This is a genomic window from Streptomyces sp. Ag109_O5-10 (genome assembly GCF_900105755.1).
In the GTDB taxonomy this organism is placed as follows: Bacteria; Actinomycetota; Actinomycetes; order Streptomycetales; family Streptomycetaceae; genus Streptomyces.
The window spans coordinates 3133834-3189181 of record NZ_FNTQ01000001.1 but is presented as its reverse complement, the minus strand read 5'-3'; the positions used below and the strand labels follow the sequence as shown (position 1 = coordinate 3189181).

The following is a 55348-nucleotide window of genomic DNA, read 5'->3' as shown; positions in this document are numbered from 1 at the left end:
GGTGCAGCGCGAACTGCTCACCCGCTACCACGTGACGGACGCCCAGACGTTCCTGACCGGCAGCGAGGTGTGGCAGGTGCCCGACGACCCGACCAACAAGTCGGGCGACGCGGTGCCGCCGTACTACCTGAGCATGAAGATGCCGGACCAGAGCGCCCAGACGTTCTCGCTGTCGACGACGTTCACGCCCAACGGCCGGGACAACCTGAGCGCGTTCATGTCGGTCGACTCCGAGGCCGGTTCGAAGGACTACGGCAAGATCAGAATCCTGAAACTGCCGACCAGTACGACCGTCGACGGACCCAAACAGGTCCAGAGCAAGTTCAACTCCGAACAGGAGATCGCGGCCGCCATCAAACTCCTCAAGGGCGGCGACTCCGAGGTCGAGTACGGCAATCTGCTGACCGTGCCACTGGACGGCGGCCTGCTGTACGCGGAGCCGGTCTACGTCCGCGGTGCCGGCGTCAAGTACCCACTGCTGCGCAAGGTGTTGGTCACCTACGAGGGCAGGACCGTCTTCGAGAACACCCTCGACGAGGCGCTCGACAAGGTCTTCGGCACGGACGGTTCCGGTACGGGCTCCTCGGACACCGGGACGACCTCGCCGCCGACGTCGTCCGGCAACCCCACCGTCCAAGCGGCGCTGGACGACGCCCAGAAGGCCTTCGCGGCGGGCCAGGAGGCCCTGAAGAAGGGCGACTGGACGGCGTACGGCAAGGCGCAGGACGAACTGCGGGACGCGCTCGCGCGGGCCGAGGAGGCGCAGTCCAAGGCGGGCAAGACCGGTGGCGGTGGCGCGACGGCGAGCAGCAGCCCGAGTCCGGGCGCGACGGCGAGTCCGAGCACCGGCAGCAGTCCCAGCCCCAGCGGGAGTTCCAGCCCGAGCGGATGATCCCCCGGCGGACGACCGAGAGCTGGTGATCAGCCCGGCCCGCGCCGTGATAGGGTTTCAACACAACGGCGCGGGGTGGAGCAGCTCGGTAGCTCGCTGGGCTCATAACCCAGAGGTCGCAGGTTCAAATCCTGTCCCCGCTACTGAAGTCGAAGGCCCGGATCCTCTTGGGATCCGGGCCTTCGCGTGTGCGCGTGGACAGACCGCCGGACCACCGGACCGCCCGCGGCGTACGGCCGAGCGGCGCCCGGTGTCCGGACGGGCGGCGAACGCATGTACCGGTGGACCGGGTCGCCGCGCCGCTGCGGGGAGTTGAGGGAGATGTGTTTGACTTGTCGTTCTGTGGGCATGTCGACAAAACGCTGAAGTGACCTCACGGTCTGCGGTATACGTGGTGTACCCAGGTTGCAGGTGGTGCGACGATGGACGTTATGGGGGACAAGGCAACTCTGTTCGAGACAGGGCGATTTGTGCAGTCTTCGGGCGAGGAGCCGACCCACGACGAGGCCGCTGAGGCCGCTGAGGAGGCACGTCACCGGCTCCAGGCCGAGGCCGGTGACGTCGAGTCGATGAGTGTGCTCGGTGCCATGCTGCTGCGCCGCGGCGACCTCGACGGAGCCGAGCCGCGGCTGCGCGCGGCCACCGCCGCCGGTGACCGGGCCGCCGCCAACAACCTCGGTGTCCTGCTGCACCAGCGCGGCTACCCCGAGGAAGCGGCCGGCTGGTGGCGGATCGCCGCGGTCGCCGGATCCGCGGCCGCGGCCCACGCGCTGGGCCGCCACCACCGTGAGCGCGGCGACGAACCCGCCGCCGAGTACTGGCTGCGCCAGTCCGCCGAACAGGGCCATGCGCTCGGCGCCTACGCACTGGCCGACCTGCTGGAGCACCGGGGGGACCCGGACGCCGGGCAGTGGATGCGGGCCGCCGCCGAGCGGGGGCACCGTGAGGCGGCCTACCGGCTGGCCCGCGCGCTCGACCGCAGGGCGGCCGCGCGCGAGGAGGGAACCGAGCCCGACGGCGGTGTCGACACGGAGACCGGGGCCGCGGAGGCCGCCGAGGCCGAGCAGTGGTACCGGCAGGCCGCCGCCCGCGGCCACCGGCGGGCCGCGCTGCACCTCGGCGCGATCCTGGAGAAGCGCGGCGAGCTCAAGGAGGCCGGGCGCTGGTACCTGACCTCCGCCAAGGACGGCGAGGCCCGGGCCGCCTGCGCGCTCGGCTTCCTGCTGCGCGACGCCGGGGACACCGAGAGCGCCGCGGTGTGGTGGCTGCGGGCCGCCCAGGACGGCGACGGCAACGCGGCGAACGCGCTCGGCGCGCTGCACGCCGAGCGCGGTGAGACGCAGACCGCCGAACGCTGGTACCGGGCGGCGATGGACGCAGGCGACGACAACGGGGCGTACAACCTCGCGCTGCTCTGCGCCGAGCAGGGACGGACCGCGCAGGCCGAGCAGTGGTACCGGCGAGCCGCGTACGCCGGACACCGCGAGGCCGCGAACGCGCTCGCCGTCCTGCTGCTCCAGGTCGGCGACACGAGCGGCGCCGAACCGTGGTTCTCCAAGGCCGCGGAGGCGGGGAGCGTGGACGCGGCCTTCAACCTGGGGATCCTCTACGCCGGGCGCGGCGAGGACCGGGTCGCGTTGCACTGCTACGAGCGGGCGGCGGCCGCCGGGCACACGGAGGCCGCCCTCCAGGTCGGCATCGCCCGGCTCCGCGAGGGCGACGAGGCGGCCGCGGAGCGCCATCTGCGGTGCGCGGCGGGCGGCGGCAGCGCCGAGGCCGCCTACCGGCTCGCCGCCGTCCTCGACGCACGCCGGCCGGCGGTGTCCGAGCACGAGCTCGGGGAGTCGTCCCTGAACGTGAAGACCGAGTGCGAGGAGTGGTACGAGCGGGCCGCCACGCAGGGGCACCGCCGGGCCCAGGTGCGGGTCGGGATGCTGGCCGCCGCCCGCGGGGACGTGGTGGAGGCGGCGCGCTGGTACCGGACGGCGGCCGAGGCCGGGTCGCGCAACGGCGCGTTCAACCTCGGGCTGCTGCTGGCCCGGGAGGGCAGCGAGCCGGAGGCGGCCGTGTGGTGGGAGCGGGCCGCCGACGCGGGGCACGGGCGGGCGGCGTTGCGGCTGGCCCTGGTCTACGCGCGTCGTGGCGAACTCGCGGTCGGGCAGCGGTGGGCCGACCGGGCGGTGGCGCTGGGGCCGGCGGAGGTGACCGAGCGGGCGGGGCGGCTCCGGGACGCCCTGCGGGAGGAGCTGTCGGCGTAGGCCGGTGTTCCCGCAGGTCAGGTGGGGTCACTGGTACTGATTTGCTTCTGTCCGTGTCCCTCACGTAGTGTTCAGTTCATCGACGCGGGGTGGAGCAGCTCGGTAGCTCGCTGGGCTCATAACCCAGAGGTCGCAGGTTCAAATCCTGTCCCCGCTACTGAAGGCCGAGGGCCGGAGTCCGGAAACGGATTCCGGCCCTCGGTGTTGTGCGCCCCCGCACGGCACGGCATGAGGCACGACGAAGGCCCCGGCGCTCGTCATGAGTGCCGGGGCCTTCGGGAACGTTCGTTCGTCAGACGGCCGCCGCGCAGTCCGGGCACAGGCCGCGGTACGTCACCTCGACGTCGGAGACCGTGAAGCCGAACCGCTCCGAGACGGGGAGGTCGGCCATCGGGTTGCCGGTCGGGTGGACGTCGCGGATCGAGCCGCAGCGGGCGCAGACCAGGTGGTGGTGCGGCTGGTGCGCGTTCGGGTCGTACCGCTTGGCGCGCTTGTCCGTCGAGACCTCGACGACCTCGCCGAGCGAGACCAGCTCACCCAGCGTGTTGTAGACGGTCGCCCGGGAGATCTCGGGGAGCTTGGTCACGGCCCTGGCGTGGACCTCGTCGGCCGTCAGATGGACGTGCTCGCCGTCGAGTACCTCGGCCACGACGCGTCGCTGCGCGGTCATCCGCCATCCGCGTCCACGCAGCCGTTCCAGAAGGTCACTCATGGCATTCAGCCTAACAGCAGGGCCTCCCTTTTTCCGAACAGGTGTGACTTTGGAACCTTGCTTGACTTGGACTAAGTCCAATGTGGGATCGGTCTCGCGCTACGACATCGCCGAGCGTGCGATCGGCAACTTCCGCCGGGCCGACGAGGACCTCGGCAAACGGCTGGAGGCCGCGGTCCGGGCCCTGCGCCCCCATTCGCGCCCGAACCGGCGCCGCTCTCGCGGACCTGGTCGCTCGCCGTGGGGATCCCTCGATCGTGGGTCGCGGTTCGGGGCGGCACCTGTGCGGGCGTCGCCCGTGAGGCGCCGCCTTGATCACGCGGAGACGGGCTGCCGGGCCGGGGCCCAGCATCGGATGATGTCGCGGACCGAGACGATGCCGGCCGGTTCGCCGCCGTCCAGGACGATCAGATGGCGGAAGCCGCCGTGGGCCATCGCCCGGGCCGCCTCCTCCAGCGTCCAGGTCGGGGTGGCGAACACGACGTCGTTGGTGGTGTGGGCGTGAATGGGCTCGGTGTCGGGGTTCTGGCCGAGGCCCACGGAGTTGAGGATGTCGCGTTCGGTGAGGATCCCGATACCGCCGGCGTCCGGGTCGTGGACGATCGCCGCGCCCACGCGGCGCGCGGACATCAGGGCGGCTGCCTGGCGGAGGGTGTGGGCGGGGCCGACGGTGAGAACCACGGTGCTCATGGCGTCGCGGACGAGCATGGAAGGTGCCACCTCCTAGAGAAATCGCCGGATAGTTCAGCGATTCACAAACGCACAAGTGAGGGTTCTCTCAGGGTGGCAGGTAAAGCACGGGTCAACAAGGGGGTGCGTGCAGCCAATTGAGGGCGCACGCGCTCATATGTGATGTGAGCAGTGAGCCCGATTGGGCCCGTTGCGCCTCAGAAGACCGTTTCAGTAACGCTGGGTGAGGTAAGACAGCAGCTCGTCGTGGAGCAGGCCGTTGGACGCGGCCGCGTTGCCGCTGTGCGGGCCCGGCCGGCCGTCGAGGCCGGTGAAGGTGCCCCCGGCCTCCGTCACGACGATCGCGTTGGCCGCCATGTCCCACAGGGACAGCTCCGGCTCGGCACAGATGTCCAGGGATCCCTCGGCGACCATCATGTACGGCCAGAAGTCGCCGTACGCGCGCGTGCGCCACACCTCGCGGGTGAGGTCCAGGAAACCGTTCAGCTGCCCGCGCTCCTCCCAGCCGCCGAGCGAGGAGTACGCGAAGGAGGCGTCGGCCAGCTTCGAGACCCCGGAGACGTGCAGGCGGGTCGACGAGGACAGGCTGCGGCCGGCGAAGGCGCCGTGGCCCTTCGCGGCCCACCAGCGGCGGCCCAGCGCGGGGGCGGAGACCAGGCCGACGACCGGCTGGTAGCCGCCCTCGCCCGCCTCCGTCAGGGAGATCAGGGTCGCCCAGACCGGGACGCCGCGGACGTAGTTCTTCGTGCCGTCGATCGGGTCGACCACCCAGCGGCGCGGGCCGGTGCCCTCGATGCCGTACTCCTCGCCGAGGATCGCGTCCCGCGGCCGGGCGCGCTGCAACTGGCTGCGGATCAGTTCCTCGGCCGCCTTGTCCGCCTCGCTCACCGGGGTCATGTCCGGCTTGGTCTCGACCTTGAGGTCGAGCGCCTTGAAGCGGCCCATGGTCACGGCGTCGGCCGCGTCCGCGAGCACGTGGGCGAGGCGCAGGTCGTCAAGGTAGTCCGGCATGTGACGAACGGTATCTGCCGGGACGGGGGCGGGGCTACCAGGGGAGGCCCGGTGATCCGGGCAAGTGATCGGGCGGTGCCCTCCGTTGCCCTCCGGTACGCCTGCGGCGCGCCCGCGCGTGTTGGCCGAAGGCGCCCCCCGGTGCCTTCGCGAACCCTTGACAGTCGAATCGTGCGCGTCAAATCTGGGCGCAGAGTCGCTCGCCCCAGGGAGGCGATGATGCCTGCAGCCCGGGAATCCCTTCTGGACGCCGCGTACGCGGCGCTCGCGCGCCGGCCGTGGGCTGCCGTGCGGATGGTCGACGTGGCGGCGGCGGCCGGGGTGTCCCGGCAGACGCTGTACAACGAGTTCGGCAGCAAGGAAGGCTTGGCGCGGGCGCTGGTGCGCAGGGAGGCCGACGGGTATCTCGCCGGGGTGGAACGGGCGTTGGGGAGCCATGCCGAGGCGTGGGAGCGCCTGACGGCGACGGCCGAGTGGATGGCGGTGGCGGCCCGGGAGAACGTGCTGGTACGGGCGATGCTCACGGGGTGCTGGAGCGAGCGGTTGCCGTCGCCGACGCTGTCCGCGGTGCCGTCGTCGTCGGCGGTGCCGGCGCAGCGGAGGGCGGACGGGCCGTTGCCCTCTCCCGGGGACTTCGTGCAGATCGTGCGGGACCGGGCGGTGGCGGTGCTGTCGGGGGCGGCGGCCGGCAAGGCGAACGGCGAGCTGACCCGGTCGTGCGAGCTGGTGGTGCGGCTGGCGTTGTCGTGTGTCTCGGCGCCGCCGGGGGAGGGCGGGGTGGCGGAGCTGGTGCGCGGGGCGCTGCACCGGCAGCCGGTTTGAGGGGACAGGGGTGGTGCGGGTCGTGGGTATCCGCGGGTGGGTGGGGGCTGGTCGCGCAGTTCCCCGCGCCCCGAAGGGGCGCGTTTCAGTGCGCGGAACCGGACAGCTGGAGGCCGATCACTCCTGCGATCACCAGACTGATGGAGATGATCTTCAGGGTGGAGACGAGGTCGCCGAGGAAGACCATGCCGTAGATGGCGGTGCCCGCCGCGCCGATTCCGGTCCAGACCGCGTAGGCCGGGCCCACGTCCAGCTTCTTCAGGGACAGGGTGAGGAGGCCGAAGCTGCCCAGGGCGAAGGACGCGAAGGCTATCGTCGGCCAAAGTCGCGTGAAGCCGTGGGAGAGCTTGAGGCACACGGCGAAGCCGGTCTCCAGGATCCCGGCCACGATCACCAGCAGCCACGCCATGTGCTGTCCTCCCGTATGTCCAGCTCGGTGCGATTATGCACTTACCGAACTCCGGTCATGACAAACACCCCGGTGGTCAGTCGCCCTCCTTGCGGTCCCGGGTCGCCAGCAGCCGCCGCAGCGAGTACAGGCGGGCCGGGTCCGCGTGGCCTTCCGCGACCCACTCGTCCAGCGCGCAGTCCGGTTCGTCGTGGCTGCACGCGCGCGGGCAGTTCACGGTCCCGGGCACCAGGTCGGGGAAGGCGTGGATCACGCGGGACGGGTCGATGTGGGCCAGGCCGAAGGAGCGGACGCCCGGGGTGTCGATGACCCAGCCCTCGTCGCCGGAGAGCGGGAGGGCCAGGGCCGACGTCGTGGTGTGGCGGCCGCGGCCGGTCACCGCGTTGACGTGACCGGTCGTGCGGCGGCGGCCCTCCGGGACCAGCGCGTTCACCAGCGTGGTCTTGCCGACGCCCGAGTGGCCGACGAACGCCGTGATCTTGCCGTCGAGAAGGTCCTGGATCCGGCGGGCGGCCTCCCCCGCCGCCAGCTCGTCGCGGCTCGTGACCACGTACGGGATGTCCAGGTCGCCGTACAGCTCCAGGAGCTTGTCCGGCGGGGCCAGGTCCGACTTGGTCATGACCAGCAGGGGGGTGAGACCGCCGTCGTAGGCCGCCACCAGGCAGCGGTCGATCAGGCGCGGGCGGGGCTCGGGGTCGGCCAGGGCGGTGACGATCGCCAGCTGGTCGGCGTTGGCGACGACGACCCGCTCGAACGGGTCGTCGTCGTCGGCGGTGCGCCGCAGCACGGACGAGCGGCCCTCGATGCGCACGATGCGGGCGAGGGTGTCCTTCTTGCCGGACAGATCGCCGACCAGGGCCACCCGGTCGCCGACCACCGCGGCCTTGCGGCCCAGCTCGCGGGCCTTCATCGCCAGGACCGTCCGGTCCTCGACCAGACAGGTCAGCCGGCCCCGGTCGACGGTGAGGACCATCCCCTCGGCCGCGTCCTCGTGCTTGGGGCGGATGGTGGTCCGCGGCCGGTTGCCCTTGCGGTTGGGGCGGGCGCGGATGTCGTCCTCGTCGGTGTGCTTGCCGTAGCGGCGCATGTCGTAGGCCCCTACGCTCCGTCGCTCCCGAGCATCCCGGTCCACAGGTCGGGGAAGTCCGGCAGGGTCTTCGCCGTCGTCGCCACGTTCTCGATCTGTACGTCGGCCACGGCCAGGCCGATGATCGCACCGGCCGTCGCCATGCGGTGGTCCTCGTACGTGTGGAAGACGCCGCCGTGCAGCCGGCGCGGGCGGATGCGCAGGCCGTCGGCGGTCTCGGTGACGTCGCCGCCGAGCTCGTTGATCTCCTTGGTGAGCGCGGCCAGCCGGTCCGTCTCGTGCAGCCGCAGGTGGGCGACCCCGCGCAGGGTGGAGGGGGTGTCCGCGAGGGCGGCGACCGCCGCGATGCCGGGGGTCAGCTCGCCGACGTCGCCCAGGTCGACGTCGATGCCGTGGATCCGGCCCGAGCCGGTGAACTCCAGGCCGTACTCGGTCAGTTCGCAGGAACCGCCCATCTCGGTGAAGATCTCGCGCAGCCGGTCGCCCGGCTGCGTGGTGCGGGACGGCCAGTCCGGGATCATGACCCGGCCGCCCGTCACCAGGGCCGCGGCGAGGAAGGGCTGGGCGTTCGACAGGTCCGGCTCGACGGTCAGGTCACGGCCCAGCAGGGCGCCGGGCGTGACCCGCCAGACGTTCGGCTCGCCGCCCGACTCGGGGGTGTCCACCTGGGCGCCGACCGCGCGCAGCATGTCGACGGTCATCCGGATGTGCGGGAGGGAGGGGAGGCTCCGGCCGGTGTGGCGGACCTCCACGCCCTGGTTGAAGCGCGGGCCGGAGAGCAGTAGGGCGGACACGAACTGGGAGGAGGACGAGGCGTCGACGGAGACCGTGCCGCCGTCCAGGGCCCCGCTGCCGTGGACGGTGAGGGGGAGCGCGCCGCGGCCCTCGTCGTCGATCCGGGCGCCCAGGACGCGCAGGGCGTCGATCACGCCGTGCAGGGGGCGCTCGTACGAACGGGGGTCGCCGTCGAAGTGGATGTCGCCTGCGGCGAGGGTGGCGACGGGCGGAAGGAAGCGCATCACCGTGCCGGCGTTGCCGACGTCGACGGTGGCGGGGCCGCGGAGCCCCGCGGGGAGCACCCGCCAGGCCTCGCCGGAGCCGTCGGGGCCGACGCCCTCGTCGATGCCGACGCCCATCGCGCGCAGGGCGCCGGCCATCAGCAGGGTGTCGCGGGAGCGGAGGGGGCGGCGCAGCCAGCCGGGTTCGGAGGCGAGGGCGGCGAGGACGAGGGCGCGGTTGGTGACCGACTTGGACCCGGGCACGTGAACCGTCGCGTCGACGGCCCCGCGCGCGTGGGGGGCGGGCCAGAGGGCGGTTGGTGCGGTGGGGTTTGCGGCCATGGGGTCACTTTAGTGGCAGGGGGAGGTATCAGCCGGTGGGCGGGCGGGGCCGCTCCGCGGGGAGGCCGGTGGGCGGGTGCGGCGCCGCTTCGGCAGGGGCGGTGGTCGGGTGGGGTGCCGTGGGGGCTGGTCGTGCAGTTTCCCGCGCCCCTGTGATGCCGCCCCTTCGGGGCGGGCGTCACAGGCCGAGCAGCCAGCGCCCCCCGCCGATCACCGAGCACAGTGACACCGTGTGGAACAGGAACAGCCATACGCCCGCCGGGAGATGGGTCAGTCTCGACAGCTGGTCCGCGTCGGAGTCGCCCGCGCCGCCGCGTGAGCGCTTCGCCTGGAGTTCGAAGGCCGGGCGGACTCCGCCCAGCAGCAGGAACCACACCACGGCGTACGCGAACGCCGCCTGCACCTGCGGTCCGGCCAGCCAGGACACCAGCAGGAAGGTGCCGCCCGTCAGGAAGACCGTCAGGACGCCGTACGCGTTGCGGATCATTACCAGCATCACGAGCAGCAGGGCCGTGGCGAGCCAGAGCAGCAGGGTGATGCGCCCGGCGCCGAGCAGGGCCGCGCCGCCGAGGCCGAGCAGCGGGGGAGCGGTGTAGCCGGCCGCGGCCGTGAGGATCATGCCGATGCCGTGCGGCTTGCCCCGGCTGAGCGTGAGACCGCTGGTGTCGGAGTGCAGCCGGATGCCGGTGAGCTGGCGGCCCGTGAGCAGGGCGGTCAGGCCGTGGCCGCCCTCGTGGGCGATCGTGATGGCGTTGCGGGATATCCGCCACAGGTTGTGCGGGACGACCACCGCGACCGCGGCGGCCAGGGTCGCGAGCACCACCCACAGATCGGGATCGGACTGGGTACCCGTCAGACGGTCCCAGAGGTCGGGCAGCGCGAGAGCGGCAGTGCTGTCCATGGTGCGGTGATTACTCCCTCTGGTCAGTCCGAAAGGTGCCGGCGCGTAGCGCCGTCGTTGGGGGGTGGTGGTCGGGCGACGGGCGGGCCTGGCAGTGTTGCACGTATGTGCGGACGGTATGCATCCAGTCGTGGGCCCGAGGATCTCGCAGGAATCTTTGAAGTCGAGAAGTGGGAGCCCGAGGAGACCCTGGAGCCCGACTACAACGTGGCTCCGACCAAGGAGGTCTACGCCGTCCTCGACCGTCCGGTGAAAGACGCCGACGACCCCCGTCCGGTTCGCCAGCTGCGCAAGCTCAAGTGGGGGCTCGTGCCGTCCTGGGCCAAGACGCCCGAGGGCGGCGCCCGGATGATCAACGCGCGCGCGGAGACCGTGCACGAGAAGCCGTCGTACCGCCGCGCCTTCGCCACCCGGCGCTGCATCCTGCCCGCCGACGGCTACTACGAGTGGGTCACCGCCCCACAGGAGCGGGACCTGGAGGTCGAGGGGAAGAAGAAGCGGCCGCGCAAACAGCCGTACTTCGTGCTCCCCGCCGACGGCTCGGTGTTCGCGATGGCCGGGCTGTACGAGTTCTGGCGGGACCGGACGCTGCCCGACGAGCACCCGCTGGCCTGGTGGGTGACATGCTCGGTGATCACCACGGAGGCGGAGACCTCGCCGCTGGCCGTGGCGCCCGCCGAGGGGCCGCGGTCGCTGCACGACATCCACCCCCGGATGCCGCTGATGCTGACCCCGGACCGCTGGGACGCCTGGCTCGACCCGGCCCGCACGGACGTCGAGGACCTGCGCTCGCTGCTCGCCCCGCCGCCGGAGGGCCTGATGCGCGCCTACCCGGTCTCCACTGCGGTCAGCAACGTCCGGAACAACAGCCCGGAGCTGCTGAAGGAGCTGGAGGGGCCCGAGGAGGGCACACTCTTCTGAGCGCTCCGCAGGCCCGCGATCGGCCGCCCTTCGGCTGCAACGCCGTCGTGGCTGCTCGCGCAGTTCCCCGCGCCTTTTTCGGGGCGCCGCCTTCTAGCCTTCTCACGTGACTACGTCGAAGATCGTCGGTACCGAGGCGGGGGACGCCCGCATCACCTGGCACGAGGCGGCGCGGGCGCGCCTCGTGCTCGCCGTGAGCCATGGGGCGGGCGGGGGCATCGAGGCGCGGGATCTGCAGGCGATCGCCGCGGTCCTGCCGGAGCACGGCGTGACCGTGGCGCTCGTCGAGCAGCCCTGGCGGGTCGCCGGGAAGAAGCTCGCGCCCGCGCCGAAGACGCTCGACGTCGGCTGGCGGGGCCTGTGGCCCGCGCTCGCCGCGCCGGGCCCGCCCGTGGTGTCGGGCGGGCGCAGCGCCGGGGCCCGGGTCGCCTGCCGTACCGCGGCCGACCTGGGGGCGGCCGGCGTCCTGGCCCTGAGTTTTCCGCTGCACCCGCCGGGCAGGCCGGAGAAGTCGCGGGCCGCGGAGCTGCTCGGGGCCGGGGTGCCCACGCTCGTCGTACAGGGCGGGCACGACCCGTTCGGGAGGCCCGCCGAGTTCCCGGAGGGGCAGTACGGACTCGTCGAGGTGCCGGGCGCCGATCACGGGTTCGCGGTGCCCAAACGTGCGGAGATCGGGCAGGAAAGGGCAGTGACCATCATCACGGACGCGGTCGTCGCATGGACCGCGTCCCTCGGGTGACGCCCGGGAATGTTGCGCGGCGGACCACTGTTGAGGCGGACAGAAGTACTGGGACACCAGTGCCGACGCCGAACGAGAGGAAGTCCGCCGCATGGGTTCGACCATCTGCCCGAGCCGTAGCAGCAGCGCTGACCTGGACTGGACGGTACTGCATGCGGCCAAGACCGCTCCTATTCGAGCGGCGGCAGGCACGGGTCGTGTTCTATCCTCCGAGACGAGTGGGATCAGTTTTGGTCCTGCCCGGGATCTTGAGGAGGTGGGTCCGGTCACCGGTACCGACGCAGGGACCGACAACGGCCAGGCGGAGCTGCCCGAGGGCCAGGGCGTCAGCGCGGAGTCGACGTCGGAGCGCACGGCGCGCTTCGAGCGGGACGCGCTCGAATTCCTCGACCAGATGTACTCGGCCGCGCTGCGCATGACGCGCAACCCCGCCGACGCCGAGGACCTGGTGCAGGAGACCTACGCCAAGGCGTACGCGTCGTTCCACCAGTTCCGTGAGGGCACCAACCTCAAGGCCTGGCTGTACCGCATTCTCACGAACACCTTCATCAACTCGTACCGCAAGAAGCAGCGCGAACCCCAGCGCTCCGCGGCCGAGGAGATCGAGGACTGGCAGCTCGCCCGCGCCGAGTCGCACATGTCGACGGGCTTGCGCTCCGCGGAGTCGCAGGCGCTCGACCACCTGCCCGACTCGGACGTGAAGGAAGCGCTGCAGGCGATCCCCGAGGAATTCCGCATCGCCGTCTACCTCGCAGACGTAGAGGGCTTTGCGTACAAGGAGATCGCGGACATCATGGGGACACCCATCGGTACGGTGATGTCCCGGCTGCACCGAGGCCGCCGCCAACTGCGCGGCATGCTGGAGGACTACGCGCGTGAGCGCGGGCTCGTCCCGGCCGGCGCCGGAGAGTCGAACGAAGCGAAAGGCTCGGGCTCATGAGCTGCGGAGAGCCGCACGAGACGGACTGCAGTGAGGTACTCGATCATCTCTACGAGTTCCTCGACAGTGAGATGCCGGACGTCGATCGCGTCAAGTTCAAGCAGCACTTCGAGGAGTGCTCCCCCTGCCTGGAGAAGTACGGGCTGGAGGAGGCCGTGAAGAAGCTGGTCAAGCGGTGCTGCGGGCATGACGACGTGCCCACCGACCTGCGGGCCAAGGTGCTGGGGCGGCTGGATCTGATCCGTTCGGGGCAGCCCCTCCCGGAACACGACGTCACGGCCGCCCGGACCCCCCAGCCCGCGCCGGTCACGCCGGAGAGCTGACCCGGGCGCCGACCGCACGGCGCCGCCCGCAGGCGGCGCGGAGCGGTTCCCGCCCCGGTGTCCCATCACCCGAACGTGCTAATCCTCCGGTCATAAGCCCCCGGACCCGCCGGCTCCCGCCCTAGGCTCCGGAGCCTGGACAGGCATGGTCGGGGGAGGGGCGAGATGGAGGCGGTCCCGGTACGGGTGCGCGCGTACGTGACCTGCGTCGCCCTCGCCGCCCTGCTCTGTCTGCTGCCGCTGCCCGAGCTGCGTACGCCCTGGTGGGCGGTCGCCCTCCTCGCCGCGCTCTACGCCGCCTGCGAGCACGTCGTACGGCGCCGCCTCGGCGGCACCTTCTACCCGGTCCTGCTCGCCGGTGCCTTCCTGCTGCCGCCGCCGGCCGCGGCGCTCGTACCGCTGCCGGGTGCGCTCCTCTCCCGCGCCGAGCACCGACCGCAGGCGCTGCGCCGGACCTGGCGGGCCGCCGAGCTCGCGCTCGCCGTGTGGGGCGCGGGGCGCGTGCACTGGGCGCTGGGCGGCCGGGACTCGGTGGTGGGCTGCGACTTCCCTTACGCGCTGCTGCCCTGCGCCGCCGCCGTACTGGCCTTCTGCGCCGTGCTCGCCCTGCTGGACGGCGGGATCCTCGCGATCGCCGAGAGGGTCCCGGTCCGCCGGGCCTGGCGCGGTCTGCTCTCCCGCTCCCTCGCCCCGGTCGGGGTGCACGGGCTGGCCGGGCTGATGATGGCCGTGCTCTGGCGCAGTCCCTACGGTCCCGTCGCGGCCCTGCTCGTCCTGCTGCCGATGTGCGTCTCCTGGTGGGTGTTCGCCCAGTACCACCGGGAGCGCGCCGCCCACCAGGCCACCATCCGCGCGCTCGTCCAGGCCGTCGACATCAAGGACGGGTACACCCGCGGGCACAGCGAGCGCGTCGGACAGGCCTCCGTGATGATCGCGCGGGAACTGGGCATGGCCGACGACCGGGTGGAGGTGCTCCGCTTCGCCGGCATCCTCCACGACGTCGGGAAGCTGGGCGTCCCCACCCGGCTGCTCCGCAAGAACGGGCCGCTCACCCCGGAGGAACGGCGGATCATCGAACTGCACCCCGAGTACGGCCACGAGATGGTGCGCGGGATCTCCTTCCTCGGCGAGGCCCGCGCGGCGATCCTCCACCACCACGAACGCATCGACGGCAGCGGCTACCCCTACGGACTCGCGGGCGGCCAGATCCCGGAGTCCGCCCGCGTGGTGGCCGTCGCCGACGCCTTCGACGCGATGACGTCGACCCGCTCCTACAGCAGGGCCCGGCCGGTGGCCGCCGCCGTGACGGAGTTACGGCGGTGCGCGGGACGGCAATTCGACGCGGGGATCGTCGACGCCCTGGCGCGAGCGCTGGCCAGACACGGCTGGCACCCGGCGGTCACCGCCGACGTACCGCCACCGGATCCGGCGGACCTGCCCGGCGGCCGGGCCCTCCCCGGTCCGCCGGGCGGTGACCGTGCGGGCGCCGGGCGAGGTGCCCCGTGACGTCCGGGGCCCCGGCGTTCGCCCCGGGTCCGGCGGGCGGCGCCGGTGGCGGTGGCAGCGGTCTCGCCGGTCCGGCCGCGGCCCTTCGCTCCGGCCGTCCCGCCGCGCTCGGGGGCATCCGGCTCGCCGCGCTGCTCCTCGCCCTCGGCTGTCTCGCCGGGACTCTCTGGGAAGGCCTCGGCGACCGCGGCATCGCCCTCGCCTTCGGCCTTCTCGTCGGCGTCGGCGAATGGGCCCGCTGGACCGGCGCCGAGGTACGGGAGGCCGCCCCGCTCGGTGCCGCCGGCGGGCTCGCCTACGCCCTGCTCGGCGCCGATGCCGGGGCCGTCACGCACGACGGCGCCTTCCAGGTCGTCACCGTCGTCTGCGCGGCCTCGCTGCTCGGCAACGTCCCGCACATAGCCGACGGGCGGCGCCCCACCCTCGACCACCTCACCCGCCGCGTCCTCACCGTCGGCTTCGCCGCCGTCTGCTCCCAACCCCTCTACAGCAGGGGCGCGTTGGAGCACACGGACGGACCGGCGTACGCCCTGCTGCTCGTCGCGCTCCTGGTGCTCACCGCGCTGTGCGACGCGGTGCTCGCCGCCGCGCAGGCCCACGCGCGGACCGGGTGGCCGTTCGGGCCGCTGCTGCGGGACGAGCTGCGCGGGCTGCTCGGCATCGGGTCCGCGGTCTGCGCCACCGGGGCCGTGATGGCACTGGCCGTCGCCGTCGTCGGGCTGTGGGCGCTGCCCGTGTTCTGCCTGCCCCTGCTCCTCACCCAGCTCTCCCTGCGCCGCTACGCGGCCGTCCGGGCCACCTACCGGCAGACCATCGCCTCCCTCGCCCGCGCCACCGAGATAGCCGGGTACACCCCGGCCGGGCACGCCCGCCGCGTCGCCGCGCTGAGCCAGGCCGTCGGGCGGGACCTGGGGCTGTCCGGAGCGGAGCTGACCGTGCTGGAGTACGCGGCGCTCATGCACGACATCGGCCAGCTCAGCCTCGTCGACCCGGTGCCCGCCGGGGCCACCGCGGGGCTCCCGGCGGCGGAGCAGCGGCGGATAGCCCTGCTCGGCGGGGCCGTCGTACGGCAGACCGGGGTGGCCGCGGCGGTCGCGGTGGTCGTGGAGCGGCAGGCCGACCCCTACCGGGAACAGCCGGTCGCCGCGCGGATCGTGCGGACCGTCAACGCGTACGAGGAGAAGGCCCGGGATTCCGGGCCCGGCGGGCCGCTGACGGCACTGGAGGAGTTACGGCTGGCGACCGCCGGGGACTACGCTCCGGAGGTTGTGGAGTCCCTGGCCCGCGTGCTCTCCAGAGACTGTCTGACCTTGCGCGCGGCTGGGTAACCCATGGGTAATGAGCGGCCCTCCCGTCGTACGTGGTTGGATGCGAGGAGAGGGTGATGTCCGGGGGCACAAGCCAGCCCACTGTGCGGAACTGGAACTGGCAGGCGGGAATCGTGAGGATCTTCGGCAAGGGACGGCACCGGCCCTCCGCCTCCTGGCGGCAGGCCACCGACCGCGCGTTCACGCTGATCGGCGACGGCCGGTACGAGGACGCGGGCGAGCTGCTGACGCGCGCTGCCGACCTGGAACCCTGGCTGTCGGAGTCCTGGTTCAACCTCGCCCTGCTGCACAAGTTCCGGCACGACTGGGAGCAGGCGCGGGCCGCCGGGCTGCGGGCGGTGGCCCTCCTCGACCGGGAGACCGGGGCGCCCGACTGGTGGAACGTGGGCATCGCGGCGACCGCGCTGCAGGACTGGCCGCTGGCCCGCCGGGCCTGGCAGGCGTACGGGCTGCGGGTGCCGGGAGGCGCCACCGCGTCCGGCGAGCCGGACGGCATGGACCTCGGCAGTGCCGCCGTGCGGCTGTCCCCGGAAGGGGAGGCCGAGGTGGTGTGGGGGCGGCGCCTCGACCCCGCCCGCATCGAGGTGCAGTCCATCCCGCTTCCCTCGTCCGGGCGGCGCTGGGGCGAGGTGGTCCTGCACGACGGGGTGCCGCACGGCGAGCGGACCACGGCGACCGGGCACGCGTACCCCGTCTTCGACGAGATCGAGCTGTGGGCGCCGTCGCCGGTGCCGACGTGGGTGGTGCTCCTCGAGGCGGCGACGGAGGCGGACCGGGACGCGCTGGAGCAGTTGGCGGGGGACGCCGGGTTCGCGGCGGAGGACTGGTCCTCGTCCGTGCGGCTGCTGTGCCGGATGTGCTCGGAGTCGCGGATGCCGTCGGACGAGGGCGACGGGGTGCATCTCGATCCCCACGACCACAGTGAGCCGGGGCATCCAGGGCCGCTCGGGCACCGGACGGACGGGCAGCTGTGGGTGCCGGAGCGGGAGTGCGGGATCGCCGCGCCGGCCTCGCTGGTCAGGGGGTTGCTGGACGGGTGGGTTGCGGACAGCCCTGATTCCCGGGACTGGCGGGATCTGGAAGAGGTCTGCTGAGGCCGGTGGGTCACTGCGGGTCGTGCGTGGTCGCTCGCGCAGTTCCCCGCGCCCCCAAAAGCAGACACGTACCCTGTACCAGCAATATCTCTCCCCGTTCTACCTAGGAAGGCTTACGTCGGTCATGGCGCAGCAGGACACCGATCAGCAGCACGCGGGCGTGCTCCCCGTGGATGACGAGGGGTTCGTCGTCGACACCGAGGGGACCGAGGAGCGCGAGAACGCCTGGCGTGAGCGGGGGACGTCGCGGCCCATCACCGTCGTCGGGAACCCGGTGCTGCACAAGGAGTGCAAGGACGTCACCGAGTTCGGGGCGGAGCTGGACCAGCTCGTCGCCGACATGTTCGCCAGCCAGCGGACCGCCGAGGGCGTCGGCCTCGCCGCCAACCAGATCGGCGTCGACCTCAAGGTCTTCGTCTACGACTGCCAGGACGACGAGGGCGCCCGGCACGTCGGTGTGGTGTGCAACCCGAAGCTGGTCGACCTGCCCGCCGACAAGCGGCGGCTGGACGACAGCAACGAGGGGTGCCTGTCGGTGCCCACCGCCTACGCCCCGCTCGCCCGGCCCGACTACGCCGAGGTCACCGGGCAGGACGAGAAGGGCAACCCGATCAAGGTGCGCGGCACCGGCTACTTCGCTCGGTGTTTGCAGCACGAGACCGACCACCTGTACGGCTACCTGTACATCGACCGGCTCTCCAAGCGCGAACGCAAGGACGCGCTGCGGCAGATGGCCGAGAACGAGCCCCGCTACCCCGTGGTCGCCAACGACTGAGACCCAGGGAACGCGGAAGGACAGTTGTGACGCCTGGTCGGGCCTGCTCCGACCAGGCGTTCGTCATGTCCGGCCGGACCCGCTCGTCTGTGCGCCGTACATTCGATCCTTTGTGCACCCCTAGCGAACCCGAATCAGTCACACAAGGGGAGGTTCTCGGCACTGTGGGGTAGTGAGTGAAGCAAATCCGTTCCCAGACCGGTCAGTTGTGGTGCTGAATAGTAACTGCGGGGATACGCAACGGCGCACGCCCGGCACAGCGGGAGGGGCGTGCGCACCTGGCTCGGCTGAGAGGGGTTTGTTCGTGCATGCTTTCCCACACAGCACCACATCGACGCCGACGGCGGTCGCGGTTCCACCACAACTCGCCCTCCCGGTGATCGAGGCCGAGTTTCCCCGGCAACTGCATCCGTATTGGCCCCAGCTACAGGAGAAGACCCGCCTCTGGCTGCTGGAAAAGCGGCTGATGCCGGCGGACAAGGTTCGGGAATATGCCGACGGTCTTTGCTACACGGACCTGATGGCGGGGTACTACCTGGGCGCCTCCGACGAGGTCATCCAGGCGATATGCGACTACAGCGCCTGGTTCTTCGTCTGGGATGACCGGCACGACCGCGACGTCGTGCACGACAGGTCGGCCGACTGGCGGCGGCTGCGGTTCCGGCTGCACGCGGCACTCGACGCGCCCCTGCACCATCTGCACCACCCGGACACCCTGGTCGCCGGGTTCGCCGACAGCATCGCCCGGTTGTACACGTTCCTGCCCGGGACCTGGAACCAGCGGTTCGCCCGGCACTTCCACCAGGTGATCGAGGCCTACGACCGCGAGTTCCGCAACCGCACCTCGGGCTACGTTCCCGGGGTCGAGGAATACCTGGCCCTGCGGCGCCTCACCTTCGCCCACTGGATATGGACGGACCTGCTGGAGCCGAGCGCGGGGACCGAACTCCCGGACGCCGTAAGGAAAAACCCCGCGTACCGCCGGCCGGCGCTGCTCAGTCAGGAATTCGCCGCCTGGTACAACGACCTCTGCTCGCTGCCGAAGGAAATAGCGGGCGACGAGGTGCACAACCTCGGAATCAGTCTCGTCACCCATGAGGGAATGAGCCTGGAACAGTCGGTCGAGGAAGTCAGGCGACGCGTCGAGGAATGCATAAGCGAATTCCTGGTCGCGGAGCGGACCGCACTGCGGTTCGCCCAGGAACTCGACGACGGCACCGTGCAGGGAAAGGAAATCGGCGCCGCCGTCACGGCCTGCGTCGGCAACATGCGGAACTGGTTCAGTTCCGTCTACTGGTTCCACCACGAATCCGGCCGTTACATGGTCGACAGCTGGGACGACCGGTCCACGCCCCCGTACGTCAACAACGAAGCGGCAGGTGAGAAATGACCGTCGAGTCCGTGAAGCCCGCGACCGCGGAGGCTTCCGCACACGGTGAACTGCGCGAACCGCCGCTGGCCGGCGGTGGTGTGCCGGTCCTCGGGCACGGCTGGCGGCTGGTCCGCGACCCGCTGACCTTCATGACCCGGCTGCGCGCCCACGGCGACATGGTGCGCCTCAGGCTCGGCCCCAAGGAGGTCTACGCCGTCACCACCCCCGAACTCACCGGCGCCCTCGCCCTGAACCCCGACTTCATCATCGCGGGCCCGCTGTGGGAGTCCCTGGAGGGGCTGCTCGGCAAGGAGGGCGTCGCCACCGCCAACGGCCCCCGCCACCGGCGCCAGCGCCGCACCATCCAGCCCGCGTTCAACCTCGCCGCGATCCCCGCGTACGGGCCGGTCATGGAGGAGGAGGCGCACGCGCTGACCGAGCGCTGGCAGCCCGGCGCCACCGTCGACTGCACCTCGGAGTCCTTCCGGGTCGCCGTCCGCATCGCCGCCCGCTGCCTGCTGCGCGGCGAGTACATGGACGAGCGCGCCGAGCGGCTCAGCGTCGACCTCGCGAGCGTCTTCCGCGGTATGTACCGGCGGATGGTCGTACCACTCGGCCCGCTGTACAAGCTGCCGTTGCCGGCCAACCGCGAATTCAACCGGGCGCTGGCCGATTTGCATCTCCTCGTCGACGAGATCGTCGCGGAGCGCCGGGCATCTGGTCAAAAGCCGGACGATTTGCTGACGGCATTGCTCGAGGCGAAGGACGAGAATGGCGACCCCATCGGGGAACAGGAGATCCACGACCAGGTGGTCGCGATACTCACTCCCGGCAGCGAAACCGTCGCGTCCACGATCATGTGGCTGCTCCAGGTCCTCGCGGAACACCCGGAACACGCGGAGAAGGTACGGTCCGAGGTCGAATCCGTGACGGGCGGCCAGCCGGTTGGTTTTGAGCACGTGCGCCGGCTCACGCACACCAACAATGTCGTCGTCGAGGCGATGCGTTTGCGGCCGGCCGTATGGATATTGACGCGGCGGGCCAAGACCGACACGGAACTCGGTGGCTATCGCATTCCGGCCGGGGCCGACGTCGTCTACAGCCCCTACGCCGTCCAGCGCGATCCGCACTCCTACCCCGGGCACCTCGACTTCGACCCGGACCGCTGGCTGCCGGAGCGGGCAGGGGAGGTGCCCAAGTACGCCATGAGCCCCTTCAGCGTCGGCAACCGCAAGTGCCCCAGCGACCACTTCTCCATGACCCAGCTCAGCCTGATCACGGCGGCCCTGTGCGCCAGGTACCGCTTCGAACAGGTCCCCGGGTCGAACGACGCCACCCGGGTGGGCATCACCCTGCGCCCGCACCGGCTGCTGCTCGCACCCGTGCCCTGGTGACCCGTCGACCGGCGGATCACGCCTGAAACCGGCGCGCGCTCAGGCGGCCTGCGGGCCCCGGAACGCGCGCCGGTAGGCGTTCGGCGTGGTGCCCAGCGACTTCACGAACTGGTGCCGCAGCGCGGCCGCCGTCCCGAACCCGGTCCGGCCCGCGATCGCGTCCATCGTCTCGTCCGTCCCCTCCAGCAACTCCTGTGCCAGCAGAACCCGTTGCCGCAGGATCCAGCGGTAGGGCGTGGTGCCGGTCTCCTGCTGGAAGCGGCGGGCGAAGGTGCGCGGGGCCATCAGGGCGCGGGCGGCCAGCTGCTCGACGGTGACCTCCTCGTCGAGGTGCTCCGTCATCCAGGCCAGCACCTCGCCGACCGTGTCGCAGGGGCCCTCCGGCAGCGGGCGCTCGATGTACTGGGCCTGGCCGCCGTCCCGGTGCGGGGGCACCACCATCCGCCGGGCGATCTTCCGGGCGACCTCGGGTCCCTGCTCCTTGCGCACGATGTGCAGACAGGCGTCGATACCGGCGGAGGTGCCCGCCGAGGTGATCACCGGGTCCTCGTCGACGTAGAGCACGTCCGGCTCGACCCGGGTGCGCGGGAAGCGGCGGGCCAGCAGCTCCGCGTGCCGCCAGTGCACCGCACACCGGCGCCCGTCCAGCAGCCCGGCCGCACCGAGCACGAAGACACCGGAGCAGACGCTGAGCACCCTGGCCCCCCGGTCCGCCGCCCGGCGCAGCGCGTCGAGCAGCTCGGGCGGGTAGTCCCGGGCGACGTTGGAGTCCGAGGCCGGCACCGCGATCAGGTCGGCCTCTTCGAGGCGGTCCAGACCGTACGGCGTCGAGACGGTGAGGCCGGGCACGTGGGTGCCGAGTGCGGGACCCTCCGCCGAGACCACCGCGAAGTCGTACACCGGCAGCCCCTCGTCGGAGCGGTCGAGGCCGAAGACCTCGCAGACCACCCCCAGCTCGAAGGGGTGCACACCGTCGAGGAGCACCGTCGCCACGTTCTTCAGCATGCTGCCAGTGTGCCTCGCCGCTGGCAGTAATTCGAGGGTTCGTGGCAGTGCTGCCACTCACGGTAAGGAGCATCCGGCGCGAGAGTAGTGTCCATGAACGGAAACCAGATCGAAGGTCTCGTCGGAATGGTCCTGGTCCTCGGCATCCTGGTCCTCATGGCCCTCCCGTCTGTGCTCGGCGTCCTGCGCGACAGGCGCATCGACCGGCAGATCAGGGAGGCCCACGAGGACCGCGGGGAGCGGGAGCCCCGGAAGGCTCAGAAGTCCTCGTCCAGGTCGACTGTGCCCTCCACCGCCACCTGGTACGCGGACGGCCGCCGCTCGAAGAAGTTCGTCAGCTCCTGAACGCCCTGCAGCTCCATGAAGGAGAACGGGTTCTCCGAGCCGTACACCGGGGCGAAGCCCAGGCGGCCGAGCCGCTGGTCGGCGACGCACTCCAGGTACTGGCGCATCGAGTCGGTGTTCATGCCGGGCAGGCCGTCGCCGCACAGGTCTCGGGCGAACTGCAGCTCGGCCTCGACGGCCTCCCGGAGCATGTCGGTGACCTGCTGCCGCAGCTCGTCGTCGAAGAGCTCCGGCTCCTCCTTGCGGACCGTGTCCACCACGTCGAACGCGAAGCTCATGTGCATCGTCTCGTCACGGAACACCCAGTTGGTGCCCGTGGCGAGACCGTGCAGCAGACCCCGGCTGCGGAACCAGTAGACGTACGCGAAGGCGCCGTAGAAGAACAGGCCCTCGATGCACGCGGCGAAGCAGATGAGGTTGAGCAGGAAGCGGCGGCGGTCGGCCCTGGACTCCAGGCGGTCCAGGTTCTCCACCGAGTCCATCCACTTGAAGCAGAACTCGGCCTTCTCCCGGATGGAGGGGATGTTCTCGACCGCCGCGAAGGCGGCCGCGCGGTCCTCCGGGTCGGGCAGGTAGGTGTCCAGGAGCGTCAGGTAGAACTGGACGTGCACGGCCTCCTCGAACAGCTGCCGGCTCAGATAGAGCCGCGCCTCCGGGGAGTTGATGTGCTTGTACAGCGTCAGCACCAGGTTGTTGGCCACGATCGAGTCGCCGGTCGCGAAGAAGGCGACCAGCCGGCCGATCAGGTGCTGCTCCATCGGGGACAGCTTCGCGAGGTCGGCGACGTCGGAGTGGAGGTCGACCTCCTCCACGGTCCAGGTGTTCTTGATCGCGTCCCGGTAGCGCTCGTAGAAGTCCGGGTAGCGCATCGGGCGGAGCGTGAGCTCGAAGCCGGGGTCGAGAAGGTTCTTGCTGGACATCACTGGCAGGCCTCGCAGGACTCGGGGTTTTCCAGGGAGCAGGCGACGGCGTCTTCGGGGGCCGCCTGCTGGACGGGGATGGTGGCCTGGGCCCGGGCGGCGCGGGCGATCCGGGTCGCCGGGCGCGAGCGCAGGTAGTACGTCGTCTTCAGGCCCGACTTCCAGGCGTAGGCGTACATCGAGGAGAGCTTGCCGATGGTCGGCGTCTCCAGGAACAGGTTCAGGGACTGGGCCTGGTCCAGGTAGGGGGTGCGGGCGGCGGCCATGTCGATCAGGCCGCGCTGCGGGATCTCCCAGGCGGTGCGGTAGAGGTCGCGCACCTCCTCGGGGATCCAGACGAAGTCCTGCACCGAGCCGTTGGCCTCGCGCAGCGCCTCGCGGGTGCGGGCGTCCCAGACGCCGAGGTCCTTGAGGTCCTGCACCAGGTAGGAGTTGACCTGGAGGAACTCACCGGACAGCGTCTCGCGCTTGAAGAGGTTCGAGACCTGCGGCTCGATGCACTCGTAGACGCCCGCGATCGACGCGATGGTGGCGGTGGGCGCGATGGCGAGCAGCAGGCTGTTGCGCAGGCCGGTCGTCGCGATCCGCGCGCGCAGCGCCGCCCAGCGCTCCGGCCAGGTGAACTCGACGCCGTAGTGGTCGGGGTGCAGCACACCCCGCGCGGTACGGGTCTTCTCCCAGGCCGGCAGCGCGCCGTTGCGCTCGGCGAGGTCCGCGGAGGCCTCGTACGCGGCGAGCATGATCCGCTCGGCGATCCGGGTGGACAGCGCCTTCGCCTCGGCGGAGTCGAAGGGCAGCCGCAGCTTGAAGAAGACGTCCTGGAGGCCCATGGCGCCCAGGCCCACCGGACGCCACCTGGCGTTGGAGCGGCCGGCCTGCTCGGTCGGGTAGAAGTTGATGTCGACGACCCGGTCGAGGAAGGTGACGGCGGTGCGGACGGTCCCGTCCAGCCGCTCCCAGTCGATGTCACCGGTCGCCGTGTCGACGAAGGCACCGAGGTTCACTGAACCCAGGTTGCACACGGCCGTCTCGCCGTCGTCCGTGACCTCCAGGATCTCCGTGCAGAGGTTGGAGGAGTGGACGACGTGGCCGGGGGTGGCCGTCTGGTTGGCGGTGCGGTTGGCCGCGTCCTTGAAGGTCATCCAGCCGTTGCCGGTCTGCGCGAGGGTCCGCATCATCCGGCCGTACAGGTCACGGGCCGGGACGGTCTTGCGGGCCAGTCCCGCGGCCTCGGCCCTGCGGTAGGCCGCGTCGAACGCGTCGCCCCACAGGTCCACGAGTTCCGGCACGTCGGCGGGGGAGAACAGCGACCACGGCTCGTCCGCGTTCACCCGGCGCATGAACTCGTCCGGGACCCAGTGCGCGAGGTTCAGGTTGTGCGTACGGCGGGCGTCCTCACCGGTGTTGTCGCGCAGCTCCAGGAACTCCTCGATGTCGGAGTGCCAGGTCTCCAGGTAGACCGCGGCCGCGCCCTTGCGCCGGCCGCCCTGGTTCACGGCGGCGACCGAGGCGTCCAGCGTCTTCAGGAACGGCACGATGCCGTTGGAGTGCCCGTTGGTGCCGCGGATGAGCGACCCGCGGGAGCGGATGCGGCTGTACGACAGACCGATGCCGCCGGCGTGCTTGGAGAGCCGGGCGACCTGGTGGTAGCGGTCGTAGATCGAGTCCAGCTCGTCCTTCGGGGAGTCGAGGAGGTAGCAGGACGACATCTGGGGGTGCCGGGTGCCGGAGTTGAAGAGGGTCGGGGAGGACGGGAGGTAGTCGAGGCGGCTCATCAGCCCGTAGAGCGCGGCGACTTCGTCCACCGATCTGACGGTGTCGTCCTCGGCGAGACCGGCGGCGACGCGGAGCATGAAGTGCTGGGGGGTCTCGATGACCTTGCGGGTGATCGGATGCCGCAGCAGGTACCGGCTGTGCAGCGTGCGCAGGCCGAAGTAGCCGAAGCGGTCGTCGGCGACCGGGTCGACGAGCGCGTCGAGGCGGGCCGCGTGCAGCCGTACGAACTCGGCGGTCCGGTCGGCGATGAGGCCCTCGCGGTGCCCCACCGCGACGGACCCGGTGAAGGACGTCACGCCCTGCGAGGCCGCCTCGGCGCGGACGGAGACGGTGAGCAGACGTGCGGCCAGCCGCGAGTAGGCGGGGTCCTCCGAGATCAGCCCGGCGGCGGCCTCTGTGGCCAGCTCGCGCAGTTCCGACTCGTCGGCCCGCGCCGACCGGCCGCGCAACGCGGCGGCGGCGACCCGGCCGGGGTCCGCGTCGGGGAGGTCGGCGGTCAGCTCGGTCAGGGTCCGCAACAACGCGGTACCGGGACCGTCGTCCGCCGCGGATTCCACAGAGCTGGTCGCTGAAGCCGGGTCGGCTGGCGCGATGGTCACGTGGGGCTCTCCCTCGCAGGGCACGGGGCCTGGCGGAGGGCAGGGTGCAGCACGAGCGCGCGCGGGCACGCGTCGAGACCCTGGCCCACTCCACGAGGCCCGGACGTCAGAACGCCCTGACCGGGTGGCCGGGCGTGCTGTCGGCAGGTCCTCGGACTGACTCCTGTGCACGAACATGCACAAGTACACCGTTGCGGGACAGTTCCGGATTCGCACCGGATTCCCCTGCGGCGACAGCGAGCATGAGCATACATCTAGTGCCGGGCTGTCACATCACCCCCAGATGTTGTGTCGTGGCGGTGTCAGAGCGTCAACTCGTAGGTGAGGAGAGTGATGTCTGCCGGCTCTGGCAGGGGATTCCAGTCCCGGTCCGGGGTGCGGACGAAGCCGAGGCGTTCGTAGAGCCGGTGGGCGGTGTGCATGGTCGGCTGGGTGGACAGCACGACGGCCGTGCAGCCCGGCACGGCCCGTGCGCGATCGACGCAGGCCCGTACGAGGGCCTCGCCGGCGCCGCGGCCGCGGGCGGCCCGGGTGACGGCGAGCATCCTGATCTCGGCCTCCGAGGGGGCGGCGACGTCGGCCATCGGGCCGGGGCCGGGGACGAAGGTGACACCGCCCAGGAGGGTGTCGCCGGCCGTCGCGACGAGGACGGTGGCCGCGGCTGCCCGCTTCGCGACGTCCTTGAGTTCGGTGAGATACGAGTCGCTCTCGCCGAAGTCCAGGAGGCCGTCCTGGAGGTAGGCCTGGGCGGTCATGGCGCCGAGAGCGTCGTACTCGGTGGGTCTCACTTCCCGGATGACGATGTCCATGCGGGTGAGTGTGGACGACGGCGGGCCGCCGGGGGTGGAATTTCCCGGCGGCCCGCTGGGGGTCATGTGTGGCTGGTCGCGCAGTTCCCCGCGCCCCTAGAGGGGCGCTACCGCCGGGGGCAGTTCCGCCTCGACGCCCGGGTCGCCCGCGTCCGCCGTGTAGTCCTGGGGGCTGGTCTCGTCGATGCCCTCGGGGGCCTTGAAGGCCTTCAGGGCGAAGGTCAGGACCACCGTGACGACCACGTTCGTCACGAACGCCGTCAGGCCGATGTAGCCGATCTGGCCGAGGCCGGGGATGTCCTTGGACGAGCCGCCGAAGTGCGCCTGGGTCGGGGAGGCCACGCCGTAGGCGGCGACGGTGCCGTAGACCATGCCGACCGCCCAGCCCGCCAGCAGGGCCCAGCGGTGGAACCAGCGGGTGAACAGGCCGCCGACCAGGGCCGGGAAGGTCTGCAGGATCCAGATGCCGCCGAGCAGCTGGAAGTTGATGGCGACCGTCTTGTCCATGGTGAGCACGAAGATCAGCGCGCCCACCTTCACCAGCAGCGAGACCAGCTTGGAGACCTGGGCCTCCTGTTTCGGCGTGGCGTCCGGCTTGATGAAGTCCCGGTAGATGTTGCGGGTGAAGAGGTTCGCGGCCGCGATGGACATGATCGCCGCGGGGACCAGGGCACCGATCCCGATCGCCGCGAAGGCCACGCCCGCGAACCAGTCCGGGAACATGTTCTCGAACAGCTGCGGGATGGCCAGCTGACCGTTGGTGACCTTGACGCCGGCCGCGATGGCCATGAAGCCGAGCAGGGCGAGCAGGCCCAGCATCAGGGAGTACAGCGGCAGGATCGTGGTGTTGCGGCGGATCACGTCACGGCTCCGGGAGGAGAGCGTCGCGGTGATCGAGTGCGGGTACATGAACAGGGCCAGCGCGGAGCCCAGCGCCAGGGTGGCGTACGTCCACTGGCCGGCCGCGGGCGGGACGAGGCCGCCCGCTCCCGCCGCCGTGAACTTGTCGCCCGCCTTGGCGAAGATGTCGTCGAAGCCGCCCAGCTTGATCGGGATGTAGATGATCGCCACCGCGATGACGATGTAGATCAGCGCGTCCTTCACGAACGCGATCAGGGCGGGGGCGCGCAGGCCCGAGGAGTAGGTGTAGGCCGCGAGCACGCCGAAGGCGATGAGCAGCGGGAGGTCCTTCACGAACCAGTTGGTGCCGTCGCTGCCGCCGACGCCCATCACGTCCAGCACCGCCTGGATGCCGACGAGTTGCAGTGCGATGTACGGCATCGTCGCCAGGATGCCGGTCAGCGCGACGGCGAGCGAGAGGCCCTTGGAGCCGAAACGGCCGCGCACGAAGTCCGAGGTCGTCACGTAGCCGTGCTTGTGCGAGACCGACCACAGACGCGGCAGGAACGTGAAGATCAGCGGGTACACCAGGATCGTGTACGGCACCGCGAAGAAGCCGGCCGCGCCCGCCGCGTAGATCGCCGCCGGTACGGCGACGAAGGTGTACGCCGTGTACAGGTCACCGCCGAGCAGGAACCAGGTGACCCAGGTGCCGAACGACCGGCCGCCGAGCCCCCATTCGTCGAGGGAGTGCTCGTTCTCGGCCTTGCGCCAGCGCGCGGCCAGGAAGCCCATGACCGTGACGGCCAGGAAGAAGAAGATGAAGACGCCGAGCGCGACGCCGTTCACACCGTCCTTCACCGCTGCGCACCCCCGTCCGTGTCCGTCGCGGCCCCGGCCTTGCGGGTGCGCTGGTCACGCTGCCACAACTGGTACGCGGTCATGGTGAGCGCGGTGGAGAGCAGCACCCAGAGCATCTGGTACCAGTAGAAGAACGGGATCCCGATGAACGCCGGGTCCGTCTTGGCGTACGAGTCCACCCAGAGCATCGCCACGAAGGGCGCTATAAGACAGACGGCGATGGCGACGCGTATGGGCGTCACCACCGCCGCTTTGGTCACATCGGAGGCATCTGACATCTTGCGGCTCCGTCCCCTCACTGACCGCACGGCGATCACCGTTGTTCACCTGTGTAATGCGCAGGCAATCATGGCGAACGCGAAAGGTCAGCGGAAGACCTCATCCGCATATCGGTATGTCGATTCGGTGGAGAAGGGTGACGTACCGTCAGGGGTCGGCGGTGCGAACGGGTCAGTCCTGGGGCCGCTTGAGCCGCGCGACGAACTTGTAGCGGTCGCCGCGGTACACCGAGCGCACCCATTCCACCGGCTGGCCGTCGCGGTCCAGGGAGTGGCGGGAGAGCATCAGCATCGGCAGGCCCACGTCGGTGCCGAGCAGGCCGGCCTCGCGCGGGGTCGCCAGCGAGGTCTCGATGGTCTCCTCGGCCTCGGCGAGATGGACGTCGTACACCTCGGCGAGGGCGGTGTACAGGGACGTGTACTTGACGAGGGACCGGCGCAGGGCGGGGAAGCGCTTCGCGCTCAGGTGCGTGGTCTCGATCGCCATGGGCTCGCCGTTGGCCATGCGCAGCCGCTCGATGCGCAGCACCCGCCCGCCTGCCGTTATGTCGAGCAGGCCGGCGAGCCGGTCGTCGGCGGTGATGTAGCCGATGTCCAGCAGCTGCGAGGTCGGCTCCAGGCCCTGGGCCCGCATGTCCTCCGTGTACGAGGTGAGCTGGAGCGCCTGGGAGACCTTGGGCTTGGCGACGAAGGTGCCCTTGCCCTGGATGCGCTCGAGGCGGCCCTCGACGACGAGCTCCTGGAGCGCCTGGCGGACGGTGGTGCGGGAGGTGTCGAACTCGGCGGCCAGGGTGCGCTCGGGCGGGACCGGGGTGCCGGGGGCCTGTGTCTCGGTCATTTCGAGCAGGTGCTTCTTCAGGCGGTAGTACTTGGGCACGCGCGCGGTACGGACGGCTGTCCCGCTCTCGTTCTCCGCACTGCTGACGTCGGTGCTCATGCTCCGCCTTCCCGGCTTATTGATGCGGCTCGCCTCGTGGCACGGCAGCGTACGGGATTCGCCCTGCACGCTGCGTGATCCCCTCTGTATACCGTCGTCGGCGCTGTTGGTCTAGTCCACCGAGTGAGTGGTCTACCGGAATTGTCTCGTCCGCGCCTCGGGTTTTCGAGGGGTTCTTACTTAAAGGTTCCTGCATATGTAGGTCGCATAACGGCTGGTCGGAGCCTATTCGGCCACCCTTGACAGGCCTGGTGGTCTGGGCCAAGCTTCCCGCACTGGTCTACACCATTGGTCCAGGTCCCGGCCCAACGCTCGTGCGGGGAGGCAGGGGGGTTTGTGGCATCCCTGAGGAGGGTGGCGTGAAGCGCAAGCTGATAGCCGCGATTGGTATCGCGGGCATGGTCTTCTCGGTCGCGGCGTGTGGCAGTGACAACAAGGACGACAACAAGTCCCAGGGCTCGGACGCCAAGGAGCTGACCGTCTGGCTCACGGTGGACGCGCAGAACAACTGGCCCGACCTGGTCAAGGCCGCCGACGCCGCCGTGCAGAAGAAGCACCCCGGCATCAAGATCAAGCACGAGTACTACGGCTGGCCGGACAAGAACACCAAGCTGGACGCCGTCCTCGCCACGGACAAGGCCCCCGACGTGGTCGAGATGGGCAACACCGAGATGCTCAGCTACATGGTCAAGGGCGCCTTCGCCCCCGTCGACGCCTCCCAGTTCACCAACTCCGACCAGTGGCTCGACGGCCTCAAGGCCTCCGTCACCTACCAGGACAAGACCTACGGCGTGCCGTACTACGCCGGTGGCCGCGTCGCCAACTGGCGCAAGGACATCGCCGCCTCGGCCGGCATCAAGACCACGCCGAAGACCTACACCGAGCTGACCGCCGACCTGGACAAGATCCAGAAGAAGGAAGGCGACAAGTTCAGCGCCTGGTACCAGCCCACCCGTGACTGGTACGCGGCCATGTCCTTCGTCTACGACGCCGGTGGCTCCATCGCCGTCGAGAACGGCGGCAAGTGGCAGGGCAACCTCTCCTCGGCCGAGTCCGTCAAGGGCCTCACCGAGTTCAAGAACGTCATCGACAAGTACATGCACGGTGACAAGACCAAGGACGAGTCGGACCGCTACATCGTCTACGGCCAGGGCAAGTCGGCCATGATCTTCGGTGCCGCCTGGGAGGGCGCGACCGCGGCCGACCCGAAGAACGACAAGACCGGCGGCAAGCTGAAGGACAACCTCGTCAACTTCGTGATGCCGGGCCCGTCCGGCAAGAACATGCCGGTCTTCCTGGGCGGCTCCGACCTCGCCATCCCGGTGAAGTCGAAGGCGCAGGGCGTCGCCGCCGAGTGGATCAACGCGTTCACCGGTCCCTCCGGCCAGAAGGGCCTGATGGCCAAGGGCAACCTGCCGAACAACAAGACCGACCTCGCCACGCTGAAGAACGACCCGGCGACCGCGGTGCCGGCCGAGGCGGCCGCGTCCAACTGGTTCGTGCCGATGGCGCCGGGCTGGGGCCAGGTCGAGAAGGCCCAGGTGCTCCAGACGATGCTGCAGAACATCGGCACCGGCAAGGAGAGCGTCGAGGCGGCGGCCAAGGAGGCCGACGCGGCGATCGACAAGGTCATCAACACCCCGTAATGGTCTGCGGCCGGGCCTGACCGACGGGGGGTCAGGTCCGGCCGGCAGGTGATGTCAGAAGGTGCCGCGATGGGTTGGTGGGTTGTGCCGGTTCGTCGTGGCTGGTCGCGCAGTTCCTCCCCCAGCCCTCGGCCGGGGGTAGTCCCCGCGCCCCTGACGGGACGCGGGGCCGCTGGCGGCCTCTCACGATCTGTTTGAGGAGCGCACGATGAGTGCCGTTGATACGACCACACCCGCCAAGGTGCCGGCACCTCCACCGGACTCCCCGCAAAGACCACGTGCGAACCGGGGCTCGGGCGGGCCCGCCGTTCCCTGGCTGCTGCTCGCCCCCTGCCTGCTGATCCTGGCGCTCGTCCTCGGCTACCCCCTCTACCGGCTGGTCACCCTCTCCTTCCAGGAGTTCGGGCAGTCCCAGCTGTGGGGGTTCAAGCCGGCCGACTGGGTCGGGTTCGGGAACTTCTCCAAGGTGCTCGGCGACAGCGAGTTCTGGCAGGTCGTGCTGCGCACGATCGTCTTCGCGGGTGGCTCCGTCGTCTTCACCATGGTCGTCGGCATGCTCATCGCGCTGCTGCTGCAACGCGTCTCCGGCTGGGTGAAGACGCTGGTCAACATCGCGCTGGTGGCCAGCTGGGGCATGCCGGTCATCGTCGCCACCACGGTCTTCAAGTGGCTCTTCGACTCCGACTACGGCATCCTCAACGCCCTGCTCAGCAAGCTCCCCGGGGTCGACATGGTCGGCCACAACTGGTTCGCCAGCGGGCCCGAGGGGCTCGCGGTGATCATGCTCCTGGTGGTCTGGGGAGCGGTCCCCTTCGTGGTCATCACGCTCAGCGCCGGACTCACCCAGGTCCCCAAGGAGCTGGAGGAGGCCGCCCGCCTCGACGGCGCCGGCCCCTGGGGCGTCTTCCGCTACGTCACGCTGCCCATCCTCAAGCCGGTCATCGTGATGCTCACGACGCTCTCGGTCATCTGGGACATGGGCGTCTTCCCGCAGGTCTTCGTGATGCGCGGCGGCCACCCCGAGGCCGAGTTCCAGCTGCTCACCACCTGGTCCTACGACCGCGCCTTCGTCGTCAACGACTACGGGCAGGGCTCCGCGATCGCCCTGCTCACCGTGCTCCTCCTGCTCGGCGTCGTCGCCGTGTACATGCGCCAGATGCTGAAGATCGGAGAGGTCGAATGAGCACCGTCGTCACCCCCGCCCGCAGGAGGGCGAAGGCCGGCTGGAACCTCCTCGGCCTCCTCGTCTTCGTCATCGCGGGCTTCCCCGTCTACTGGATGCTGAACACGGCGTTCAAGCCGGCGAAGGACGCCATCGACCCGGACCCGAGCCTGCTGCCCACCGGCATCACCCTGTCCAACTTCAGCCGCGCACTGGACATCGCCGACTTCTGGGGCCCGGTCGGCCGCAGCCTGATCGTGTCCCTCTCCGTCGTGGTGATCGGCATGGCCGTCGGACTGCTGGCCGCCCTGGCCATCTCCCGATTCGCCTTCCGCGGCCGCAAGATCGTGATCGTCGGCATCCTCGCGGTCCAGATGATCCCGCTGGTCGCCATGATCATCCCGGTCTTCCTGCTCCTCAACGACCTGGACCAGTACGACAAGCTCAGCGGCCTGATCATCACCTACCTGACCTTCATCCTGCCGTTCACGGTGTGGACCCTGCGCGGTTTCATCGTCAACATCCCGAAGGAGCTGGAGGAGGCCGCCATGGTCGACGGCTGCTCCCGCACCGGCGCCTTCGTCCGGGTGGTCTTCCCGCTGCTCGCCCCCGGCCTGGTCGCCACCTCGGTCTACGGCTTCATCCAGGCCTGGAACGAGTACCTCTACGCCCTGATGCTGCTCAGCCAGGACCACCAGACGGCGACCGTCTGGCTGGCCAACTTCACCACGCAGCACGGCACCGAATACGCCCCGATGATGGCCGGCGCCACCATGCTCGCCGTGCCGATCGTCGTCCTGTTCCTCCTCGTCCAGCGCAAGATGGCCGCGGGTCTCACCGCGGGCGCCGTGAAGGGATAACCCCATCCGATGACGACATTCGCCAGCGGTACGGACACACTCACGCGCGACGCGCTGACGGTCCTCCAGCCGGGCTTCACCGGCACCACCGCCCCCGACTGGCTGCTGCGCCGGCTCGGCGAGGGCCTCGCCTCGGTGGGCGTGTTCGGCCGCAACATCATCTCGGCCGAGCAGCTCTCGGCCCTCACCGCCCAGCTGCGCGCCGAGCGGGACGACGTCCTGGTGGCGATCGACGAGGAGGGCGGTGACGTCACCCGCCTGGAGGTGCGCACCGGCTCCTCCTTCCCCGGCAACCACGCCCTGGGCGCCGTCGACGACCCGGAGCTCACCCGGCAGGTCGCCCTCGAACTGGGCCGCCGCCTCGCCGCCTGCGGGGTCAACTTCAGCTGGGCCCCGGTCGCCGACGTGAACTCCAACTCCGCCAACCCGGTCATCGGCGTCCGCTCCTTCGGCGCCGACCAGGACCTGGTCGCCCGGCACACGGCGGCCTACGTCACCGGTCTCCAGGCGGCCGGGGTGGCGGCCTGCACCAAGCACTTCCCGGGCCACGGCGACACCGCCGTCGACTCCCACCTCGCCATGCCCCGCATCGACGTGGGCGCCGAGGTCCTGCACGCCCGCGAACTGGTGCCCTTCCGCGCCGCCATCGCCGCCGGCAGCCGCGCCGTGATGAGCGCGCACATCCTGGTCCCCGCCCTGGACCCGGCCCGGCCCGGCACGCTGTCCCACCGCGTCCTGACCGAGCTCCTGCGCGGCGAACTCGGCTACGACGGCCTGATCGTCACCGACGGCATCGAGATGCAGGCCATCGCCGGGACCTACGGCATCGAACACGGCACCGTCCTGGCCCTCGCCGCCGGCGCCGACGCGATCTGCGTGGGCGGCGGCCTCTCGGACGACGAGACGGTACGACGGCTGCGCGACGCCCTGGTCGCGGCGGTCCGCTCCGGGGAACTCCCGGAGGAACGCCTGGCCGACGCGGCGCAGCGGGTGCGGGCACTGGCGACCTGGACGGCCACGACGGAGGTGGCCCAGCCGGACCCGGCCCTCACGGACATCGGCCTCCGCGCAGCCCGCCGCGCGCTCCGTGTGACGCGCGTCGACCCCTACACGCCCCCGGCCGGGCCGCTCTTCGTCGCCTCCCTCACGCCCGAGACCAACATCGCCGTGGGCACGGAGACCCCGTGGGGCGTCTCCGCCGAACTGACCCGGCTGGTGCCCGGCACCGAGACCGGCAGCTTCGCCGGCGAGGACGCGGGACACGCGGCGATCGTGGCGGCGGGGGACCGCCGGATCGTCGCCGTGGTCCGGGACGAACACCGGCACCCCTGGATGACCGCGGCCCTGGACATCCTGCTCAAGGCCCGCCCCGACACCGTCGTGGTGGAGATGGGCGTACCGCAGGCCACGCCCCGGGGCGCCCTGTACGTCGCGACGCACGGCGCGGCCCGGGTCTGCGGAGTGGCGGCGGCCGAGGTCATCGCGGGCGTGACCGCGTAGCGGATCCCGGCGGGGTGCGGTCACCGGTTGGGTGACCGCACCCCGAACCACTGCTCGGCGCCGTACGCCTCGAACCGCTCCCGCTCGGTGAAGCCGAGCTTGGCCGCGAGGCGCATCGAGCGGACGTTGGCGGTCTGGGTGTAGAGCACCACCGGCTCACCGGGGCGCGCGCCGGAGAACCAGTCGAGCGCCGCCGCGCACGCTTCGCCGGCGTATCCGTGCCCCCATGCCTCCGGCAGGAACAGGTAGCCGAGGTGGGTGTCCCCGGCCGCCAGGCGTTCGGCGGGTGAGTCGGGACTCTGCGCGTTGAGCTCGACGGTGCCGATCGCCGCTCCGTCGAGCTCGGCCACGAAGAACCCGGGGCGCCGGCCGGGGACCTCGGGGACCACGCGTTCGAGCTCGGCACGCGGCCGAGGCCCACCGACGTAGGTGCCCACCTCCGGCGAGGCGTTGATCTCGATGACCGCCGCACGGTCCCGCGCCTCGGCCTCACGGAGCACGAGCCGCTCGGTCCGGATCGGGGCGGGCGGCCAGACATCGGTTCCCAACACAGTCATGCCGGGCAATGTAGTGCCCCGTAAGGGGTGCCGGGGGTCCCCCCGGCCGAAGGCTGGGGGGAGGAACCACGCGAGCAACCCGCCGCCCACCGAACGTCCGAATCGCACCGAACGCGGCAGGCGGAACCGTCAAATCCCCTGCCACTCCGGCTTGTTGGCAAAGGTGTACCGGAAGTACTCCGCGAGCTTCAGCTTCGACGCGGCGGCGTCGTCGACCACCACGGTGGCGTGCCGGTGCAACTGCAGGGCCGACGCCGGGCACACCGCCGCGACCGGCCCTTCCACCGTCGCCGCGATCGCGTCGGCCTTGCCCTCACCCGTGGCCAGCAGCACCAGGTGCCGCGCCTCCAGGATCGTCCCGATCCCCTGGGTGATGACGTGGTGCGGCACCTGCGTGATGTCCCCGTCGAAGAACCGCGCGTTGTCGACCCGCGTCTGCTCGGTCAGCGTCTTGATCCGGGTCCGCGAGGCCAGCGACGAGCAGGGCTCGTTGAACCCGATGTGCCCGTCGGTCCCGATCCCGAGCAGTTGCAGGTCCACCCCGCCCGCCATCGCCAGCTCCGCGTCGTACGCCTCGCAGGCGGCCTGCACGTCCTCGGCCGTACCGTCGGGGCCGAGGAACGCGTCCATCCCGATCCCGAGCGGCTCCAGCACCTCGCGCCGCAGCACCGACCGGTAGGACTCCGGGTGGTCGGCCGGCAGTCCCACGTACTCGTCGAGCTGGGCTATGCGTGCCCGTGAGGCGTCCACCGCTCCGGCGCGGACCTTCGCGGTGAGCGCCTGGTAGATGGGGAGCGGGGTCGAGCCCGTGGCCACCCCGAGCAGCGCGGCCGGCTTGTGCCTGAGCAGCTGAGCCATGGCCTCGGCGATCAGCTCGCCACCCGCGGCGGCGTCCGGAACGATGACAACTTCCACGCTGGGCCTGCCGTTCTGAAGAGGGCTGGAGGGTCTGGAAGGTCTATGTGGTTTAGACCAATCTGATGGGACCAATCTAACAGAACCGACCCCTGTCGCCGGAGGCCGGGCGGAGAGAAAGGGGACAAGTGCGAGGTTACGTGACTACGTCAGATGGGGTTAATTGGGGAAAATTTCCGCAACGGGAGGCCGTGCCTCGCCCGAGCCGTCGAAAATTGCCCCGGACATCCGCCCCCACGGCCGCCCCCGGCGGGCTACGCTGCGATCGCATCAACTGTGAACAGTCTCCAACGCATGGACACACACCGTGGTCTAGTCCACAATTGCGTACGAGGGCTGAACGAGTACGGCGTCAGCCGTACGGCACAGTCACACTCTTCCGTCTTCCCCGCACAGGAAGGCGGACCGAGGAACCGGAGCTCTCTGCCCTGACTGCCCCGGCTCCTCACCTTCGGCCGACCTGGGACCGCACACCCCACGGCCGTTGCTGCTCCGGGCTGCGGTGCCGGGAGGGTTGAGGGTCCCTCTCAGGCGCCGCGGCCCGCGGGTGTCTCCGGGGCCGTCCCTTCCGTCGCGGTCGCGCGTTTTCGGCCATCCACATACCGCCAGGTACGCTCACAGACGTGCCCTCCATGAACGAACTGGTCCGCCAGCACACCGCCCTCGACGACTCCGACCTCGAGTGGCTCCATCTGCTGGTCTCGGAGTGGCAGCTGCTCTCCGACCTCTCCTTCGCCGACCTGGTCCTGTGGGTCCCCACCCGGGACGGCACCCGGTACGTCTCGGTGGCGCAGATGCGCCCCAACACCGGCCCCACCTCCTACCAGGACGACATGGTCGGCCACCTGGTGCCGCGCGGCCGCCGGCCCATGCTGGACATCGCCCTGGACGAGGGCCGGATCGTCCGCGAGGGCGACCCGGAGTGGCGCGAAGAGGTCCCCGTACGGGTCGAGTCCATCCCGGTGCGGCGCGAGGGCCGGGTCCTCGGGGTCATCGCCCGCAACACCAACCTGCTGACCGTGCGCACCCCGAGCCGCCTGGAGCTCACCTACCTCCAGAGCGCTTCCGACCTGGCGCAGATGATCGCTGCCGGATCGTTTCCCTTCCCGAACCAGCAGGTCGACATGGACGCCTCGCCGCGCGTCGGCGACGGCCTGATCCGGGTGGACGGCGACGGCATCGTCCAGTACGCCTCCCCGAACGCCCTCTCCGCCTACCACCGCCTCGGCCTCGCCGCCGACCTGCTCGGCCACCACCTGGGCCAGACCACGGCCGAACTCGCCCCCTCCAAGGGGCCGGTGGACGAGGCGCTCGCCAAACTCGCCAGCGGCTGGGCACCGCGCGAGTTCGAGATCGAGTCCGAGGACGGCGTCATCCAGTTCCGGGCGATCCCGCTCAAGCCCAAGGGCACCCGCATCGGGTCCCTGGTGCTGCTCCGGGACGTCACCGAACTGCGACGCCGCGAGCGGGAGTTGATCACCAAGGACGCGACCATCCGGGAGATCCACCACCGGGTGAAGAACAACCTCCAGACGGTCGCCGCGCTGCTGCGCCTGCAGGCCCGCCGCATCGACTCGGAACGCGGCCGGGAGGCTCTGGAGGAGGCCGTGCGGCGGGTCGGCTCGATCGCCATCGTGCACGAGACTCTGTCCCAGAACCTGGACGAGCGCGTCGAGTTCGACGAGATCGCGGACCGGGTGCTCGCGATGGTCGCCGAGATCTCGCCCGGCAAGGTCACCGGCCGGCGCACCGGCCGCTTCGGGATACTCGACGCCGAGGTGGCCACGCCGCTGTCGATGGTGCTCACCGAAGTCCTGCAGAACGCCCTCGAACACGGCTTCCGCGAGGGGGACACCGGCACCGTCGAGGTCTCGGCGGTCCGCGGCGGCACCACCAAGGAGGCCCGGCTCCTCGTCACCGTCCAGGACGACGGCGTCGGCCTGCCCGAGGGCTTCGACCCGCACCGCTCCGGCAACCTCGGCCTGCAGATCGTACGGACGCTGGTGGAGGGCGAGTTGGGCGGCACGTTCGACATGGTGCCGGCGTCCGGGCGCGGGACCCGGGTGATCCTGGACGTGCCGGTGCGCCCGCAGAAGTGAGCCTCCGGGGGCGGCTCCTGGGCAGCAAAGAGCCCCGGACCTGGTGGGTCCGGGGCTGCTCGCTCGTTGCTGCTCCAACTGCTAAGCGCATCGGGGGTACTGCGCGCTGCGGCTCGGGGGCGGGAGATGCGTACTCGCTGTACGCGCCGCCAAGCTCAGGCTGTCACCAGGGGTGGGACTGTCAGGCGGTGGCCTGACGGGCCCGGTTGCGGGCGGCACGGCGCTTCATCGCGCGACGCTCGTCCTCGCTGAGACCACCCCAGACGCCCGAGTCCTGACCGGACTCGAGCGCCCACTGCAGACACTGATCCATAACGGGGCAGCGCCGGCAGACGGCCTTGGCTTCCTCGATCTGCAGCAGCGCAGGACCGGTGTTGCCGATGGGGAAGAAGAGCTCGGGGTCTTCCTCGCGGCAAACGGCGTTGTGACGCCAGTCCATGGCTGCTACCTCTCCTTGGTATTACATGCACGTTGCTTGTGAATGTGAACGCTTTCACGAATCCCTCAACAAGTGAAGGGCCGACCGCCAGGTTCCCTGGCAGGGGTCCTGTGAGTTGAAGGGGGATTCCGGTGATCAGCGGACGCCGGTGTTGCGGGCTGTCCCGACCGCCACGTAGAGCCTCGCAAACCTCAGCGACGGATACAACCCCTTCCGGAAAGTTTTTTTTGATTCCTCGGTGTCGACTGGGTCACAGCCGTACTTCCATGGGGTGGATCCTGGCCTAAACGTTCGAGTGAAAGGACTTTGGCCCCTTCCGCTCACACAATCACACGCAGTGCGCGGCGTACGCCTGTGAACGTCACGCTCGTACGCAGTCCTAGGTGGTCGCCGTCCATCTGGAGAGGGAGCGGCACCTTCGAATGCAAGGTGAACTGGTCCAGATCGTGCAGGGACACGGCGTGCTTGCCGTGCGGTCCCTTCTCGGGGGACGAAGTGAGCAACTGCGTGCCATACCGGGCAGCCGCGGCCGTCGACAGCCGGCTGAGACCGAGTACGTCGATGCCCTTATCGAACGAGGCTTTAGGTGACGTGTACATCGGACGATTGCCGAGATACGTCCACGGCGAGGTGTTGCAGACTATCGCCACGACAAGATCCGTGACCGGGTCGGCGCCGGCCCGCTCCAGTGTGATCGTTCCGTGCCGGCGGTGCTGCTCGCCGAGGAATTGCCTGACGACCTGACGAACGTACAGCGCGTGTGTGGATTTCTTACCGAGTTCGCGCTGCTGCTCGACCCGGCCGACGACGCCCGCGTCGAAGCCGAGTCCCGCGTTGAAGGTGAACCAGCGGGCCGGGACCGCCTCGTCCTCGGTGCCGGGCGTGCCGGCGGTCAGGCCGAGGCCGACGAAGCGCTGGCGTTTCTCGCGCAGCGCGTCCAGCAGGTCGCCGGTGGCCTCGACCGGGTCGTTGGGCAGGCCCAGGGCGCGGGCGAAGACGTTGGTGGAGCCGCCGGGGACCACGGCGAGGCCGGGCAGCCGGTCCGGGGCGGGTCCGTTGTGGAGGAGTCCGTTGACCACCTCGTTGACCGTGCCGTCGCCGCCGAGTGCCACGACGAGGTCGACGTCGTCGCTCTCCGCCGCGAGCCGCGCCAGGTCACGGGCGTGGCCGCGGTACTCGGTGGTGACCGCCTCCAGCTTCACTTCGCTCGCGAGCGCGTGGATGAGGACGTCACGCCTACGTGCGCTTGTGGTGGTTGCCGCCGGATTGACCACGAGGAGTGCACGCATGGATTGCAGCGTACCTACTGGAAAGTACCGATCCCAGACCGAGTTAGGGATCGGGTAAGAGACAGGGCGTGAGCCTCAACACTTACGGGTGCCGGCCGAGGGCTACCCTTCTGGGGTGAGTGAAGCACCTACGGCCGAGAAGACCGGCGGAATCGAGGAGTCCCGTCCGCGGCGGCTGACGTACGCCGCCGCGCTGGTCGGGCTGGAAGGGCTCGCCCTGCTGGCCGGTGGGGTGTGGCTGGCGGTGCTCGGGGTGACCGGGGACCCGGACGACCGGGGACAGGCGATCACCGGAGGCGTCACCGTCATCCTGCTGGCGCTGCTGCCGCTCCTCGCCGCGCGCGGGCTGCTGCTGCGCAGGAGCTGGAGCCGGGGGCCGGCGGTGATCACGCAGATCATGGCATTGCCGGTGGCGTACAACCTGCTGCAGGCCGACAGCGTGGCGATTCCGGTGGGGATCGTGCTGGCGGTCGTGGCGGTCGCCTCGCTGGTGTTGCTGGTCAACTCCGCCACCACCCAGGCCCTGGGGATCAAGGGGCCCGGGCGCAGCAGCTGAATCAGCGGGTGGGCGGGGGCCGGTCGCGCCGTTCCTCTCCCAGCCTTCGGCCGGGGGTACCCCCGGCGTCCCCTGCGGGGCGCTTCGGTCCGGACGCCGCGAAGAGCGGCGGGACCTACTCCTCCACCAGCAGCTTCTCCCGCAGCTGAGCCAGGGTCCTCGCCAGCAGGCGGGAGACGTGCATCTGGCTGATGCCGACCTCCTGGGCGATCTGGGACTGGGTCATGTTGCCGAAGAAGCGCAGGAGAAGGATGCGCTTCTCGCGGGGCGGGAGATCCTCCAGGAGGGGCTTGAGGGACTCGCGGTACTCGACGCCCTCCAGGGCCTCGTCCTCGGCGCCCAGGGTGTCGGCGACCGCGGGCGACTCGTCGTCGGTGTCGGGGACGTCCAGGGACAGCGTGGAGTAGGCGTTGGCCGACTCCAGGCCCTCCAGGACCTCCTCCTCCGAGATCGCGAGCTTCTCGGCCAGCTCGTGCACCGTGGGGGAGCGGCCGTGCTGCTGGGACAGCTCCGCCGTGGCGGTGGTGAGGGCGAGGCGCAGCTCCTGGAGACGGCGCGGAACGCGGACGGCCCAGCCTTTGTCGCGGAAGTGGCGCTTGATCTCGCCGACCACGGTCGGAGTGGCGTACGTCGAGAACTCCACGCCCCGGTCCGGGTCGAACCGGTCGACCGACTTGATCAGGCCGATGGTGGCGACCTGGGTGAGGTCGTCGAGCGGCTCGCCGCGGTTGCGGAACCGGCGCGCGAGGTGCTCCACGAGCGGCAGATGCATGCGGACCAGCCGATTGCGCAGCTCCGCGTACTCGGCGCTGCCCTCCTTCAGCCCGCGCAACTCGACGAACAGGGCGCGGGCGCCGCTGCGGTCCTGAGGTTCGGCGCGGTTCTGAGGCTCGTGCTGGGTCGCCTGCACCACCTCCGCGGCCAGCGCCTGGTCCTCGGCGTATCGCTCGTGCTCGCTCATCGTCCCGCCCGTCGCCCTTCCGCGAGCCTTCGCCCCGGCTCGGTGCGGGGCCGCGACCCCGTTCCGCCCTTCCGGGGGCGCGCTCTGCACGGCACCCTCCAGACCGGCCGGCGCGGAGGGGTCCTCCGGGTGCGGCCTGGCCTGTTCCGGGATGCCGTCGATGCCGTCAGCCATGCGGCGGGAGCCGGCCTCGGGGCCTTCGCCCCCGGCCGGCAGCTCCCGTGTGCCGCGCTCTTCGTCCCGCACCGGCCCGTCCCCGTTCCTCACGCCGGCCCGGGTCCCGCGCCGCGCTGTTTGTAGAGGCTGATCGACACGGTCTTGTCCTCGTCGACGGCCGACGAGACCTTGCCCGCCAGGGCCGAGAGCACGGTCCAGGCGAAAGTGTCGCGCGAGGGGGCGTGGCCGTCCGTGGTCGGAGCGGAGACCGTGACCTCCAGCGAGTCGTCGACGAGGCGGAAGACACAGCTGAGCACCGAGCCGGGAACGGCCTGCTGGAGCAGGATCGCGCAGGCCTCGTCGACCGCGATGCGCAGATCCTCGATCTCGTCCAGGGTGAAGTCCAAGCGGGCGGCGAGGCCGGCCGTGGCCGTGCGCAGCACCGACAGGTAGGCACCCGCAGCCGGCAGCCGGACTTCCACGAAGTCCTGGGTCGCGGGCTCGCCTGCGATCTGGGACACCCTCACCTCCATGGTGGTACAAGCTTTTCGGGGCCGAGGGTCGCCCCCCGGGGTAACGCACTACGTGGTTCAGCGGTGACGCTACCGCGCTCCGAACTTCTCTGTCCCCGGGACCCCAACCCCCTGGCGTCACTCACAGTAAACCTGTGGATACGCTCCGTGTCTAGAGGTCTGTCTTGCTCAATTGGGAAGAGCGCGCGCCGGGTTGACGTACCCCGGCGTCGAACCGTCGAACCGTCGCCGCTGTCGTCTTCAGCAGCCGTAGTGCAGTGTCACACGAGGACGTGGTCGACGAAGCACCAGCGCCAGTCCTCGCCGGGCTCGAACGTCCGCATTATCGGGTGACCGGAGGTCTCGTGGTGGCCTGTCGCGTGTCTTCCCGGCGACGAGTCGCAGCAGGCGACGTGGCCACAGGTCAGACAGATCCGCAGCTGCACCGGGTGCCAGCCCTTGGCGAGACACTCCGGGCAGGTCTCGTTCTGCGGCTCGGGTTCCGGGAGCGGCAGCGCGTCGCGGTGCGTGCACTGTTTCATGATTGCCAGATTACGACGGGTGTGCGGGTGGCCGCGCGGAAAAAGAGGGCGGGCGAGGACCATGGACGTGATGCCACTGCTGTTGCTGGTGGCGGGGAGCGCCGCGATCGCCGGAGCGGCCCGGCGCACTCCGGTGCCCGCGCCGCTGCTGCTGGTCGCGGTCGGCCTGATGGTGTCGTACGTGCCCGGGGTCCCCGACTACACCCTCGACCCGGAGATCGTGCTGCCGCTGGTGCTGCCCCCGCTGCTGTACAAGGAGGGCACCGAGAGCTCGTACCTCGACCTGCGGGCGAACATCCGGCCGGTGGCGCTGCTCTCGGTCGGGTACGTGCTCTTCGCGACCTTCGCCGTCGGCTGGGCCGCGTATCTGATCGTGCCCGGGCTGCCGCTGCCCGCGGCGCTCGCGCTGGGTGCGGTCGTGGCGCCCACGGACGCGGTCGCGGCCGCCGCGATCGCCCGCCGGGTCGGCCTGCCGTCCCGGCTCACCACGATCCTCCAGGGCGAGTCCCTGCTGAACGACGCGACCGCGATCACCGCCTACCGGGTGGCCGTCGCGGCCGCCGTCGGCGAGGGCGCCTCCTGGACCCACGGCATCGCCGAGTTCCTGCTGGCCGCGTTCGGCGGTGTGATCGTCGGTGTACTGCTCATGGTGCCGATCCACTGGCTGCGCACGCATCTGAAGGAGCCGCTGCTCCAGAACACGCTGTCGCTGCTGATCCCGTTCGTCGCGTACAGCGTCGCCGAGCAGTTCCACGCCTCCGGCGTGCTGGCGGTCGTCGTGGTCGCCCTCTACCTCGGCCATCGCGCCTGGGAGGTCGACTTCGCCACCCGCCTCCAGGAGGAGGCCGTCTGGCGCATGGTGGCGTTCCTGCTGGAGTCGGCGGTCTTCGCGCTGATCGGACTGCAGCTGCCGGTCGTCCTCAAGGGCCTCGGCGCGTACGAGGGCATCGACGCCGCCTGGTACGCGTTCGCCCTCTTCCTGGTCGTGGTGGCGGCCCGGTTCGTCTGGATGTACCCGGCGGCCTTCCTGCCGCGGCTGTTGTCCCGGCGGATCCGCGAGCGGGAGGACAACCCCACCTGGCGGAGCCCGACGGTCACCGCCTGGGCCGCCATGCGGGGCGTGGTCTCGCTGGCCATCGCCTTCTCGATCCCGCTCACCGTGCACGGCGGCGCCCCCTTCCCGCAGCGCAACCTGATCCTGTTCCTGACCTTCACCACGGTCATCGGCACCCTCGTGGTGCAGGGCCTCACCCTGGCCCCGCTGATCCGCCTGATGAAGTTCCCGGCCCGGGACGCCCAGGCCGAGACCCTCGCCGAGGCGAACGCCCAGGCCCAGGCCTCCCGTGCGGCCGAGGCCCGCCTCGACGAACTCCTCGCGGACGACCGCAACGCCCTCCCGCCACCGCTCGCCGACGGCCTGCGCACGGTCCTGGAGCGCCGCCGCAACGCCGTCTGGGAGCGCCTCGGCCAGACCAACCCGGTCACCGGCGAGTCGGTCGACGACACCTACCGCCGGCTGTCCCGCGAGATGATCAGCGCCGAGCGCGCGGTCTTCGTCCGCCTCCGCGACCACCGCTACATCGACGACGAGATGCTGCGCACCCTGCTGCGCCGGCTGGACCTGGAGGAGGCGGCGGCGTACCGGGAGGCCGAGTGAGCAGCGGACACGGCAGGGCGTGACCGGGACGCGGTCCGGGCGCCCGCCCGCCGGTCAGGCCGTCAGCACCGCCGCCACGGCCACGTCCCGCCCCAGGCCGCCCTCCCGCGCCAGCTCGACAAGTCCGTACAGCAACTTGGCGACATACAGCCGCTCCACCCGCACCCCGTGCCGCTCCTCGAAGTCGTCCGCGAAGGCATCGAGTTCGGGCGTCGTACGCCCGTACCCGCCGAAGTGGAACCGCTCGTCGAGCGACCACTGCCCGCGCCGTCCGCCGAACGCCTCCGCCTGTAGCCGCCGTATCTCGCCCGCCAGGAACCCGCCCCGCAGCACCGGTACCCCCAACGCCCGCTGCGCCGGGCCCAGTCCGGCGGCCAGCCCGGCCAGCGTGCCCCCGGTGCCGCAGGCGATCGCCACCACGTCGGCCCGCCCGCGCAGCTCCGCGCCGAGGGCCCGGCAGCCGCGTACCGCGGCCGCGTTGCTGCCGCCCTCCGGCACCACGTAGGCGTTCTCGGCCGCCGCGGCCCGCAGCAGACCGGCCAGCACCTCCGGCTCCGCCTTGCGCCGGTACGTCGGCCTGTCGACGAAGTGCAGCCGCATCCCGTCGGCCCTGCACCGGGCCAGCGACGGGTTCAGCGGCCGGGCGGCCAGCTCCTCGCCCCGCACCACGCCCACCGTCGGAAAGCCCAGGAGGCGGCCCGCGGCGGCCGTCGCGCGCAGGTGGTTGGAGTACGCGCCACCGAAGGTGAGGACCGGGCGGCCGGCCGCCGCCTGGATGTTCGGGACCAGTTTGCGCCACTTGTTGCCGATCAGCTCCGGGTGGATCAGGTCGTCCCGCTTGAGGAGGAGACGGACGCCGTGCCGGGCGAAACGGTCGTCGGCCACCTCCTCGAGCGGGGAGGGGAGCCGGGGGGCGAGTATGTCGGCGCTGGTCACGTCGTCATTGTCGCCCGGGGCGCCGGTGCGGGCTCACTTCAGCCGCTCCCCGACGCGGTCGCGCAGCCAGGCCATCGAGAAGCCGCGCGGGTCCACCTTGCCCGGCTGCCACTCCAGGTGCCCGATCACCGACCGCTCCGACCAGCCGTGCCGCCGGCACACCGCCGCGGCCACCCTCTCGATCGCGTCCAGCTGGGCCTCGGGCCAGGGGTCCTCGCCGTCGCCCAGGTTCTCGCACTCGAAGCCGTAGAAGTGCCGGTTGCCGTCGGTGTTCGCCTCGTTGTCCGGGGGCAGGGTCTTCTCGGCGATCACCGCGCGCAGCACGTCGTCGTCGCCCGGGCCCGCGTGGTTGGCGCGGCCGTAGCCGACCAGGTGGACCGTGCCGTCCTTGGTGATGACGCCGTGGCACAGCGGGCCGGGGAGGTCGGGGCGGCCGTCGCGGCAGATCCGGACCGTGGTCTCGGCGCCCCGGGTCGCCGTGTGGTGGATCATCACGCCGTGGACGGGTCCCCAGGGGCCCTTGTGGTTCCGGTTGTGGTCCCTCCAGCCGCCGACCTCGACGACGGTGGCGCCCTCGTCCCGCAGCGCGTCGAGGAAAGCGTCCGCGGACATGGGTGGGGCCATGACCGCCTCCTTCGCATCTGAATTATTCGGATCTTCCAGATCTTCTGGGCTTTCTACAGAAGTCGGGCTTACCGGTCCATCCTCGTTCGAACTTGTTCGGATCTTGTGCGAGTCAATCGGGACAAGACGGCGCATGGACGAGTGGGGGATGAGCGGATATGTCGGCATGCCCAGCAGTGCGATGATCTATTCCCGCTCTTTCGGGTAATGGTCCCGACACGCTCCGTGATGACAGGGTGGCCCGTGAGACCGATGCGTGGGCAGTTCGGCGCCCGCGCAGGTATGGGAGGGCATTTCCTTATGTCGGTAGGCGAAGAGGTCCGCACGGATCAGGGCAAGCCGCAGCAGTCTCTGGACACGGCGGCAGCGCGGAACCTGGCCACCACGACCAAGTCCGCGCCCCAGATGCAGGAGATCAGCTCCCGCTGGCTGCTGCGCACACTGCCCTGGGTCGACGTCCAGGGCGGCACGTACCGGGTGAACCGGCGGCTCACCTACACGGTCGGCGACGGCCGTATCACCTTCCTGAAGACCGGCGACCGTGTCGAGGTCATCCCCGCGGAGCTGGGCGAGCTGCCCATCCTGCGGTCGTACGACGACGAGGAGGTGCTGGCCGAGCTGGCCCAGCGCTGCCGGCAGCGCGACTTCGCCGCCGGCGAGGTCATCGCCTCGTTCGGCAACGGGGCGGACGAGGTCCACCTGCTGGCCCACGGCCGCGTCGAGAAGATCGGCACCGGTCCCTACGGCGACGACGCGGTGCTCGGCGTCCTCGGCGACGGCTCGTACTTCGGCGAGCAGGGCCTGATCGACCCGGACGCCATCTGGGAGTACACCGCCCGCGCGGACACGGCCTGCACCGTGCTGACCCTGTCCCGGCAGGACTTCGAGCAGGTCGCCGAGCGGGCCGACTCCTTGCGCGAGCACCTGCAGCAGCTGCGCGCGATCCCCGAGCAGCGCACCAACAAGTACGGCGAGAAGGAGGTCGCCCTCGCGGCCGGCCACAGCGGCGAGCCCGACATCCCGCACACCTTCGTCGACTACGAGGCCCGGCCGCGCGAGTACGAGCTGAGCATCGCCCAGACCGTGCTGCGCATCCACACCCGCGTGGCCGACCTCTACAACCAGCCGATGAACCAGACCGAGCACCAGTTGCGGCTCACCGTCGAGGCGCTGAAGGAGCGCCAGGAGCACGAGCTCATCAACAACCGGGAGTTCGGCTTGCTCAGCAACTGCCAGTACGACCAGCGGCTGCAGCCGCACGACGGCGTGCCCAGCCCGGACGACATGGACGAGCTGCTCAGCCGCCGGCGTGGCACCAAGCTCTTCCTCGCCCACCCGCGCGCCATCGCCGCCTTCGGCCGTGAGCTCAACAAGCGCGGACTGGTCCCGGAGACCGTGGAGATCGGCGGCAACCGCATCCCGACCTGGCGCGGGGTACCGATCTACCCCTGCAACAAGATCCCGGTCACCGAGGCCCGGACCACCTCGATCATCGCCATGCGTACGGGTGAGGACAACCAGGGCGTCATCGGACTGCGGCAGTCCGGAATCCCCGACGAGATCGAGCCGAGCCTCTCGGTCCGCTTCATGGGCATCAACGAGCAGGCGATCATCAGTTACCTGGTCACGGCCTACTACTCGGCCGCCGTGCTGGTCCCGGACGCCCTCGGTGTGCTGGAGAACGTCGAGATCGGCCGGTGGAGGTGACGTTTCCGCACTTGGTGGCCGTGTCCCCGCCCTCCGGGGCGGGTACACCCTCGGGGTACGTGCCGAGGCGGGGCGGAGACGCCACCGTACGCGCGCTCCGCGAGGGGGAGGCCATGGCCGAGTTCGTGACGGAACGGCAGCTGCGTGCCACAAAGCTGCCGCAGGGGAGGCCGGAGCCGCTCGACGGGGCCGAGGCGGCGGGGATCCTGGAGCGGGTCCGGGCGTCCGTCGACCCCGAACTGCGCACCGCCGTGGCGTCGTTGCCCGGTTCGATGCGGCGCGTCGCGCGCTACCACTTCGGCTGGGAGCACGCGGACGGCACCCCGGCGGACGGCAACGCGGGCAAGGCCATCCGGCCCGCGCTGGTCCTCGCCGCCGCCGACGCGCTCGGCGGACCGGCGGCCCGCGCGGCCGCCGTACGGGCCGCGGCCGCCGTGGAGCTGGTGCACAACTTCACCCTCCTGCACGACGACGTCATGGACCGGGACACCTCCCGCAGGCACCGGCCCACCGCGTGGACCGTGTTCGGCGACGCGGACGCGATCCTCGCCGGGGACGCCCTCCAGGCGCTGGGCCTCCGGCTGCTCGCCGAGGACCCGCACCCGGCGTCCGCGGCCGCGGCCGTCCGGCTCGCGGACTGCGTCCTCGAACTGTGCGCGGGACAACACGCGGACACGGCCCTGGAGGACCGGGCGCCCGAGGAGGTCACCCTCGACGAGGCGCTCGCCATGGCCGAGGCCAAGACCGGGGCGCTGCTCGGCTGCGCCTGCGCCCTGGGCGCGCTGTACGCGGGGGCGGGAGCGGCGGAGGTGGCGGCGCTCGACGGCTTCGGCCGCCAGGCCGGGCTCGCCTTCCAGCTGATCGACGACGTCATCGGGATATGGGGCGACCCCGGGCGCACCGGCAAGCCGGCCGGTGCGGACCTGGCGGCCCGCAAGAAGTCCCTGCCGGTCGTCGCGGCCCTCACCTCCGGCACCCCGGCCGCCGCCGACCTCGCCGAGCTGTACGCCAAGCCGCACGTGCGGTCCGACGCCGAGGAGATCACGCGGACCGCACAGGCCGTGGAGCGGGCGGGCGGCCGGGACTGGGCGCAGTCCGAGGCGGCCGACCGGATGGCCCTGGCGATGCAGGAGCTCGCCCGCGCCGTGCCCGGCCCGGAGGCGGCCGGCGGCCTGCTCGCGCTCGCCGAGTTCGTGACCCGGCGCAGCAGGTGAAGACCCCGGTGCCCCCGGGACCGTGCGGCTCCTGACCCCGCACGGCTCCCCGGGGGCTCCGGCCCGACGGGTCCCGCGCATCCCCACGGTGTGCGGGGCCCGCCGATTCCCGCCGGAGCGTCTCCCGCCGCGGCGGGCGCGGCTGCCGGGCCCGGCCTACGCTGGGGGCATGGACAGCCAGGACCAGGTCTGTCCGGCCTGCGGACAGTCCGTCGAACGTGTGGTGCGGCGGCACAAGACGCTGGGTGCCTGGGTTCCCGTCTGGGGACCCGGCCCCTGCCGCAATCCCGACTGCGCCCAGTACCCGGGACCGGCGCGCACGCGGGAGGTGCCCCCGCCGCCGCCCTCCCCGCCCGAATCCGCCGGCCGGCCCACACCGTAGCGTGTCCGCATGACCGGACTTCCGAACATCCTGCACCTGACCGAACGCTCCCTGTGGGAGGAGGCCCGCGCGCGGGGCGGCTACGAGATGTCCACCCGCGGCCGCACCCTCCAGGAGGAGGGCTTCATCCACTGCTCCACCCGCGACCAGCTCCCGCGTATCGCGGCCTTCCTGTACGGCGCCTACGACGGCCCGGACGAACTGGTGGTGCTGGTCGTGGATCCGGCCCGGGTCGGCGCCCCGGTGAAGTGGGAGGCGCCGGAGCCGGGCGGTGAGGAGTTCCCGCACGTGTACGGACCGATACCGGTCACGGCCGTGGTCGACGTGGAGCCCTGGCCCCCGCACCCGGCCGGCTAGGCCCTGTGCGCGGTGCGTGGTGTTCTCGGTTGATCGATCTGATCCGTGGCATGGGGCCGGGCGGTCGGCGTCACGCGTGCCGGCGCAGCGCCCGCAGCGCCAGCCGGCCGCACAGCGCGGCGAGCGGCAGCTCGGCGCCGAGCGCCATGGCGACCGCGGTGGCGAAGTCGCCGCCCGGGGCCGCGGTCGTGGTGTCGAACCAGGCGTCCACCACGAGCAGCGTCGCGGTCGCGGCGGCTGTCAGGGCGTGCCGCCGGTCGCCGCGGGCGGCAAGGAGGCCGGTGGCGATCAGGCCGAGCGCCTCCGGCGCGTCGAGCCCGACCCAGGCGAGCGGCCAGTGCGCCGCGGTCGCGGTGGCCGGCAGGCCGGTGGCCAGCACGTACAGCCACGGCAGCAGGGCGAGCCCGCAGGCGACCAGCAGCCCCCCGGCCCGCCGCGTGCCCCGCGCAGGGCGGGGCTCCTCCGCCTCTTCGTGGAGCGGGATGACCTCGGCGCGGCCGAAGCCCTCGGCACCGGCCCATTCGTCATCGCCCAACACCAGGTGACGCATCGTCTTCCCCCGCTCCCCGTCGGCTCTCCCCTTCACGTGCTCCACCCTCCGCCGCACACAGGGGCGCCGTCAGTCACGCAGGGTTCCGACCCGGGGTGGAGAAAAGTGCAGCCCCGAACCGGGTGGGAGCGTCATGGCACGGGGATGGCCTGCGGCTTTACCGTTTGACGCATGCAACTCACCACGTGGCTGCGGCCGGTGCCGGGCCGGACGTTCCACAGGGCGGGACACCGGACCGCGCTCGTCGCCGCCGGCCTGCCGCTCCACCTCGCCGTGGTGCCCCTGTGGTTCTGGCTGGCCGCCGCGATGGCGGGGGCACCGGCCGTGATTCCGCTGCCCGTGCTGCTCACGCTCTGGGTGACACCCCCGCTGACCGCCGGGCAGCGGCGGCGCTACCGGGCGCTCGTCGGAAAGGACCTCGCGCGCCCCGCCGCACCCGGGCCGGGACGCAACTGGAGGTCGGCGGTGCGCCGGCTCACCACGCGGGCCTTGTGGCGGCAGGTCTGCTACCACGCCGTGGCGGGTCCGCTGCTCGCCCTCCTGGACATCGCCGTCCTCGCCGTCTGGGCCGCCGCTCTCGTGGCCGCCTCCCTCTACGTGTGGATCTGGGCGCTGCCCCCGCAATGGCGGGTCACCGACCTCGGGTACACCACACAGGCCGTGTACATCACCGCCGGTGGCCTCGCCCTGCTGTTCCTCGGGCCCCGGCTGACCGGCGCTCTGGTGCGGCTGGACACCCGGGCGGCCGAGGTCCTGCTCGGCCCCAGCCGCACGGAGAAGCTGGCCCGCCGGGTAGCCGACCTCGCCGAGAGCCGGGCCGGCGTGCTCGACGCCGCCGACGCCGAGCGGCGGCGGATCGAGCGCGACCTGCACGACGGCGTACAGCAGCGCCTCGTCTCACTCGCCGTCAACCTGGGCCTGGCCAGGTCCACCCTCGGCGACCTGCCGGAGGATGCCCGCAAGGTGATCGACGAGGCGCACCGCGAGGCGAAGGAGGCGATCGCCGAGCTGAACAACCTGGTGCGCGGCCTGCATCCGGCCGTCCTCGAGGACCGCGGCCTCGACGCCGCGCTGTCCGGGGTCGCCGCCCGCCTCCCGATCCCGGTGCGCGTGGCGGTGGACCTGCCGCAGCGCCCCTCACCCACGGTCGAGGCCGTCGCGTACTTCGTGGTCTCCGAGGCCCTGACGAACGTGGTCAAACACGCCCAGGCGACCCGGGCGGACGTGACCGTGACGCGGATCGGGGAGACACTGCTGGTGGTCGTCGTGGACGACGGCGCGGGCGGCGCGGATCTCGCGGCGGCCGGCGGTGGCACCGGGCTCGCCGGGCTCGCCAAGCGCGTCGCGTCCGTCGACGGCACGTTCTCCTGCCGCAGCCCCGCCGGGGGCCCGACCGTCATCACCGTGGAGCTGCCGTGCGCGCCGTGATCGCCGAGGATTCCCTCCTGCTGCGCATCGGCGTGGTCAAGGTGCTGGAGGCGGCCGGCTTCGAGATGTGCGCGCAAGTCGCCGACGCGGAAGGGCTGCTGGCAGCCGTCGAGGAGCACCGGCCCGACATCGCCGTGGTCGACGTGCGCATGCCGCCCGGCTTCACCGACGAGGGAGTGCGCGCCGCGCTGGTGATCCGCCGCCAGTACCCGCGTACCGCCGTGCTCCTGCTGTCGCAGTACGTGGAGGAGCGGTACGCCGCCGATCTGCTCGCCGCCGACATCTCGGGCGTCGGCTATCTGCTCAAGCAACGGGTCGCCGACGTCGAGGAGTTCGCCGAGGCGGTACGCCGGGTGGCGGCCGGCGGCACCGCGCTCGACCCGCAGGTCGTCGCGCAGCTGCTGGTGCGCCGGCACAGCGATCCGCTCGACCGGCTGACACCGCGCGAGCGGGAGGTGCTGGAGCTGATGGCGGGCGGCCGGTCCAACTCCGGCGTCGCCGCCGAACTGGTCGTGAGCGAGAGCGCGGTCGCCAAGCACATCAACAGCATCTTCACCAAGCTCGACCTGCCCAAGGCCGACGCCGACCACCGCCGCGTCCTGGCGGTGCTGCGCTTCCTGGGCGTTGCGACCGCATAGTGCGCGAGCACGCCCCCACGCCCAGTCGACACCGGTGCCGAGCAGCACTTGGCGGGGCGTGCGGCGCCTTCGGACAGGTGCTCTCCGCCGGGCTTGCCGCGCTGGGTGCCGAAGGCGGTGGCCGTCGGGCGCAGGGCCAAGGGCCATGGCATGGGGGCTGGTCATCACTGGTGTCGTCGCGGACAAGGCGTATTCGTCGCGGGTCATCCGTGAGCACCTCAGGCGGCGCGGCATCCGGGCCGTCGTCCCCGTGCCGGCCGACCAACGCGGCCACCGTCTGCGACGCGGCAGCCGGGGTGGCGGGCCACCCGCCTTCGGCCGCGAGACCTCCAAGCACCGCAACACGGTCGAACGCTGCGTCAACCGCTTGCACCAGATGGCGAGGCATCGCCCCCCGCTACGACAAGACAGCCGCCGTCCACCTGGCCGGACTCCACGGTGCGAGCGTCTGCCTCTGGTCAGCCAGGTGATCCGAACGAAACCGCCTGGTCCCCTTCCTCCGGCTCCTGATCCCGGCTCGGCAGGCCGCCGGTCTCCGGGTCGCGGCCGGTGAGGCAGTAGACGCCGCCCGCCGGGTCGCGCATCACCGTCCAGTGGCGGCCGTCGGCCACGTGCACGGCGCCGAGTTCCTCGTGCCGGGCGCGGGTCGCCGGGATGTCCGCGCAGGCCAGGTCGAGATGGGCGGCGGCGGGCTGCTCGTCGTCGAGCCGCTGGAGCAGGATGCGCACCGGCAGCCCGGCCGGCGGCCTGAGCACCCGGAACTCCGGCAGCGCGCCGGTCAGCGGCTCCCAGCCGGTCAGCTCCGCCCAGAACGCCGTCTCCGCCTCGTACGCGGACGGCGGGATGTCGAGGCTGACCTGGTCCAGCCGGCTGCCCGCCACGACCGGCGGCCGTACCGACTCCCCGTGCCAGGGCACCGCGCACCACAACTGCCCGGCCGGCGACCGCAGGACGGTCCACCCGTCGTGCTCGGTGACCGTCTCGGCGCCGAGTTCCCGGGCCCGCTTCACCAGGCCCGGCACGTCCTCGGCACAGAGGTCGAGGTGGGCTCCGCCGGGGCCCGTGTCGACGCCCTGGAGCTTGACGCAGGCGTCGACGCCGGAGGCCGGCAGCAGCGTCACGAACTCGTCGTTCTCGCCTCGCGGCGCGGACAGGAAGGTGCCGGTGACGGCTGTCCAGAACGCCTGGGCGGCGGCGAGATGCGCGGCGGGGCGGTCGGCGAAGGCGTACGTCCAGCGGATGCTCATACGGTGATCGTAAGTGCGCTAATCGGCCGCCCGGCGTTCCGTGAAGCGCAGCAGGTTCCCCGCCGGGTCCCGGAAGGCGCAGTCCCGCACGCCCCAGTGCTGGTCCATCGGCTCCTGGATCACGTCACCGCCGTACTCCCGCACCCGCTCGTACAGCGCGTCGCAGTCGGTGGTGGAGAAGATCACCCCGCGTAGCATGCCCTTGGCGAGCAGTTCGGCCATGGCCTGCCGGTCGGCGGGCGAGGCGTCCGGGTTGGCGCCCGGCGGCTCCAGCACGATCTCCACGCCCGGCTGCTGCGGCGACCCGACGGTCACCCACCGCATCCCCTCGAACTCCACGTCGTTGTGGACCTCCAGGCCGAGCACGTCCCGGTAGAAGGCCAGCGCCTTGTCGTGGTCGTCGACGGCGATGAAACACTGCGCGAGTTTTACGTCCATGAGGTCAGGCTAGGAGCAAACGCCCGGCCGTGCGTGCGGTCCGAAGCGCGAGGCTGGTCGCGTGCGGGCCGGTCCCGTGCGGTCGGAAGCGTGAGGCTGGTCGCGTGCGGGCCGGTCCCGTGCGGTCGGAAGCGTGAGGCTGGTCGCGTGCGGGCCGGTCCCGTGCGGTCGGAAGCGTGAGGCTGGTCGCGTGCGGGCCGGTCCCGTGCGGTCAGTACGGCCGGCGGCGCGGCCGGGTGAACGTCCGGGCCACGCAGGACGGGATGACCGTGCTCTCCTCGTGGTCCCGCGCCCGGTACGCGCTCGGGGTCTCCCCGACCAGCTCGGTGAACCGCGAACTGAAGGACCCCAGCGACGTACAGCCGACCGCCATGCACACCTCGGTCACCGTGAGGTCGCCGCGGCGCAGCAGCGCCTTGGCCCGCTCGACCCGCCGGGTCATGAGATAGCTGTACGGCGTCTCCCCGAAGGCCTTGCGGAAGCTGCGCTGGAAGTGACCGGGGGACATCAGGGCGGTACGGGCGAGCTCGGCCATGTCGAGCGGCTCCGCGTACTCGCGGTCCATGCGGTCGCGCGCCCGGCGCAGCCGCCTCAGGTCCTCCAGGGGGGTCACCCGCCCAGCATGGCATGCGCATCGCACACACGACGCGGATTGTTTTCGGACGTGCGTCTGCCCCTGATTCTCGCGCGATCGGCCCGCGCCTGTTTGCACAAAGGAACGGGCCACATCACGTTCCTTGGCGGTCGTGATCGTCACTGCGTGGTGAACGACGCCAAGGTGACTCCAGCGATGATCCGCACGCGCTGTTCGGAGGGCTGATCGGAGCCGTGTGGGTCGGCGCGGGCTCGACTGGACCGCACTCGGCCAGGTCACCGCGGTGAGCATCGGAGTTACATTCGCTGTGGTGGTCGTCCTCGCCTTCGGCGTCCTCGGGCTCGCCCGCTATGAGGGAGCCGACGACCAGGGCGGCACCGGCGCCGTCGGCGTCGCCCGGGCAGGGCTGTGCCTCCTCGCCTGCGTGGCGGTGGTGGCGTACGGCATCCACCTGATCGTGCCGCGGTTCCACTGAGGCACACCGAGCCGCTGAGGAGGACTGGATGACGACGCCGGACCTGCTGTCCGACCTGGCCGACCTGGCCCATCTGAAGGTCGACTACAGCGACCCCGACGACCCCGTGCTCATCCGCCCGGACGGATCCCCCATCGAGACCTGGCGGGAGAACTACCCGTACCCGCAGCGCATGGAGCGCAAGGAGTACGAGTGGCACAAGCGGCTCCAGCAGATCGAGCTGCTGAAGCTGCAGACCTGGGTCAAGGAGACGGGACGCCGGATAGTCATCGTCTTCGAGGGCCGGGACGCGGCCGGCAAGGGCGGCACCATCAAGCGCTTCACGGAGCACCTGAACCCCCGTGGCGCGCGTGTGGTGGCCCTGGAGAAGCCCACCGAGCGCGAGAGCGGGCAGTGGTACTTCCAGCGGTACGTCGAACATCTGCCGACCGCCGGTGAGATCGTGATGTTCGACCGCTCCTGGTACAACCGGGCCGGCGTCGAGCGGGTCATGGGCTTCTGCTCGGACGACCAGTACCGGCGCTTCATGCGCCAGGCCCCGCTCTTCGAGCGGATGCTGGTGGACGACGGGGTGGACCTGGTGAAGTTCTGGTTCTCGGTCTCGCGGGGCGAGCAGCGGACCCGGTTCACCATCCGCCAGGTCGACCCGGTACGGCAGTGGAAGCTGAGCCCGATGGACCTGGCCTCGCTGGACCGCTGGGACGACTACACGGCCGCGAAGGTCGCGATGTTCCGCGAGACGGACACCGAGTACGCGCCCTGGACCGTGGTGAAGAGCAACGACAAGAAGCGGGCCCGGGTCGAGGCCATGCGCAGCGTGCTCGCCCGCTTCGACTACGCCGACAAGGACGAGGAGGTCGTCGGCAGCCCGGACCCGCGGATCGTGGGTGCGGCGGCCGGCCTGCTGGAGGCGGGCGAGGACGACCACGGCGGGCAGTAGCACCCGCCGCCCGACAGGCGCCCGCCGGGCATCCGGCAGGCCCTTTCTCGTGCCCCCCGCCCGAGGCGGACCTGGTGATCGG

55 protein-coding genes, 2 tRNA genes, 1 pseudogene and 1 riboswitch (1 of these 59 cut by a window edge) are annotated in these 55348 nt (G+C 71.2%); of the genes and pseudogenes, 31 read left to right on the top strand and 27 right to left on the bottom strand.

What is annotated here, in order from left to right:
* From BLW82_RS14540 to BLW82_RS14525, 4 genes are all read left to right on the top strand, one after another.
* Positions 1–892, top strand: the end of a protein-coding gene (locus tag BLW82_RS14540) for a UPF0182 family membrane protein (RefSeq protein ID WP_093499192.1). The gene continues 2081 nt to the left of window position 1, outside the view; 892 of the gene's 2973 nt are visible here — the last part of the coding sequence; the start codon falls outside the window, past its left edge; it ends in the stop codon at positions 890–892.
* 69 nt (positions 893–961) lie between these two features.
* Positions 962–1035 (top strand) — tRNA-Met (locus BLW82_RS14535).
* Positions 1036–1314: 279 nt separating this feature from the next.
* Complete coding sequence (locus BLW82_RS14530; protein ID WP_177232948.1) at positions 1315–3150, top strand: tetratricopeptide repeat protein; 1836 nt, start codon at positions 1315–1317, stop codon at positions 3148–3150.
* A gap of 83 nt (positions 3151–3233) precedes the next feature.
* A tRNA-Met gene (locus BLW82_RS14525) sits at positions 3234–3307 on the top strand.
* A 135-nt stretch (positions 3308–3442) separates the two neighbouring features.
* Here the strand turns inward: BLW82_RS14525 and BLW82_RS14520 are convergent.
* The 3 genes from BLW82_RS14520 to hisN all read right to left on the bottom strand — a co-directional run bounded on the left by BLW82_RS14520 (position 3443) and on the right by hisN (position 5563).
* Positions 3443–3862 (bottom strand): Fur family transcriptional regulator, encoded by a 420-nt coding sequence (locus tag BLW82_RS14520; RefSeq protein ID WP_093499190.1) that lies wholly within the window; start codon positions 3860–3862, stop codon positions 3443–3445.
* Between the two features lie 315 nt (positions 3863–4177).
* Positions 4178–4570, bottom strand: a complete 393-nt coding sequence (locus BLW82_RS14515; RefSeq protein ID WP_093499189.1) for a CBS domain-containing protein — start codon at positions 4568–4570, stop codon at positions 4178–4180.
* Between the two features lie 192 nt (positions 4571–4762).
* Entirely contained in the window at positions 4763–5563 is an 801-nt protein-coding gene (hisN, locus tag BLW82_RS14510) for a histidinol-phosphatase (RefSeq protein ID WP_093499188.1), read from the bottom strand.
* 216 nt (positions 5564–5779) lie between these two features.
* On the opposite strand from hisN, the gene BLW82_RS14505 reads away from it, so the two are divergent.
* Positions 5780–6385: a TetR/AcrR family transcriptional regulator gene (locus BLW82_RS14505; protein WP_177232947.1), complete on the top strand. Its 606-nt coding sequence runs from the start codon at positions 5780–5782 to the stop codon at positions 6383–6385.
* Between the two features lie 85 nt (positions 6386–6470).
* Here the strand turns inward: BLW82_RS14505 and BLW82_RS14500 are convergent, their stop codons facing one another.
* The 4 genes from BLW82_RS14500 to BLW82_RS14485 form a co-directional block, all read right to left on the bottom strand.
* Positions 6471–6794, bottom strand: coding sequence for a DMT family transporter (locus tag BLW82_RS14500; RefSeq protein ID WP_093499187.1), 324 nt, complete (start codon positions 6792–6794; stop codon positions 6471–6473).
* Between the two features lie 76 nt (positions 6795–6870).
* On the bottom strand, positions 6871–7881 hold the full coding sequence (gene rsgA / locus BLW82_RS14495; protein ID WP_093499186.1) for a ribosome small subunit-dependent GTPase A: 1011 nt from the start codon (positions 7879–7881) through the stop codon (positions 6871–6873).
* An 11-nt stretch (positions 7882–7892) separates the two neighbouring features.
* Complete coding sequence (gene aroA, locus BLW82_RS14490; protein WP_093499185.1) at positions 7893–9221, bottom strand: 3-phosphoshikimate 1-carboxyvinyltransferase; 1329 nt, start codon at positions 9219–9221, stop codon at positions 7893–7895.
* A 178-nt stretch (positions 9222–9399) separates the two neighbouring features.
* Positions 9400–10122, bottom strand: a complete 723-nt coding sequence (locus tag BLW82_RS14485; protein ID WP_093499184.1) for a M50 family metallopeptidase — start codon at positions 10120–10122, stop codon at positions 9400–9402.
* A gap of 105 nt (positions 10123–10227) precedes the next feature.
* Here BLW82_RS14485 and BLW82_RS14480 point away from each other — a divergent pair, with 105 nt between their 5' ends.
* The 10 genes from BLW82_RS14480 (at position 10228) to BLW82_RS14435 (ending at position 20514) form a co-directional block, all read left to right on the top strand.
* Complete coding sequence (locus tag BLW82_RS14480; protein ID WP_093499183.1) at positions 10228–11043, top strand: SOS response-associated peptidase; 816 nt, start codon at positions 10228–10230, stop codon at positions 11041–11043.
* Between the two features lie 106 nt (positions 11044–11149).
* Complete coding sequence (locus BLW82_RS14475) at positions 11150–11782, top strand: alpha/beta hydrolase family protein (protein WP_093499182.1); 633 nt, start codon at positions 11150–11152, stop codon at positions 11780–11782.
* Between the two features lie 256 nt (positions 11783–12038).
* Complete coding sequence (gene sigR, locus BLW82_RS14470) at positions 12039–12722, top strand: RNA polymerase sigma factor SigR (RefSeq protein WP_189267612.1); 684 nt, start codon at positions 12039–12041, stop codon at positions 12720–12722.
* Positions 12719–13045 (top strand): mycothiol system anti-sigma-R factor, encoded by a 327-nt coding sequence (gene rsrA / locus BLW82_RS14465; protein WP_093499180.1) that lies wholly within the window; start codon positions 12719–12721, stop codon positions 13043–13045. The genes sigR and rsrA overlap by 4 nt, the downstream gene beginning before the upstream one ends.
* 165 nt (positions 13046–13210) lie before the next feature.
* The gene (locus tag BLW82_RS14460; RefSeq protein ID WP_093499179.1) at positions 13211–14551 is read left to right on the top strand and encodes an HD-GYP domain-containing protein; all 1341 of its coding nucleotides are present in this window, start codon (positions 13211–13213) and stop codon (positions 14549–14551) included.
* A gap of 116 nt (positions 14552–14667) precedes the next feature.
* The gene (locus BLW82_RS14455; protein ID WP_093508045.1) at positions 14668–15879 is read left to right on the top strand and encodes an HD-GYP domain-containing protein; all 1212 of its coding nucleotides are present in this window, start codon (positions 14668–14670) and stop codon (positions 15877–15879) included.
* A gap of 113 nt (positions 15880–15992) precedes the next feature.
* Positions 15993–16973 (top strand): hypothetical protein, encoded by a 981-nt coding sequence (locus BLW82_RS14450; RefSeq protein WP_093508044.1) that lies wholly within the window; start codon positions 15993–15995, stop codon positions 16971–16973.
* A 124-nt stretch (positions 16974–17097) separates the two neighbouring features.
* Positions 17098–17748: a peptide deformylase gene (gene def / locus BLW82_RS14445; protein ID WP_093499178.1), complete on the top strand. Its 651-nt coding sequence runs from the start codon at positions 17098–17100 to the stop codon at positions 17746–17748.
* Between the two features lie 304 nt (positions 17749–18052).
* Positions 18053–19138, top strand: a complete 1086-nt coding sequence (cyc1, locus tag BLW82_RS14440; RefSeq protein WP_093508043.1) for an epi-isozizaene synthase — start codon at positions 18053–18055, stop codon at positions 19136–19138.
* A complete protein-coding gene (locus BLW82_RS14435) occupies positions 19135–20514 on the top strand; it encodes a bifunctional albaflavenone monooxygenase/terpene synthase (protein WP_093499177.1) in 1380 nt (459 codons plus the stop codon). Before cyc1 ends, BLW82_RS14435 begins: the two co-directional genes overlap by 4 nt.
* 39 nt (positions 20515–20553) lie before the next feature.
* Here BLW82_RS14435 and BLW82_RS14430 read toward each other — a convergent pair whose 3' ends face one another.
* On the bottom strand, positions 20554–21519 hold the full coding sequence (locus tag BLW82_RS14430; RefSeq protein WP_093499176.1) for a helix-turn-helix domain-containing protein: 966 nt from the start codon (positions 21517–21519) through the stop codon (positions 20554–20556).
* Positions 21520–21612: 93 nt separating this feature from the next.
* Between BLW82_RS14430 and BLW82_RS14425 the strand changes: the two genes are divergently transcribed.
* Positions 21613–21864: a hypothetical protein gene (locus tag BLW82_RS14425; protein WP_093499175.1), complete on the top strand. Its 252-nt coding sequence runs from the start codon at positions 21613–21615 to the stop codon at positions 21862–21864.
* Here BLW82_RS14425 and BLW82_RS14420 read toward each other — a convergent pair.
* The 6 genes from BLW82_RS14420 to BLW82_RS14395 all read right to left on the bottom strand — a co-directional run bounded on the left by BLW82_RS14420 (position 21777) and on the right by BLW82_RS14395 (position 28884).
* A complete protein-coding gene (locus BLW82_RS14420) occupies positions 21777–22784 on the bottom strand; it encodes a ribonucleotide-diphosphate reductase subunit beta (RefSeq protein ID WP_093499174.1) in 1008 nt (335 codons plus the stop codon). The two genes, BLW82_RS14425 and BLW82_RS14420, sit on opposite strands and share 88 nt — an antisense overlap.
* The gene (locus BLW82_RS14415; protein ID WP_093499173.1) at positions 22784–25159 is read right to left on the bottom strand and encodes a ribonucleoside-diphosphate reductase subunit alpha; all 2376 of its coding nucleotides are present in this window, start codon (positions 25157–25159) and stop codon (positions 22784–22786) included. Before BLW82_RS14415 ends, BLW82_RS14420 begins: the two co-directional genes overlap by 1 nt.
* Positions 25160–25305: 146 nt before the next feature.
* A riboswitch (cobalamin riboswitch) is annotated at positions 25306–25384 on the bottom strand.
* 77 nt (positions 25385–25461) lie between these two features.
* Entirely contained in the window at positions 25462–25968 is a 507-nt protein-coding gene (locus BLW82_RS14410; protein ID WP_093508042.1) for a GNAT family N-acetyltransferase, read from the bottom strand.
* Between the two features lie 96 nt (positions 25969–26064).
* Positions 26065–27669: a monocarboxylate uptake permease MctP gene (mctP, locus tag BLW82_RS14405; RefSeq protein WP_093499172.1), complete on the bottom strand. Its 1605-nt coding sequence runs from the start codon at positions 27667–27669 to the stop codon at positions 26065–26067.
* Positions 27666–27947: a DUF3311 domain-containing protein gene (locus tag BLW82_RS14400; RefSeq protein ID WP_177232946.1), complete on the bottom strand. Its 282-nt coding sequence runs from the start codon at positions 27945–27947 to the stop codon at positions 27666–27668. Before BLW82_RS14400 ends, mctP begins: the two co-directional genes overlap by 4 nt.
* 172 nt (positions 27948–28119) lie before the next feature.
* Complete coding sequence (locus BLW82_RS14395) at positions 28120–28884, bottom strand: GntR family transcriptional regulator (RefSeq protein WP_093499171.1); 765 nt, start codon at positions 28882–28884, stop codon at positions 28120–28122.
* Between the two features lie 359 nt (positions 28885–29243).
* Here BLW82_RS14395 and BLW82_RS14390 point away from each other — a divergent pair, with 359 nt between their 5' ends.
* The 4 genes from BLW82_RS14390 (at position 29244) to BLW82_RS14375 (ending at position 34052) form a co-directional block, all read left to right on the top strand.
* Entirely contained in the window at positions 29244–30530 is a 1287-nt protein-coding gene (locus BLW82_RS14390; RefSeq protein WP_093499170.1) for an extracellular solute-binding protein, read from the top strand.
* Positions 30531–30738: 208 nt separating this feature from the next.
* Positions 30739–31713: a carbohydrate ABC transporter permease gene (locus tag BLW82_RS14385; protein ID WP_093499169.1), complete on the top strand. Its 975-nt coding sequence runs from the start codon at positions 30739–30741 to the stop codon at positions 31711–31713.
* A complete protein-coding gene (locus tag BLW82_RS14380; RefSeq protein WP_093499168.1) occupies positions 31710–32552 on the top strand; it encodes a carbohydrate ABC transporter permease in 843 nt (280 codons plus the stop codon). The genes BLW82_RS14385 and BLW82_RS14380 overlap by 4 nt, the downstream gene beginning before the upstream one ends.
* A gap of 9 nt (positions 32553–32561) precedes the next feature.
* A complete protein-coding gene (locus BLW82_RS14375) occupies positions 32562–34052 on the top strand; it encodes a glycoside hydrolase family 3 protein (RefSeq protein WP_093499167.1) in 1491 nt (496 codons plus the stop codon).
* 20 nt (positions 34053–34072) lie between these two features.
* On the opposite strand, the gene BLW82_RS14370 is transcribed toward BLW82_RS14375, so the two are convergent.
* Together BLW82_RS14370 and nagB are read right to left on the bottom strand one after the other, a co-directional pair.
* Positions 34073–34609, bottom strand: coding sequence for a GNAT family N-acetyltransferase (locus BLW82_RS14370; RefSeq protein ID WP_093508040.1), 537 nt, complete (start codon positions 34607–34609; stop codon positions 34073–34075).
* 129 nt (positions 34610–34738) lie between these two features.
* On the bottom strand, positions 34739–35524 hold the full coding sequence (gene nagB / locus BLW82_RS14365; protein ID WP_093499166.1) for a glucosamine-6-phosphate deaminase: 786 nt from the start codon (positions 35522–35524) through the stop codon (positions 34739–34741).
* 632 nt (positions 35525–36156) lie between these two features.
* Between nagB and BLW82_RS14360 the strand changes: the two genes are divergently transcribed.
* Positions 36157–37623: a sensor histidine kinase gene (locus BLW82_RS14360; RefSeq protein ID WP_177233293.1), complete on the top strand. Its 1467-nt coding sequence runs from the start codon at positions 36157–36159 to the stop codon at positions 37621–37623.
* Between the two features lie 181 nt (positions 37624–37804).
* Here BLW82_RS14360 and BLW82_RS14355 read toward each other — a convergent pair whose 3' ends face one another.
* Together BLW82_RS14355 and BLW82_RS14350 are read right to left on the bottom strand one after the other, a co-directional pair.
* Positions 37805–38062, bottom strand: coding sequence for a WhiB family transcriptional regulator (locus tag BLW82_RS14355; RefSeq protein WP_010353616.1), 258 nt, complete (start codon positions 38060–38062; stop codon positions 37805–37807).
* 320 nt (positions 38063–38382) lie between these two features.
* Positions 38383–39351, bottom strand: a complete 969-nt coding sequence (locus tag BLW82_RS14350; protein ID WP_093499164.1) for a diacylglycerol/lipid kinase family protein — start codon at positions 39349–39351, stop codon at positions 38383–38385.
* 115 nt (positions 39352–39466) lie between these two features.
* Here BLW82_RS14350 and BLW82_RS44420 point away from each other — a divergent pair, with 115 nt between their 5' ends.
* Entirely contained in the window at positions 39467–39907 is a 441-nt protein-coding gene (locus BLW82_RS44420; protein ID WP_177232945.1) for a hypothetical protein, read from the top strand.
* Between the two features lie 115 nt (positions 39908–40022).
* On the opposite strand, the gene BLW82_RS14340 is transcribed toward BLW82_RS44420, so the two are convergent.
* From BLW82_RS14340 to BLW82_RS14330, 3 genes are all read right to left on the bottom strand, one after another.
* The gene (locus BLW82_RS14340) at positions 40023–41135 is read right to left on the bottom strand and encodes an RNA polymerase sigma factor SigF (protein WP_093499163.1); all 1113 of its coding nucleotides are present in this window, start codon (positions 41133–41135) and stop codon (positions 40023–40025) included.
* Positions 41132–41545, bottom strand: a complete 414-nt coding sequence (locus BLW82_RS14335; RefSeq protein WP_004925829.1) for an ATP-binding protein — start codon at positions 41543–41545, stop codon at positions 41132–41134. The genes BLW82_RS14340 and BLW82_RS14335 overlap by 4 nt, the downstream gene beginning before the upstream one ends.
* A gap of 272 nt (positions 41546–41817) precedes the next feature.
* The gene (locus BLW82_RS14330; protein WP_093499162.1) at positions 41818–42078 is read right to left on the bottom strand and encodes a UBP-type zinc finger domain-containing protein; all 261 of its coding nucleotides are present in this window, start codon (positions 42076–42078) and stop codon (positions 41818–41820) included.
* A 61-nt stretch (positions 42079–42139) separates the two neighbouring features.
* On the opposite strand from BLW82_RS14330, the gene BLW82_RS14325 reads away from it, so the two are divergent.
* Positions 42140–43735 (top strand): Na+/H+ antiporter, encoded by a 1596-nt coding sequence (locus tag BLW82_RS14325; RefSeq protein WP_093499161.1) that lies wholly within the window; start codon positions 42140–42142, stop codon positions 43733–43735.
* Between the two features lie 54 nt (positions 43736–43789).
* Here the strand turns inward: BLW82_RS14325 and BLW82_RS14320 are convergent, their stop codons facing one another.
* Positions 43790–44671, bottom strand: coding sequence for a 1-aminocyclopropane-1-carboxylate deaminase/D-cysteine desulfhydrase (locus BLW82_RS14320; RefSeq protein ID WP_093499160.1), 882 nt, complete (start codon positions 44669–44671; stop codon positions 43790–43792).
* A 33-nt stretch (positions 44672–44704) separates the two neighbouring features.
* The gene (locus BLW82_RS14315; RefSeq protein ID WP_093499159.1) at positions 44705–45295 is read right to left on the bottom strand and encodes an N-acetylmuramoyl-L-alanine amidase; all 591 of its coding nucleotides are present in this window, start codon (positions 45293–45295) and stop codon (positions 44705–44707) included.
* 300 nt (positions 45296–45595) lie between these two features.
* Between BLW82_RS14315 and BLW82_RS14310 the strand changes: the two genes are divergently transcribed.
* The 3 genes from BLW82_RS14310 to BLW82_RS14295 all read left to right on the top strand — a co-directional run bounded on the left by BLW82_RS14310 (position 45596) and on the right by BLW82_RS14295 (position 48955).
* The gene (locus BLW82_RS14310; RefSeq protein WP_093499158.1) at positions 45596–47002 is read left to right on the top strand and encodes a family 2B encapsulin nanocompartment shell protein; all 1407 of its coding nucleotides are present in this window, start codon (positions 45596–45598) and stop codon (positions 47000–47002) included.
* 113 nt (positions 47003–47115) lie between these two features.
* Positions 47116–48216, top strand: a complete 1101-nt coding sequence (locus tag BLW82_RS14305; RefSeq protein WP_093499157.1) for a family 2 encapsulin nanocompartment cargo protein polyprenyl transferase — start codon at positions 47116–47118, stop codon at positions 48214–48216.
* Between the two features lie 391 nt (positions 48217–48607).
* On the top strand, positions 48608–48955 hold the full coding sequence (locus tag BLW82_RS14295; protein WP_093499156.1) for a DUF952 domain-containing protein: 348 nt from the start codon (positions 48608–48610) through the stop codon (positions 48953–48955).
* A gap of 70 nt (positions 48956–49025) precedes the next feature.
* Here the strand turns inward: BLW82_RS14295 and BLW82_RS14290 are convergent, their stop codons facing one another.
* Positions 49026–49541: a hypothetical protein gene (locus tag BLW82_RS14290; RefSeq protein ID WP_093499155.1), complete on the bottom strand. Its 516-nt coding sequence runs from the start codon at positions 49539–49541 to the stop codon at positions 49026–49028.
* Between the two features lie 135 nt (positions 49542–49676).
* On the opposite strand from BLW82_RS14290, the gene BLW82_RS14285 reads away from it, so the two are divergent.
* The 3 genes and pseudogenes from BLW82_RS14285 to BLW82_RS14275 form a co-directional block, all read left to right on the top strand.
* Entirely contained in the window at positions 49677–50933 is a 1257-nt protein-coding gene (locus BLW82_RS14285; protein ID WP_093499154.1) for a sensor histidine kinase, read from the top strand.
* Positions 50921–51571, top strand: a complete 651-nt coding sequence (locus tag BLW82_RS14280; RefSeq protein ID WP_093499153.1) for a response regulator transcription factor — start codon at positions 50921–50923, stop codon at positions 51569–51571. The genes BLW82_RS14285 and BLW82_RS14280 overlap by 13 nt, the downstream gene beginning before the upstream one ends.
* A 172-nt stretch (positions 51572–51743) precedes the next feature.
* Positions 51744–52041 (top strand): annotated as a pseudogene (locus tag BLW82_RS14275) (transposase); the annotation flags it as partial.
* On the opposite strand, the gene BLW82_RS14270 reads toward BLW82_RS14275, so the two are convergent.
* From BLW82_RS14270 to BLW82_RS14260, 3 genes are all read right to left on the bottom strand, one after another.
* Entirely contained in the window at positions 52030–52818 is a 789-nt protein-coding gene (locus BLW82_RS14270) for a VOC family protein (protein ID WP_093499151.1), read from the bottom strand. The pseudogene BLW82_RS14275 and the gene BLW82_RS14270 sit on opposite strands and share 12 nt — an antisense overlap.
* Positions 52819–52836: 18 nt before the next feature.
* Positions 52837–53256, bottom strand: a complete 420-nt coding sequence (locus BLW82_RS14265) for a VOC family protein (protein ID WP_093499150.1) — start codon at positions 53254–53256, stop codon at positions 52837–52839.
* A 211-nt stretch (positions 53257–53467) separates the two neighbouring features.
* Complete coding sequence (locus BLW82_RS14260; RefSeq protein WP_093499149.1) at positions 53468–53821, bottom strand: helix-turn-helix transcriptional regulator; 354 nt, start codon at positions 53819–53821, stop codon at positions 53468–53470.
* 265 nt (positions 53822–54086) lie between these two features.
* Between BLW82_RS14260 and BLW82_RS14255 the strand changes: the two genes are divergently transcribed.
* Together BLW82_RS14255 and ppk2 are read left to right on the top strand one after the other, a co-directional pair.
* Positions 54087–54326, top strand: coding sequence for a hypothetical protein (locus BLW82_RS14255; RefSeq protein ID WP_093499148.1), 240 nt, complete (start codon positions 54087–54089; stop codon positions 54324–54326).
* Between the two features lie 28 nt (positions 54327–54354).
* Positions 54355–55266 carry a polyphosphate kinase 2 gene (ppk2, locus tag BLW82_RS14250; protein ID WP_093499147.1) on the top strand — a complete coding sequence of 304 codons (912 nt, stop codon included), beginning with the start codon at positions 54355–54357 and terminating at the stop codon, positions 55264–55266.
* Positions 55267–55348: the final 82 nt, after the last annotated feature.

Bases quoted from the DNA above. Each gene is read 5' to 3' on its own strand.
- BLW82_RS14515 (WP_093499189.1), bottom strand. From the start codon at position 4,570: ATGCTCGTCCGCGACGCCATGAGCACCGTGGTTCTCACCGTCGGCCCC.
- BLW82_RS14425 (WP_093499175.1), top strand. From the start codon at position 21,613: ATGAACGGAAACCAGATCGAAGGTCTCGTCGGAATGGTCCTGGTCCTC.
- ppk2 (WP_093499147.1), top strand. From the start codon at position 54,355: ATGACGACGCCGGACCTGCTGTCCGACCTGGCCGACCTGGCCCATCTG.
- BLW82_RS14530 (WP_177232948.1), top strand. From the start codon at position 1,315: ATGGACGTTATGGGGGACAAGGCAACTCTGTTCGAGACAGGGCGATTT.
- BLW82_RS14260 (WP_093499149.1), bottom strand. From the start codon at position 53,821: ATGGACCGCGAGTACGCGGAGCCGCTCGACATGGCCGAGCTCGCCCGT.
- BLW82_RS14500 (WP_093499187.1), bottom strand. From the start codon at position 6,794: ATGGCGTGGCTGCTGGTGATCGTGGCCGGGATCCTGGAGACCGGCTTC.
- def (WP_093499178.1), top strand. From the start codon at position 17,098: ATGGCGCAGCAGGACACCGATCAGCAGCACGCGGGCGTGCTCCCCGTG.
- hisN (WP_093499188.1), bottom strand. From the start codon at position 5,563: ATGCCGGACTACCTTGACGACCTGCGCCTCGCCCACGTGCTCGCGGAC.
- BLW82_RS14310 (WP_093499158.1), top strand. From the start codon at position 45,596: ATGTCGGTAGGCGAAGAGGTCCGCACGGATCAGGGCAAGCCGCAGCAG.
- BLW82_RS14410 (WP_093508042.1), bottom strand. From the start codon at position 25,968: ATGGACATCGTCATCCGGGAAGTGAGACCCACCGAGTACGACGCTCTC.
- BLW82_RS14400 (WP_177232946.1), bottom strand. From the start codon at position 27,947: ATGTCAGATGCCTCCGATGTGACCAAAGCGGCGGTGGTGACGCCCATA.
- BLW82_RS14520 (WP_093499190.1), bottom strand. From the start codon at position 3,862: ATGAGTGACCTTCTGGAACGGCTGCGTGGACGCGGATGGCGGATGACC.
- BLW82_RS14505 (WP_177232947.1), top strand. From the start codon at position 5,780: ATGATGCCTGCAGCCCGGGAATCCCTTCTGGACGCCGCGTACGCGGCG.
- rsgA (WP_093499186.1), bottom strand. From the start codon at position 7,881: ATGCGCCGCTACGGCAAGCACACCGACGAGGACGACATCCGCGCCCGC.
- rsrA (WP_093499180.1), top strand. From the start codon at position 12,719: ATGAGCTGCGGAGAGCCGCACGAGACGGACTGCAGTGAGGTACTCGAT.
- BLW82_RS14295 (WP_093499156.1), top strand. From the start codon at position 48,608: ATGACCGGACTTCCGAACATCCTGCACCTGACCGAACGCTCCCTGTGG.
- BLW82_RS14375 (WP_093499167.1), top strand. From the start codon at position 32,562: ATGACGACATTCGCCAGCGGTACGGACACACTCACGCGCGACGCGCTG.
- BLW82_RS14305 (WP_093499157.1), top strand. From the start codon at position 47,116: ATGGCCGAGTTCGTGACGGAACGGCAGCTGCGTGCCACAAAGCTGCCG.
- BLW82_RS14360 (WP_177233293.1), top strand. From the start codon at position 36,157: ATGAACGAACTGGTCCGCCAGCACACCGCCCTCGACGACTCCGACCTC.
- BLW82_RS14385 (WP_093499169.1), top strand. From the start codon at position 30,739: ATGAGTGCCGTTGATACGACCACACCCGCCAAGGTGCCGGCACCTCCA.
- BLW82_RS14380 (WP_093499168.1), top strand. From the start codon at position 31,710: ATGAGCACCGTCGTCACCCCCGCCCGCAGGAGGGCGAAGGCCGGCTGG.
- BLW82_RS14350 (WP_093499164.1), bottom strand. From the start codon at position 39,351: ATGCGTGCACTCCTCGTGGTCAATCCGGCGGCAACCACCACAAGCGCA.
- aroA (WP_093499185.1), bottom strand. From the start codon at position 9,221: ATGGCCGCAAACCCCACCGCACCAACCGCCCTCTGGCCCGCCCCCCAC.
- BLW82_RS14330 (WP_093499162.1), bottom strand. From the start codon at position 42,078: ATGAAACAGTGCACGCACCGCGACGCGCTGCCGCTCCCGGAACCCGAG.
- BLW82_RS14485 (WP_093499184.1), bottom strand. From the start codon at position 10,122: ATGGACAGCACTGCCGCTCTCGCGCTGCCCGACCTCTGGGACCGTCTG.
- BLW82_RS14370 (WP_093508040.1), bottom strand. From the start codon at position 34,609: ATGACTGTGTTGGGAACCGATGTCTGGCCGCCCGCCCCGATCCGGACC.
- BLW82_RS14355 (WP_010353616.1), bottom strand. From the start codon at position 38,062: ATGGACTGGCGTCACAACGCCGTTTGCCGCGAGGAAGACCCCGAGCTC.
- BLW82_RS14325 (WP_093499161.1), top strand. From the start codon at position 42,140: ATGGACGTGATGCCACTGCTGTTGCTGGTGGCGGGGAGCGCCGCGATC.
- BLW82_RS14430 (WP_093499176.1), bottom strand. From the start codon at position 21,519: ATGCTGAAGAACGTGGCGACGGTGCTCCTCGACGGTGTGCACCCCTTC.
- BLW82_RS14460 (WP_093499179.1), top strand. From the start codon at position 13,211: ATGGAGGCGGTCCCGGTACGGGTGCGCGCGTACGTGACCTGCGTCGCC.
- BLW82_RS14285 (WP_093499154.1), top strand. From the start codon at position 49,677: ATGCAACTCACCACGTGGCTGCGGCCGGTGCCGGGCCGGACGTTCCAC.
- BLW82_RS14480 (WP_093499183.1), top strand. From the start codon at position 10,228: ATGTGCGGACGGTATGCATCCAGTCGTGGGCCCGAGGATCTCGCAGGA.
- BLW82_RS14315 (WP_093499159.1), bottom strand. From the start codon at position 45,295: ATGGCCCCACCCATGTCCGCGGACGCTTTCCTCGACGCGCTGCGGGAC.
- BLW82_RS14270 (WP_093499151.1), bottom strand. From the start codon at position 52,818: ATGAGCATCCGCTGGACGTACGCCTTCGCCGACCGCCCCGCCGCGCAT.
- BLW82_RS14420 (WP_093499174.1), bottom strand. From the start codon at position 22,784: ATGTCCAGCAAGAACCTTCTCGACCCCGGCTTCGAGCTCACGCTCCGC.
- BLW82_RS14435 (WP_093499177.1), top strand. From the start codon at position 19,135: ATGACCGTCGAGTCCGTGAAGCCCGCGACCGCGGAGGCTTCCGCACAC.
- BLW82_RS14395 (WP_093499171.1), bottom strand. From the start codon at position 28,884: ATGAGCACCGACGTCAGCAGTGCGGAGAACGAGAGCGGGACAGCCGTC.
- BLW82_RS14265 (WP_093499150.1), bottom strand. From the start codon at position 53,256: ATGGACGTAAAACTCGCGCAGTGTTTCATCGCCGTCGACGACCACGAC.